Raw genomic sequence first — 57,671 nt, 5'->3', positions numbered from 1 at the left:
TGAACATTGAGGGCAATGACGACATCACGAAAGACATTACATTGCAGGAATTGATCAATATTGAATCTCCCGTAAATCAGACTACAATCACAGGGGAAACGGTGGAGTTTGCTTGGGAGAAAGTAGAAGACGCTGCCTACTATAATTTGAGTGTCAACATCCCGATTGACGGCGGTTCTATTGGCAGAGGCTTGAAAACTCATATCACGTCCACGGCAACGCATATTGCGGTTGAAGAATTGTATAACCAGTCATTCAATATTTTAGTAGGGGATGAAGAAGATGACATGGACCCGATTGGTTTGCTCGGACTCGCCAATCCCGAGAGCCGTTTTTCCTGGAACGTGGAAGCTTTTGATGAAGATGGGAATCTGATCACCCAGAGCAACGGTTATCGGCTGAATGAAGAGACCCTCGGTAATTTGCCATTCTTTTACTTGAAAACACGTGAGCTTACGGAAGCGGATCACAAGCTGCTCGATGGTGATTTCAAAGGAGCTCTGGACGGTTATATGGCAGGGTATGAAGAACATCCGGAAGACATGCATAACGTACGAATGATCGTGCGGCTGCTCGGCATGAAAGGGGACGGGACGATAGAAACCCGTGATGAACTTGTTTTTCCTTATGTAAAAGTACTGGCAGAAAAAACAGGGGCATTTCCATATATACTGGAACTCTTAAGCTACTATTATGAGCAACGTGATTGGGATGCGTTTGATCACTGGTATCAGAGGGCAGAACACGGTGTGTCTGATCTTGAAAAAGGCGTTATTGAAGCGCTGCACGCTAAGGCTTTAATCAGACAGGGAGAATTTGAAGCGGCGCGTCAGGCGTTTGCAGAAGCTGTACCGTCAGATTTGTATCATTCAGAGACTGGCAACTGGCTTGCCGTATCACTGTACCAAGGGGCGTCATTTGCAGATGTTCTGAAAATTGCTGATGATTATCCTGAATACGATTCTTTCAACAAAGGACGGCCTTGGAAACAACTGATCGTCGAGATGCAAACAGAGGCTCAAAATCGAAAAGCTGCTTATATAGAAACAATGCGCACCGGTCTTGAACTGTACTTTAAAGGTGACAACGCGAAACTGGAACGATGGCTGAAAAACACCAAAGAACCAGCTCTGACAGAATTCGTTGAACAACTCGGTGAACTGGAGTAAAACGGTAAATTCAAGACCAGGCCCGCAGGTTTAAAACCTGCGGGCCTGGTCTCGCTCTGAAGAGGTGTTATTCCTGCAACCACTTTTTGGCAGCGTCTTTTTCGTCAGTTTTGAAGTAATCAATGCGTGTGTTTGGCAGCAAGTCTTCTATTTTTGAGTCGGTTTTGAGAAACTTGCTGTCTGCCACAATTGCGGCTTTGTTAATGTGTTTGACATGTTTGGCCATTTTGATGTTTTCCATTAGGCCTTTCATTGTGAGTCCTTCCCAATGATCCATCAGGAGCAGAAGATTAACGCGTTCAAGATCGCTGACTTTGTTCTCGAAGAAATCATCAAATTCCTTCATGTCACCTTGCGTCAATTTATCCGACACGGTCATCTCTACAATCGGACTGTTTTCAATGTTTGCGATTTCGATCATAACAGATCATCCTTTCTTAGTGGGCCTGTCCTCTTGATCAAAAATGGTGGGGGCCAGGTCCGCGAGTGTTTTGAATTTATTCTTCCAGCCACTGTTTGGCGGCGTCTTTTTCGTCGGTTTCAAAGTATTTGATTCTGATGCCAGGAAACAGGTCTTCCAGTTTGGAATCTGCTTTGAGAAATGTGCTGTCAGCAACAATGGCAGCTTTGTTCATTTTTTTCATGTGTTTAACCATTTTGAAATCCTCGAGCAATCCTTTTATGGTCATACCTTCCCAATTTCCCATTAGAAGCAGGATGTTCACAGATTCCTGTTCTCCTACTTTATTTTCTAAAAAGTTATCGACTTCTTTAATATCATCCTGAGTTAACTTATCACTGACCTTCATCTCCACCACCGGGCTATTTTCAATATTAGCGATCTCAACCATCATCAATCATCCTTTCATATCAATTTTGATAGAAGTTGTTTCATATAGTTTGTTGTTGCTTATAAGGAAAGTTTTCATAAATTGCGACCTAACTAGGAAGATTTTATGACTGCCTCATGCAGCCGCTCGGGGGAAACACTGCGCTTTCCGCGGGCGCTGCTGAGCCTCGGGCCCACAGGATGTGGGTCATGAAGGCGTTGCGACAGGACGTCGCGGTTTTAGCCTTCCTTCCCCTACTGCGACCTCCGGGGTCTCACCGAGGCTTTTCATCCCACAGGAGTCTCCGTGTTTCCCCCGAGCTGTGTTAAAGAGAATAACTCTTTAACTCTTGTGAGAGTAAAACCGTCCAAGCCACTTAATAACATAGAGTGATTGGAGCGGAGGGAAGTCGACTCCTGCGAGAATAGCATGAGTCCGAAGACCCCACAGTGAGTATATTAAGGATGGTCGACTAAGACCGTCCTTTGCGGACAACGTCGACATACCCCTTGCCGGGGCAAGGAGGCTGAGGCCATGCCCGCGGCTAGTAGACACTGTGAAAGTGATTTTCTTGAACAGATGTCGCACTTGAGCTGTGATAAAGTTAAAGCGACTGTCCGCAGCGGAAATCACCCTACGCTTGTCACGCACACTGACTTATCTTTTCACTTAACAGCCAGAACAAGTTTTCTTTATGTTGCAGTATGTGTCTGCTATGCGACAAGGATTATAAACGAAGCAACGTTTTCTCACTCTCCGTTGTTGGTAAAACTGTTCCTTTTTTGTCAAGGTGTTAAACATACCAGCTAAGCCTCGGGACCTATGGCAAAATACGGCTCTGGCTCATTACCCAAATGTCTTGCCTCCAGTATGATTAGGTTAAGAAAGGAGGCGGGCACATGAATAAGTTTCTATTATTTGCCGGCGGATTGGTAGCGCTTATGGTTTTGATCGTCAATCTTGGTCCGATGATTCTGCTTGGACTGAGTGTGTGGTTGTTGTATCTCGTCTTTAAGCAGTTCGTCAAATCTGATTCAACAGCCGGAAAAATCGGCTGGGTCGTGGTTGGTCTGATTGTCGCAAGCATGGCACTGTCAAATATTTACGCATTGATCGGTTTTGCGGCTGGTTACGTGTTGTACCTGATCGCTAAAAAGTGGAAAAAGTCCCCTGATTATGATGGATCATTTTCGGGTGGCGGGGACGATCCGTTTACTAACTTTGAGCGACAGTGGGCAGATTTAAGCCGGTAGTTTCAGAGGATTATTTAAAAAGGAGCGGAATAACATGACTAATATTTTCACAAGGATTAAAGACTCTATCTCAGCTGATTTGCATGACATGATGGACAGAAAAGAACAGGAGAATCCAATGGCATCGCTGAATCAATATTTGCGGCAAAGTGAGCAGGAGAAGGAAAAGGTCAAAAGACTCTTGGACCGCCAGTACCGCTTGAAAGACGAATTCACACGCGAATATCACAGGGCACAGGATCTTGCGAATAAGCGCTATCGGCAGGCAACCGTTGCTGAACGTGCTGAGGAAGTAGAATTGCAGGAATTCGCGATGAAAGAACATGAAGAATATCAGGCACGGGCAGACCGTATGAAAGCTTCACGTGAGGAAGCGGCGGAACAGCTTGAGCAGCTGGAACAGAAGTATGAAGATATGAAGCATAAATTGAAAGACATGCATTTGCGCCGCATGGAATTAATGGGCAGGGAAAATGTGGCCCGGGCAAATCATCAGATCACCAGGGTTGTCGAGGAAGTGCTGGACAAGCCTTTCTCCAAGTTTGCCGAGATGGAGCAATATATCGAAGGACTGGAGTATAAGGTTAACAACGCCTACTACAGCAGCACCTTCGACAGCAAAATGGCCAGAGTTGAGCGCGAACTCAAAGAAAAAGAGCGCACCAGCTGACGCACATGACAACTTAACGTATAATAAAGAAAGAATAGAAGTGACAGGCACTTGTCGCCCGACAAGTGCCTGTCACTTCCCGAAATTTGTCGAATGCTTTTTGGGGAGGAGGGCCGCTGATGTTTCATCGTTTGACGACAGATACATTGAACTGGATTTTGATCATCGGAGTGGTCCTCTTTGTTATAGAGATTGCTTTTTTTCATGGTGGAATGATCTTTTCTGCCCTGTTTGCCGGCGTGTTCATTTACATTGGGTGGAAGCATTACCATGAATTATGGGGCAAGATCATTTTTTGGCTTGGAACAGTGGGGTTGTTGCTGTCGGTTCTGAACATGCTGGCCGTAAGGTTTTTCATCATTGCCGCTGTCATTTTCTTCTTTGTCCAATATTCGAAGTCGAAAAAGGAAGGCGCTCATGTCAAGCCGATTCTGCCTGGCCATCAGGAAGTCATCACAGATCCCCTTGTTAAAGTTGAAACTCTGTTTGATCATCGTGTGTTTGATGATCAGAAAACAGCGGAAACGGCCTATCAGTGGCGTGATATTAACATCCATGGCGCGTTTGGAGACAGGGTTATTGACTTAAGCAACACGGTGCTCCCTGAAGACACAGCCATCATTTCGATACGGCATATCGTCGGAAATATCACCATTTATGTGCCCTATGAAGTGGATGTGAGCATTCATCACAGCTCGGTGTTTGGTAGGGCCCATATTCTAGGCAAGCATCACCTCAACCTTATGAATCAATCATTCCATTACCAGACACCAGGTTATGATCAGGCACGGACACGGGTTAAGGTTGTCACATCAATTCTTTCAGGCGATATCGAGGTGACACGAATATGAGCACCTTAATACGCCATATTTTAACAGCTATCTTATTCACGTTGATTATGTCCCTTATGATTGCCGGTACCGTGCTTGCTGCTTTCCCGCCTGACGATTGGGCACTCGTTTTACACAAAACGCTATACGATATCCCCTTACTCGTCTATTTAGGGGACTCCCTGTAGTAGCCGGTACGATTATCGGCATCATTACCGCGCTGTATTGGCGGCAGCGGTTGCAACAGATCGAACGGCAGCTTGATGACGTCGCTAAAGGCCGAAAACCTGCACAGGATGAACCTTACAAAGAGTTAAAAGCCGTTCAGAAAAAGGTTGAAAACGTTCAAGAAAAAATTCGCATCCAAACTGAAAATGCCCAGCGGCTTGCATCAGAACGGGCCAGTGAACGGGAAAAGAGTCTTCAGGAAGTGGTGGAGCAGGAACGTAACAGGCTGGCTCGTGAATTGCACGATTCCGTTAGTCAGCAGCTGTTTGCCGCCTCAATGCTGATGTCGGCGATCAACGAGACGAACCCACCAGAAGAAACGGGTGTTCAAAAACAGCTGCAAATGGTGGAAAAAATGATTCATCAGTCTCAGCTTGAGATGCGGGCTTTGCTGCTTCATTTGCGTCCGGTTGCACTGAAGGGGAAGGCGCTTCAAGAAGGTGTGGAAGAACTGCTTGTAGAACTGCAGCAAAAAGTCCCGCTCGACATCGATTGGCAAATTGAATCTTTTCCACTTGATAAAGGCGTTGAAGATCACGTTTTTCGTATTTTACAGGAAGCTGTTTCCAATACATTGCGGCATGCTGAAGCATCAACATTAAATGTCATGCTCATTGCCCGTGACGGGATGGTCATCATGCGTGTTGTCGATGATGGTGTCGGATTTGATGTCGAGCAATCGAAAACAAGTTCCTATGGCATGGAAACCATGCGTGAACGCGCTCTGGAAATCGGTGGCGAGTTGAAGGTGATCAGTCTGCCTAATCAAGGAACACGCGTTGAAGTCAAAGTACCCACTTGGGAAAAAGAAGGTGAAACACATGATTAACGTTTTGTTTGCAGATGATCATGAAATGGTCCGCATCGGGGTATCGGCCTATTTATCCGGACAGCCCGATATCGAAGTCATCGCAGAAGCAAGCGACGGCGGGGAGGCAGTGGACCTGGCCCTCGAGTTGAAACCGGATATTATTCTGATGGACCTTGTCATGAAAGAAATGGATGGCATCGAAGCGACAGAAAAGATTATCGCCCAATGGCCAGAAGCTAAAATCATCATCGTGACCAGTTTTCTGGATGATGAAAAAGTGTACCCTGCCCTTGAAGCAGGCGCGGTCAGTTACATGCTTAAAACATCCAAAGCCAGCGAAATCGCCAAAGCCATCCGTTCCACGCATCAGGGCCAATCGATTCTTGAGCCCGAAGTCGCTGGAAAAATCATGACCAAAATGCGCGGCGGGCAGCCGGAACTTTTGCATGAACAATTAACAGACAGGGAGATGGAAGTGCTTCTGTTCATTGCTGAAGGTAAGACGAATCAGGAAATCGCCGAGACATTGTTTATTGCCCTGAAAACAGTGAAGGTTCACGTGAGTAATATTCTCGGTAAACTCCAAGTTCAGGACCGTACCCAGGCAGCGATTTACGCCTACAAACATGACCTTGTAAAATAGCTTTCAATCAAAAGGAGGTCGTATTTTGAGTGAGCGCTCTGAAATAGAAAAACTTTGGCGGGAAGAAAAGTATGCGGTTATGCTGCACAGTCAAAAGCACTACATCATCATCAGAGAAACATTGAAAAGAGACAGCTCACTTTCCGAAGTCGAGCGTTTGATTGCCGATGCAAAAGCCCACCTCCCGACACAGGGCTCTGTCCTCAACGCCTGCCAGCACATGTGGGGGTATTTCAAAAAGCAAGCCACCCCAGAGGAAAAGGCCAGATTCGCCGACCTTCAGCAAGCTTATCAGAATGGGGAAGTTGAACGAGAAAAACTCCTCCATTTCATCAAACATCTGGCAGAAAAATACCAAGTCACTTACTTAATCAACAGCACCATCCTTCAGCCATATACATGAAAGCAACTGTCCTGCTAGCCAGAACAGTTGCTTTTTAATTGATAAGATTATTTTCTAATACGACATGTTATGTTTTATCAATACACCGTGGGGGTATTGGGCATAATAGAAGCAAATCATACCGAAAGTGAAAGGAGGCCTATAATGGCACATTCACATAACCACGCGGAACATCATGAAAATCATGATCATGACAGCCACGGTGATCACGATCACCACGACCACGGTGATATGGTCAAAGATTTTCAGAAGCGCTTTTTCATATCGCTTATTATAACCGTACCAATCTTGATTATGTCACCGATGATCCAAAGTTTTATCGGCGTCGACTGGCGGTTTACATTTGACCAATACATCGTGTTTGCCTTATCGACGTTCATCTTTTTTTACGGTGGCTGGCCATTTCTGATAGGTGGCTACAGTGAAATAAAAGATAAAAATCCCGGCATGATGACCTTGATCGGACTGGCGATTCTCGTTGCCTATGTGTACAGTTCCATGACCGTTTTCGGCTGGGAAGGAAAAGACTTCTTCTGGGAACTGGCGACACTGATCGATATTATGCTGCTCGGCCATTGGATTGAAATGCGATCAGTCATGGGCGCTTCCAATGCCCTGGAAGAGCTGGTGAAATTGATGCCTAATGAGGCTCATAAACTCGACGATGAGGATCAGGTCACAGACGTTCCAACCTCAGACCTCCAACAGGGTGACCGGGTATTGGTTAAACCGGGGGAAAAGATTCCGGTGGACGGCACTATTTTTGATGGGGAATCAGCGGTTGATGAGTCCATGCTGACAGGCGAATCCATGCCGATTGAGAAAAAGCTCGATGATGAGGTGATTGGCGGTTCTGTGAATAAGGAAGGCTCTTTGAAAATTACGGTGGAAAAAACAGGTGAAGATTCCTATCTGTCACAAGTCGTCACCATGGTCAAAGAAGCACAGGAATCCAAGTCTAAAACGCAGGACCTCACAAATCGCGCCGCTAAATGGTTGTTTTACATTGCGCTTCTATCTGGCTTTGTGACACTTTTCATTTGGCTGGCACTAGGCTATGCGTTTGATGTGGCGCTTGAACGCATGGTAACAGTGATGGTTATTACATGTCCGCACGCACTCGGCCTCGCCGCGCCACTCGTTGCAGCGGTATCAACATCCATTTCCGCTAAAAAAGGACTCTTGATCCGCAATAGAGCACAGTTTGAAGGCGCACGAAATCTGGATGCCGTCATTTTTGACAAAACGGGCACCCTGACGAAAGGGGAATTTGGTGTAACCGAAATCGTACCAAGTTCAGGCTACAACGAGACAGACGTTCTCCACTGGGCAGCCAGCTTGGAGCAGAATTCCGAGCATCCTATTGCCACAGGTATTGTGAACAGTGCCAAGGAACAAGACATTAAACTCAGCCGTGTGGAAACATTCGAATCGATCACCGGAAAAGGCATCCAAGGCACAGTTCAAGGCTCTCAAGTCAACGTCGTCAGCCCAGGCTATGTACAAAATCATAACTTGACGTATGACGAAAAGCGATTCAATGCTTTATCCGAAGAAGGCAAGACGGTCGTATTTGTCTTGGTGGATGACACCTTGGTGGGTATGGTTGCACTTGCGGATATGGTGCGTGACACGGCAAAAGAAGCGGTTGCGTCACTCAAGGAAAAAGGCATTGTTTCAATTATGCTTACCGGTGACAATGAAAAAGTTGCCCACTGGGTCGCACGCCAGCTGGAGATTGATGAAGTATACGCAGAAGTGCTCCCAGATGAAAAAGCTGACCAAGTGACAAAGGTGAAAAACAAAGGCTGGAAAACAGCGATGACTGGTGACGGTGTCAATGACGCACCAGCCCTTGCTACAGCAGATCTCGGCATCGCCATTGGAGCTGGAACAGACGTGGCCATGGAATCAGCAGATGTCGTTCTTGTCAAAAGCAATCCGAAAGACGTGGTTTCACTCGTTGACCTCTCGGGAAAAACTTACCGTAAAATGGTACAAAACCTTTGGTGGGCTGCCGGGTATAATATTATTGCAATTCCACTTGCAGCAGGGGTGCTGGCACCGATTGGAATCATACTCAGCCCAGCCGTCGGAGCGGTGCTGATGAGCCTAAGCACCATTATTGTCGCGATCAACGCCAAGCTGCTGAAAGCTTAAAATGTTCAATTGATGTGTAACGTATTGAAAATGCGGGTATCAAAAACGTGTACAATATTTGAGGCAACACAATCTTCAGTGGTAAACTGAAGTTGTTAGCACAAGCATTAACAAGACTTTATATAAAGGAGAATTCATGATATGCAAACCACATTAGATGTAACAGGCATGACATGCGAACACTGTGAAAAGGCAGTAAAGGGCGCACTCGAAAATCTCGAAGGCGTGCAAACTGTTGAAGTCAACCTTGGCACAGGCAAAGTCGATGTTTCATACGACGATGCGTCTGTCACTATCGCTCAAATGCGTGAAGCTGTTGAAGATCAGGGGTATGATGTTGTTGTATAAACGATAATCATAAGGAACCGGTTCCCTTTTGTTGGGGGCCGGTTTTTTGAGTTGGGAATCATTCCAAAAAGGCAAGGAAGAGGTCAACGCAAATAAAATCTTAAGAATTGTAGTTGTCTTACTTCAAGCACCTGCAAATCCCAATACTTATGTTATAGTGTTTTGATAGAACTATTAAATACATTAAAGGGGAATTGTAACATGAAAAAAGAAGCTGTTTTATCTGTGAGTGGTCATCTGGAATCTAATCTGAAAAATACTGTAAAGGTCAGGAACCTTGATCCTTTTACGGTTGACGAGCCTGAGCGGCTGGGTGGGGGAAACTCTGGACCAAATCCACTTGAATATTTCTTGGGAAGTCTATCTGCCTGCACCTCAATTATGGTTGCTAAAGTTGCCAAAGAACAGGGTTTTACATATCAAGGACTTGAATTCTCAGCCGATGGTTCACTTGACCCGAGAGGATACTTGGGTGTAGCAGATGTTCAGACCTATTTCCAAAAGGTGGATCTTACTATTATACTAGATACATCTGAGAATCAAGATGCCATTGATCAATTGCAGTATGTCGTTGAAAAGAGATGCCCGTTATTTAATTTATTGAAAGATGCGGGTGTTGAGATCAATAGCAGTTGGACGGTTAAAGTCTAGAAAATAAATGTCACAATTATTTGATTAAAAACTCGACGAACATTCTGTTTATACTGTTTGCCGAGTTTTTTAAATTAATCGTTTGAAACTTAATTAGAACTTGTAAAACACCGCATTTCACATTATAATTAATTTGTATCCAACTTTGTGAAGTGTTGAGCATGATAAAATTAAGTGGAGGGATTTGAATGAGAGCAGCAGTGGTCAGTTCATCAAAAGACAAATTAATAGATGTAAAGGAGATGCCTGTACGAGCTCTAGAATCTGGAGAAGCACTGGTGGATGTGGAGTATTGTGGGGTCTGTCATACAGATCTCCATGTTGCAAAAGGAGACTTTGGTGCTGTCCCAGGTCGGGTTATCGGTCATGAAGGTGTTGGGGTCGTAAAAGAAATCGCAGCCGATGTTACCAGTTTGAAAGTGGGAGACCGAGTCAGCATCGCTTGGTTCTTTGAAGGCTGTGGTACCTGTGAATACTGTGTCACAGGCCGAGAAACATTTTGCCGCTCTGCTAAAAATGCAGGATTCAGTGTAGATGGTGCCATGGCTGAACAATGTATTGTAGCAGCGGATTATGCTGTCAAAGTACCAGAAGGCCTGGATCCACAACAAGCAACAAGTATCACCTGTGCCGGCGTTACCACTTACAAAGCGATTAAGGTTGCAGCGGTTAATCCAGGGGAATGGATGGTCATTTTCGGTGCTGGTGGTCTCGGAAACCTTGCCATCCAATATGCCAAACGCGTTTTCAATGCCAAAGTGATCGCTGTAGATGTGAATGATGATAAATTGGAACTCGCTAAAGAAGTCGGTGCTGATTTAATCTATAACGCCGCTAAACTTGACAATGTCGATCAGCTTATCCAGAAAGAAGTTGGTGGGGCCCATTCAGCTGTAGTTACGGCCGTATCAAAAGCCGCATTCAATCAAGCCGTTAACTCGGTACGTCCAACCGCCAAAGTCGTCAACGTTGGGCTACCTCCAGAAAAAATGGACCTTGATATCATCAAAAGCGTTCTCGACGGCATCGAAGTCATCGGCTCCCTCGTCGGAACCCGAAAAGACCTTGAAGAGGCCTTTATGTTTGGTGCAGAAGGCATCGTCGTCCCAATCGTCCAACCTCGTAAACTGGAAGAAATTAATGAGATCTTTCAAGAGATGGAAGATGGGACCATTCAAGGACGGATGGTTATTGATATGAGTTTGTAAGATAGTATTCCAGGCTCTCTCTTGAGAGAGTCTGGATCTATTATTTGTTCTTACATTTTTTACTAACTTCATAGATGAAATTACTTGGTGATACCTCTCCTTCTACACAGATAGTACCTGCTATATCGTAATCATCTGTTTTTTTAAATTTGGCATCTTGAAATATATTTATAGATGCATTATTTTCTATTTCGAGGGCACCATAAAAGAATCCGTTTTGGGTAATAAATACTTCAGAGTTTTTGTCTAAAACTAGGTCTTTATTAAAAGTCCCATTTCCTTCTATTTTTATTTCAGCTCCAGCATTATCGTCTTCTCCCACTTCTACATCTCCGTGGAAGAAGGCACTTTTTCTAATAATTAATTTTGCTTTTTTTTCTAATTCTACTTCTGCGTCGTCATTGTCCTCGCCTTCTTTGCCTATGAAAAAAGCGTTTTCGATTATCTCTAAGCGAGAATGATCTTCTAGATCAACTTCTTCATGAAAAATGGCACTCTTACCTACTAAGATAGACCAATGTTCCTCTGTCTCAAACTCTTCATCTGAAAACAAATCTTTTTCAATTTTAATATCATAATGTTTTTTATTGTTTACATCTGGTTCTTTCATGTCATTGGTAATCCATAGTGCACCATTAATATTATGATGTTTTTTCTTTGGTTTACAGTTTTTTTCGTATTTCTTTCCTGACCACTTTACATTTCCATCACTATCACAAGGAAGCTCATCTATTTCTTTACCCCATTCGTAATCCTCCAACTTAGGTGGTTGTGCCTTCCTTGATTTTTGTAAGGAAATTTCTTTTTTATCCGTCTGCTTCCAAGTCGATTCCACAGTAACTTCTTGTGGGCCAGCTGAGGTAGTAAGCTTTACAGAAAGCGGTTTTTCAAAATTCACGCCTTCAATGTAATTATTTTTTATATTAAGGAACTTCCCGTCGTTCTTAATCTCAGTACCCTGAACCGACAGCCCCAGCGCTTCCAAATCCACATACAAATCCCCTACACCTGTCCCACTATAATAAGCTTCCCGCATTTCACTCATCAGCACATTCGTCTTCTGCTGCAAACTAATATCCCCACTAACAGACTTTTCGCTACTAGACATTGAGCTGATCAGACTTCCGCCAAGCACGATGACGATCGAAAATAGAGCGAGTGCGGCGAGTAGTTCGACTAGGGTCATGCCGTGTTCGTTTTTTAATTTGGGCTGTATCATGTTATCACATCCAATATAATGGTATAATAGTCCTAGACTGTATGTATAGAAGATTGATAGAAAGATGTCGTAAGCTTTCAACTGATCTCTTTCTTTGTTACGCTAAGATTACAAATGCAGGTCCTCGGGGAGTGAGTCACATGCGGATGCCTACATCTTTTTCCAGAGAAAATGGTTTTACCCTTATAGAGATTATAACATCTATTGCGCTTTTGGCTATGGTTGTTGCTGTGATGTTGCCGATTTTTCCACAAATTATGACATGGTCTCAGCAATCTGAGGATCAATTGACGTCTAGCAATCTTCTTGGACAAGTGATGAATGATGTTGAAAATATAGATTTGCCGAATGTTCCAGACTGCCCAGGCGCACGTACATATGGCGAACTCGGGAGTTTTTCAACCTATCAAGTGGATGGCAGGACATATACGGTCAAGCTGGATGTGTGCCGAGAAACTGATGTGTCGTTAAACAGAGCTAAGATCCGCATTTTCGCTCCTGACGGGAAACGCCACAGTGAAAAGTATACATATATAAAGGCAGGTGCTGATGATGAAGCATCTGAAGAATGAGCGGGGAGCGGCGCTTGTACTTACGATTATGATCATAACGTTAATGCTTCTTTTCACGCTGACGTTGACCTATCAAGTGATGAACACGAGGAAACAGGTAGAGACGACAGAGGAAACGATCGAAGCACGGTCTTTAGCGGAGATGGGTGTGACGTATTATCAGACACTTGTTGATGAAACACTTGATGGTCAAGAATTTGAAACGATCCAAGATGTTGTGAACAAACTTCCGGAACCACCTGAAAAAACGATTGAAAACAATACGTATTTTGAAATCACCAACGTCACCCAAAATGAGATAAGCGAGGACGAGCTGGAAATCACTTTCACAAGCATCGGTACAGCTCAAGACCGTACAGCCGAAATCGAACAATCGATCACAATCACACTCGAATAAATGTCATGACAATGCAGGGGGAAATAGATATGGCACAACGAAAACGCCTTGGCGATCTGCTTCAGGATGCAGGGCTTGTTACTGAGATACAGATTGAAGATGCTATTGAGCATAAGAAACCGAATCAGAAGCTCGGCGATGCGCTGCTTGAGCATGGTTACATTACAGAGAAACAGCTTATTGAAGTGCTCGAATTCCAGCTGGGGATTCCGCATGTGTCGTTGTATCAATATCCGATTGATGAACGGGTGCTTGGTTATGTGACGCGTGAATACGCCCAAGAACAATATATTATGCCGCTTAAAATTCAGGATGATCAATTGATGATTGCCATGAAGGATCCTATGGATTATTTTGTGATTGACGATATGGAATTGTCGACGGGGTTGCCGATCTATCCGGTTATTGCAACACAGGATGATATTTTATATGCAATCAACAAGCATTATTACAAACAGGAAGATGAGATGGCGGCCACAATGACAGATGATGGTGCCGGGACGTCTGTCATCGAGTTGCTGGATCAAATCCTTACGACCGGCATTCAACTGAAAGCAAGTGACATTCACTTGGACCCGCAAGAAGCGCATGTCGATGTGCGTTACCGGATTGATGGTCAGTTGCGCCATGACAAGGTTGTCCCGAAAAGTGTGCAGAATTCGTTAATCGCCCGGATTAAAATTCTCGCGGACTTGGACATTACCCAAACCCGTCTGCCTCAAGACGGACGGATTAAAACAACGATCGGTGTGACACCCGTGGACTTGCGGATTTCTTCGCTTCCGACTGTAAACGGGGAGAAAATCGTGATCCGGGTGCTGGATTTGTCCAACGCCCTCCGGCAGATTGGCGAACTCGGATTTTCACAGGAGAACTTGGGTAAGTATAAGCAATTATTGGGCTTGCCATCAGGGCTCGTTCTGTTGACAGGGCCGACGGGTTCGGGTAAGACATCAACTTTGTATGGCTCCATTCACGAGCTGAATCAGGAAAATGTCAATATGATCACAATCGAGGATCCGGTCGAATTTCAGATGGAAGGCGTCAACCAAGTGCAGGTGAACCCGAGTGTGGGCTTAACATTTGCATCAGGCTTGCGTTCCATTTTGCGCCAGGATCCGAATACGATTATGATCGGGGAGATCCGGGATAGGGAAACCGCCGAAATTGCCATCAGAGCTTCGTTGACCGGTCATCTCGTGTTCAGTACCTTGCACACGAACAGCGCCCTCGACGCGATCCCCCGCCTGATTGATATGGGGATTGAGCCGTATTTGGTTGTATCATCCTTGAATGGGGTTGTGGGACAGCGGCTTGTAAGGCGCATTTGCCGGGATTGCAAAGCAGAGCATGAACTCACATCTATGGAACGTGATATTTTCAAAAAGTACAACATTGAAGTTGACCATATTTATGAAGGAAAAGGCTGCAGCAGCTGTCATTATGTCGGCTACCGGGGACGTATGGCGGTGCATGAGGTGTTTGTCGTTGATGATACAGTCAGAAGTATGCTGCTCAACGAACGCTCCATGGCGGATATACGGACATATGCAACAGAATCCGGCATGAGCTTCCTGATTCACGATGGTTTGGAAAAAGTTAAAAACGGTCAGACGACACTCGAAGAAATCATGCAAGTGTCGATTCGGTTGTAAAGGCGGTGCAGACGATGGAAGAACAATTGCAGAAATGGCTGACAGATGCGTTTCACCAAGGGGCTTCTGATGTGCATATGACTGTCGGCAAAGCACCGGTTTTTCGGGTGAACGGTGAGCTGTTTGAACAGAAAACAGAGCAGCTGCGACCTGTCGATACGGAAAATATGGTCCGCTCGTTGCTGACAGATGATGAGTGGGGGATTTTGCAGGAAAAGCGGGAGCTCGACTTTTCCCATGGCATTGCCGGCATATCCCGTTTCAGAGTGAATGTGTTTTATCAGCGCGGCGCATTGTCACTTGCTTTCAGAGTGGTGCCAACGCGAATCCCGTCGATTGAAGAACTGCATTTGCCGCCGATTATGAAAGACATTACGACGCAAATGCAGGGGCTTGTGCTTGTCACCGGACCGACCGGAAGCGGTAAGAGTACGACACTGGCCTCAATGATCGCCCATATGAATCAGACGATGGACAGGCATATCATTACACTGGAAGACCCGATTGAATACATACACAGCCACAATCAATCCATTATTGATCAGCGGGAAGTCGGTTTTGACACAAACAGTTTCCTGAACGGTTTACGAGCCAGTCTCAGACAGGATCCGGATGTGATTCTGGTAGGGGAAATGCGCGATCTTGAAACCATTTCAACAGCAATCACGGCTGCTGAAACCGGCCATCTTGTGCTAGCGACATTGCACACATCCGGCGCGGTGTCGACGATTGAACGGATTATCGATGTATTCCCGCCACAGCAACAGCGTCAGATCCGGCTGCAGCTTGCTACGATTTTAAAAGCGGTCGTATCGCAGCGGCTTCTTTTGACAAAAGATGGCCTTGGCCGGCGAGCAGCAACCGAGGTTCTGGTCAATACGTCGGCGGTTAAAAATCTGATCATCAATGAAAAATTACATCAAGTCCAAAACGTCCTGCAGACCTCACGCGCACAAGGCATGCACACGCTGGAAATGGATTTGAAACGCCTGTTGCATGAAGATGTGGTCTCATACGAAACGGTCGCCCCGTTTTTGAGTGTCCAATGAAAGGGAGGGAGAGCGGATGAACTTTCAATACACCGGCAAACGTTTGTCCGGACAGCGTGTGAAAGGGAAAATCGAAGCCGAAACCGAACACGAAGCCCTGACCCTGCTTGAAAAAAACGGCCTTGTGATTGTTGATATTGCTGAAACAAAACCATGGAACAAAGATATTATCGTTAATCGCAAGCTGAAAAATGCCGATTTCGTGATCTTTCTCAGGCAATACGCCACGCTCATTAATGCCGGCATTTCGATTTCGGAAGCCACGAAAACGATGGCTAAGCAAACGAACAACCATGCACTTAAGTTGGCGCTTGAAGATATCGATAAGCATCTCGATAAAGGGGAGTCACTCTCGGTCGCCGCAAGTGAGCACCCGAACATTTTCCCTGAGCTGCTCGTGAACATGATCTATGCCGGGGAGGCGAGCGGAAAACTGGATGAGATTCTCAACCAAATGGCCGATTACTATGAAAAAGAACATACCAACCGGCGGAAATTGATCTCTGCTTTGATGTACCCGGGGATTGTAGGCATTATCACGGTTTTCCTGACCATCTTTCTGCTCGTCTTTATCGTGCCACAGTTTGTATCGATGTTTCAGTCATTCGGTGAAGAGATTCCGGCTTTTACACAGTTGGTATTAAGCTTGAGTGATGTGGTCAGTGCGTATTGGTGGATCGCAGTCATTCTCATCGTGCCGGCTGTGCTGATTTATAAATATGTGATTCAATTTCCGGAAGTGGCGTATCAGGTTGATCTTATTAAGATTCGATTCCCGTTCCTTGGACAGCTCGCACACAAAGCCGTGCTCGTTCGCATGACGCAAACGATGAGCACGCTGGTCAACAGTTCCGTGCCAATCTTGCAAGCAATGGAAATTACTGAACGTGTTGTTGGTAACAGAGTGATGCAAGACGTTTTAAGAGGATCGCGCGAATCCCTAGAAATTGGTGAGTCGATTACCCGTCCCATGCAAGGACACTGGGCATTTCCGCCACTGATCGTGCAAATGATGCAGATTGGTGAAAAAACCGGAACACTGGATCACATGCTGCAAAAAGCGGCTGATTTTTACGAGGAAGAACTAGAGCAACTGTCTAACCGGATTAAGACATTGATCGAACCACTTATGATTATTGTGCTGACTGTAATTGTCGGCAGCGTGATTATGGCAGTTGTCATTCCGATGTTCTCGTTGTTTGAAAACATTCAGTAATAAAATTGTAAAGTAGACGGGTATATGTGACAGAAATTGAAGTATCATGTAAAAACTTGTCTAAAGAGGTAGATTTTATTCTATGAATCTAGTACAATGAAAGTAGGACAAAAGTAGTGGTGCAAGGAAGGATTATCTGTATCTGGGCACTTGGATAATCTGGAGCAGCTAGTGCAACCGACGCTCAAAAACCTATTTACATAAAGGGGAGAAGCGTTATGTTGGAAAGATTGAAGAGAAGATTTAAACAGGAAAAAGGGTTTACCCTTGTTGAGCTGTTGGCTGTTATAGCGATTTTGGGAATTATTTTAGCGATTGCCATACCTAGTATTGGGAATGTGATTGATAATTCTAAGAAGGATGCAGATCAAGCTAACGTTGATTTGATATTAAATGCTGCGAGACTTGCCTACCTAGAAGAAGGACAACCAGACGAAGGAGCCACTTACACTGTTTCGGATCTAAATACAAAAGGATATCTTGCTGAAGTCCCTACAGAACCTGGAAATGAAGAAAGTGTATACTCAGGTGAAGTAACCGTATCTAAATCAGGAACTAAAATAACCTATCAATTTGATGGGGCTGCTTACCCTGAAGATACTGATGCTGAAGTTGGATCTGCGAGTGATGATACCTAAATAACTTACGCATAAACAAAACGCCTTGCAAAACCTGCAAGGCGTTTTTCAAAGCTAATATGTTACACTCATACATACTACATTATTCCTTAAGCAGGTGATCTTTTGGGCATTTTTAACAATAGCAGGGTCAATATGGTCGTAACGAACCGGGTGATCCGCTATGCTTTTCATAAAAATCATACACCCGACAGTATCGTTGTCCACGGGGAACGGGAATTGCCGGAGGGGACGATGCATGACGGGAAGATTGCCGATCCGAAAGCATTTGAGAATACGGTTCAGCAATTGGTTCAGGAACATCGCTGGAAACGTAAAGACTTAGCGTTTTGCTTGGTCGATGATACAGTCGTAATCCGAGATTTGGACGTCCCAGCAACGCTGTCCAAAGAAGAGGCTGTGGGATATGTGCGGACACAGATTGGCAACAGTTTTTATTTGCCGTTCAACGATCCCGCGCTCGCGATCGATCTGCTCGACAGTGAAGAAGGGACAACGAAAGTCCGGGTTTACGCCTATCCGAAAGATAAAATCAATACATATAAAAAAGCTTTTTCAGATGCAGGGCTGCAGCCGGTGATTGCCGATTTGACGTCGCTTTCTGTGTATCGTTACTTTTATCAAACAGCTGAAAACCCTGCTGAGCATGTGTTGTTGATTCATTGGAACCGGGATGCTTTAATGCTGACGGCGTTCAAGCACCATAAAGCTGTTTTCAGCAGATACATGAAGATTGCAGCTGACGAAGAGATGACAGCGGAACAGGCAGATCAAATCATCAACGAATATATCATTGAAATTAATCGGATCACCGATTTTTATCAATACTCGATCACAAAGGGCGTGCATCGGGTTGAACAGTTGGTCGTATCAGGCGATTTCTCATTTTTGCCAGTGGTGAAGCAAAAGCTTGCTGAACGTTTGACTTTACCGATCCATGATTTTCCGGAAACAGAGCTGTCTGATGCGTATATCGATGTGATTGGACTTGGTTTGAAGAATGGCAGTTAGAAGGTGGGCATGAGATGAATACGGAAATTAACTTTCTAGAAAAACAACAGAAACAAACGCGTCTGCCTGTTTTCCTGCTGGCCATTTTTCTCATCTTAATTGCCATCGTGATCACGCTTCTGTTTGTCCAGCGGCAAAGCTTAAACAGCGCGATACAGACAGAAAAGTCGACACTATCGAATTTGCAAGTTGAAGTGGCTGAACAGCAGGAAGCTAATGGTTCAGCACGACAGCTGGAAAGCACGCGGGATGCTTTGACCGCCATTGAGCAAAATGCGGTTCCGACAGTCAGCTTGTATGAAAATGCCCTTAACACCCTGGGGGATCCGAAGCAGTTAACCAGCATCACCTACAGTGGCGGGGAAGATTTTCAAGTTGAAGCAGCATTCGCATCACTGGAAGCAGTATCCGATTATCTTGATAAATTGCTTCAGGAACCGTATATGCTGGATGCTGAACTCACTGATGTGTCTAGAGATGGGGATGGCTATACGGCGCTGTTAACGCTGTCGATTGATTCGGGAATTTTGCGTGAGGAGTTGAGTCCGGATGCTGAGTAATTGGAACAGAACCCATACGCTCATATTAGTCGTCGTAATCGGCATTGCTGGACTGTCATACTTTTTTGGATACCGCACATTCGTAGAGCCGCTGCAGACTGATCTAAAGACGGTTGAAGATGAGACACAGCTTTATGAAACCCAGCTTTCACAGCTGACTGGCGAAGAAACAATGGATGATGAGCTGACGCGCGTTGGCGAACAGGTGCCGGCTGAAAAAGAACCGCAGACGGTTTTGAATGAATTAAGACAAATGGCGACACGCTCGAAAGTCGATATCGAATCAATTGTGTCGAGTTCCGGGGAAGCTGCCGAAGAAGCCCAGCTGAATGAAGCCCGTTACAGCCTTGAAGTGCATGCTAAAGCATTAAAGGAAATCAACGCATTTATGCACGCGGTAGAGAGCGGGGAGCGGTTTATGCGGATTGATGCATTGACTGTGGAACAGGATGGGTCAGTGGATTTATCGTTGGAGATTACAACGTTTTATTCAGGATAACTGCAACATTGAAAAAGATGAGGGGAAATGGACATGGTCGTTCATTTCTCTTTTTGTTTACAGACTTATGCGTGGCCGGATCGTTCATATGAGGTCGGCTGTCCGGCCGATTCTGTGAATGAAAATATCGCTTAACTCATGCCCATAGTGGTTTTAATGCGTTGAATATCTGCTCTATTTTTCCAAATATCATCTTTCATAATGGCCATACTAGCAGATTGTTCGGCGAGCTGTTCTTTAAGTGCACCAAATTCTTTTGCAGTAGATACAGTAAGCCCGTCCACTTCTGCTTTTAAGTGCTCCTGACCAGATCGTAATGCAGTTAAAATTTGACCGTGTTCATGCAGCTGTTGGCCATGTGTATCTAATCTTTCCAATATAGACTCAAGCATGCTGATAATCTGCGTTTCTTTATCCATTTCCACACCTCCTCAGTAGTGTCCATTATACCACAAACCTCTACGAACAAAAGATGACAATTTTCGCTTCGTTATGCTCGTTTTTCAGCTTTGAGTTTCAGGTTATCCTGTATTTTCATATGATTCGCCGATATATATCCCGAAATCGCCGATATAATTTCAAAAACGCCGATATACCTCCTGAAATCGCCGATATCTAATGTGTATTCTCCGATATAATCAAGAATAAGCTCCTACAAGAAAAGAAAGCCGCTGCAAAAGCGGCTTCCTTCTTTTCAGAACTATTTAATCTCCGTAAACATCCCCGCATAAAACTTCACTTCACCAGTGCTGTTTTCAATGGCGTTAATGGTGATTTTTTCCTTATAGACTTCTCCGTCTTTGCGTTTGTTCCAGATCTCGCCGTTCCAGTAGCCATCACGTTCAATGGTGCGCCACATGTCGGCATAGTACTCTGCATCGTGTTTGCCGGAAGAGAGGATGCTTGGCTTTTCGCCAATCACTTCATCTTTATCATAACCAGTGACGTTGGTAAATGCTGTGTTGACTTCCTGAATTACACCGTTTTTGTCGGTCAGCATGACACCGTCAGACAGACTTTCAATGATGTTTTTCTCAAGTCCGACTTTTTCCTGATAGTACATGAAAATGACGATAACGAAACAGACAATGGCCAGTTCAGACAGCAGCATAAAGGCAATCGCATAGTGCCCGGTAATGTTAAATACGGTCGTCAAAAGCAATGGCGGGAAGAAACCGCCCAGACCGCCCATCGCTGAAACAATCCCGTTTACAATTCCGGATTGTTTGGAAAAATACAGTGGCACCAGTTTGAACACCGTACCGTTTCCGACGCCGACTGAAACGGCTACAGCCAAAGCCCCGACTGAATACCAGAGCAAGTTGGGGAGAAGGACAGCAGAATACCTGAAAATGCCACAGCGACAAAAGTAAACATCAGGATAATAAACGGATTGAATTTATCCGCCAAAAAGCCACCGATCGGGCGCAACAATGTTGCGAGCAAAATAAATCCAGCGGTGCGCAAGCCTGCATCTGAAGGGGTTAAGTCAAAGTTGTTCACCAGGAAGCTCGGAAGAAAGACGGTGAAGGCAACAAATGCCCCGAATGTAATAAAATAAAACAGGCTTAGAAACCATAGCGTTGTATTTTTATAAACGCTTTTAATCTGTTCGGCCATTGAAACTTTGACTTTCGCTTCAGAGCGGTCACCCAGAACAAAAGTGAGCACGATAAAAGCGAGCAATAAAATCAGGTAGAGCCGAACCGTAGTTTGCCAGCCCAGTTGAGCAGCCAGAACTGGTGCCGCAAACGTGGTAATCGCTGTACCGAGGTTACCGACGGCGTAGATCCCGTTGACAAAGCCCATGCGTTCTTTTGAGTAATATTTGGGCAGGGAGGTAACCCCGATTGAGAACGTCGCTCCACCGACCCCAAGAATGAGACCGCCAATAACAAGATCGACGAACGAATCCGCGATGCTGATGTAAAATACGGGCGGCAGCAAAACAATAAAGCTTATGATAAATAAAGTTTTGGCCCCAAGCCGGTTCGTATAAAAACCAATAGGGACACGCAACACAGACCCGAGGATCACGGGAATGGCCGTAATAATGGATGCTTGGCCTGCAGTGAGTGCGATATCTTCCTGAATGCTAGGCATCAATGAAGAAATCAAAACCCAGACCATAAAGCCGACGAACAGGTTAGTGGTTTGTAATGAAAGCTGTAACCCTGGTTTTTGCATCATAATTCATCATCCACCTCTCGACATAAATACGTATTTATCATTTTAAGAAACTTTATTGTATCTGTAAAATATGCTTGTATCCAGTGTATATGTTTTTACTTGATTTCATTGTGAAAAATGTCACACCCCAAGACCTAAATATGTCCATTGTGTGTACTGAAAAATTTGCGGGAATCGGTTAAACTTATTATCAGTAATATCATGAATGCCATACATCAATTAAGGGGTGAGGAAATTGGACACTTTAATATCAGCGGACAATACGTGGGCACTCTGGGCGATTATTACCGGTTGGGCCGCGGTCAGTATTTTTCTTGAACAGAAATATGCATGGGCATCCAAGGTGTCAGGGGCGATCATTGCCCTTATAGGTGCAATGACGCTGTCGAATTTGAATGTCATTCCAGTAGATTCCGGAGTGTACGATGCGATCTGGAATTATGCTGTTCCGCTTGCCATACCGCTCTTGCTTTTCCAGGCAAACATCAAGAAAATCTGGCAGGAGAGCGGACGCATGCTGACGATGTTTCTGCTCAGTGCAATCGGAACTGTTGCAGGCACGATTATTTCTTTTATGGTACTGAAAAACCACATACCCTATTTGGACAAGATTGGTGGTATGATGGCAGGATCGTATACAGGTGGCGGGGTCAATTTTGCCGCGATGTCAGCAAAGTTTGAAACACCTGAGGATCTGATTTCGGCAACAGTCGTAGCAGATAACGCGATGATGGCTATTTTCTTCTTTGTACTTATGGCTATACCAGCTGTCAACTTTATACGCGCACGTTATCATACACCGCATATGGATGAGGTGGAGGCCAGTGAAGGCGACGGGGACCAAACGCAAGCCGCTTCATTTTGGAAGCGTAAAGAAATTTCGCTTAAAGACATCGCTAAAAGTATCGCTACAGCAGTTGTTCTGGTAGCCATTTCATTTAACTTGGCTGACTTCTTTGCGCGGGTAATTCCAAGCGGTGAAGATGCCAGTCCTTTATTTGATCTGCTTGGCGGTGTCATCGGTGATCAGTATTTAATGCTGACCACTCTGACTGTGCTTGCCGTGCTAGTGCTGCCAAATTACTTTGAAAATATTAACGGGACCCAGGAACTTGGGACGTTTTTAATTTACTTGTTTTTCGTGGTGATTGGAGTGCCTGCTTCGCTGGGCGTTGTTTTGGGTGAAGCACCACTGCTGCTCGTCTTCGTGCTGATCATTGTGGTGATTAATTTGTTAATGTCCCTTATATTGGGAAAGCTGTTCAAGTTTAATTTAGAAGAGATCGTTCTCTCCGCCAACGCCAATCTCGGCGGACCGACAACTGCTGCAGCCATGGCCATCGCAAAAGGGTGGAATAAACTGATTGTGCCCATTCTGCTTGTCGGAACACTCGGCTACATCATTGGTAACTACATCGGAACGGCACTTGGATTGTGGTTCCAAGGATTTGTATAAGCATGAAATGTGACAAAGAGGGCCAGGCCCCCGGGAATTCATCCGTGAGGCCTGGTCCTCTTTGTCACAAATTACTTTATAATGAGGGGATTTAACTGGGACATGACACGGTCATAGTCTGAATCGCCCTGCAGAAGTGCCGCTGCTGTATAGGCACCTTCTACAAAAGCTGTGTCCATCAGATGGATCGTTTTATCGCTCGTGTTCAGATCCATTGCCATTTCGATATTCATTTTTGCACTCCCCAGATCATAAAAAGCAAACACTTCTTGAGCTGGATTATCCTCGATGGCTTGTTGAATGCGGGTGTAGCTGGAACCGATTGCCCCATCATCTGTGCCGGCTGAGAACGTAATGGGAACATCACCGGCAACCTCTTTTAAAAGTGAGACGAGGCCTTGTGCCATATCTGGTACGTGAGAGACAATCAAAACGCCATAGGTTGGATTAGCCATTCAATACACCACTTTCGATGAGCGCTTCGAAAAAATAACCTGATGATACAGCACCTGGGTCGAGATGTCCGATAGAACGTTCACCGACATAGGCTGCGCGCCCTTTTTCAGCCTTTAGTTCTTTGGTTGCTTCAACAGCATTGTATACAGTCTCCTTGTTTAACGCACTGTTTTCCACTGCTTCAATCACAGGACTCCAGACGTCTATCATTGTTTTGTCACCCAATTGAGCCTTCCCTCGTTTTTGTATGCCTGCAAGTCCAGCCTGCAAAAGTGCTCCAAGATCTTCTGCATCTTCAGCTGCTTGTTTACTCATTTCAAGAAGCGCTGTTCCATATAGGGGCCCGGATGCACCGCCGATATTGCTGATCAATGACATCGCGGCTGGTTTGAATATGTCAGCAACAGTTTCTGGTGTAGCCTGGTTTAGCTCTTGCGTCATTGCCTCCACGCCGCGTGCCATGTTGGAGCCATGATCTCCATCTCCAATTGCTTGGTCGAGTTCACTCAAGTAAGCTGCATTGTCTGTAATTTTATCTGCAAATAAAGTAAGCCATGTTTGGGTATTTTCAATCGTAAGCATGCGTGTTCCTCCTTCGTTTCTGCTTTAAAAAGCTGTCGGGGTTTCTGTTGGATGTTCGAGGTAAGGGAGCCACGATGTGTCCGCGAGTTTGAGCATTGTCAGGGAGATTCCGGCCATATCAAGAGATGTCATGTACGAGCCGACTTTTTTAAATTCAATCTCGACACCTTCCAGGGACAATCGTTCGGAGACGTCCCCCATAAAAATAAATTGTTCCATCAGAGGAGTCGCACCGAGTCCGTTGATCAACAACCAAAACGGTCACCTTGCGTCCAATTCAATTCATTCTTCAATTGACTCACAAGTTCTTCTGCAATCGCTTTGGACGATTTGATGTTTTCCCGCCGATAACCCGATTCTCCGTGAATGCCAATACCATATTCGAGCTCATTATCGGCAAGCTCAAATCCGGGTTTTCCAACTTCAGGAACTGTGGCAGGAGTTAATGCCACACCTAAAGAAGCCATATTTGCGACAACATCATTGCCTATTTTTTGCAAGTCTTCGAGGGCGGTTCCTATTTCTGCCGCAGCACCGAGGATTTTGTGAACGAATAATGTGCCGGCCACACCGCGCCGATCAGCAGATTGTGTATCTTCCAATGCGATATCGTCATTCACAACCACGTGCTTCACGGGAATGTCTTCCATGTCAGCCAGTTCCATTGCCATTTCGAAATTCATAATATCACCGGAATAATTTTTCACAATCAGCAGCCCCCCTGCCCCTTGATCCGCTTTTTTAATCGCTTCTAAAATCTGATCAGGTGTCGGGGAGGTGAAAACTTCACCACAAGCAGCAGCGGAGAGCATGCCTTTGCCGACAAAACCAGCATGAGCCGGCTCATGACCGCTGCCCCCGCCACTTACCAGTCCGACTTTGCCTTCATCTGTAAACTTGCGGTAGATCACACCCGTACCGTCAACCCGGTCAACAAGTTCATTATGTGTCAGGCACAACCCTTGAAGCATTTCATCCACAACGTGTTTCGGATCGTTCAATATTTTTTTCATGATACCGTTTCCTCCTTCTAAAGTTGAAATACCCTTTGTGTTCTACGTATAATCAACTTAAACGTTTAAAAAGAGGCGATAGTGATGGAAATTCAAAATATTTTTTGTGTGGGTCGCAATTATGCTGAACATGCGGAAGAATTGGGAAACACTGTGCCTGAGCGGCCACTGATATTTACAAAACCAACCCATTCTGCGGTGACAGCAACTGGAAATAAAATCGCATTGCCGCACGATTCAGGCAGTGTGCATTATGAAGCGGAAGTTGTGTTGTATATTGGTAAGGACATAGAGGAGACGGTTGCGGTTGATGAAGTCTTCACACATATGGCATTGGGGATTGATTTCACATTGCGCGATGTGCAGACAGAACTGAAGAATAAAGGCCATCCATGGGTATTGGCCAAAGGATTTAAAAACGCAGCGGTACTGACGGAGTTCTGGTCTTTCCCAGGGGAAGCAGCGTGTCTTGGAAAAACGTTCAGCCTTGTTAAAAATGGTGCAACAGCGCAGATCGGGGATATGAACGACCTGATTTTTGACTTCACCACACTACTGACATATATCAATATCCACTTTGGCCTGGCCCGAGAGACATTGTTTTCACCGGGACCCCGGCAGGCGTAGGACCTGTGAGGGACGGAGATCTTTTTACATTGAAATGGGGCAAGAAACAAAAGGGCAGTTCACTGTGGATCAAGGAATATAAAAATGAGCGACTCCTACATGTAGCCGCTCATTTTTGCCAAAAGGTTTCTGTATAGTAAGGCTGGGATTTATCGTTAAAAGCCACGCCGACAGCGAGGGTGTTGTACCCGCCCTTTAATATATTTTCTCTATGTCCGGCAGAGTTCATCAATCCTTCATGAGCAAAGACGCTGCTCACTTGCCCGGCGGCGAGATTTTCTCCGGCCATGCGGAACTGAATGTTATCTTCTCTCATGCGGTCAAATGGGGATTGACCATCGAGATTGGTATGGCTGAAGTAGTCATTCTCCGCCATATCGGTGCTGTGGCTGCGCGCAGTGGGCAAGGCGGGGTCCCCCCATTTGAGCGGAGCCTTTCCATGTTTGACCCGGGCAGCATTGGTCAGATCAAAAAGCTGTTCCTCAAATCCTTTTCTGAGGGCATCGCTTGGCTCCGTATAGTAATCCTTTTTCTGCTGCTCAAGACTTTCATCGATGATCTGGATGGCTGTCACCGTATTTTCGGAATGGACATCGTAAAATAGGGTCACGTAATTGCCATCAATTTTATACATATCAAACTCGTCACCGTGCTGGACCTGATAATTGACAAGCCCTTTACGAATTGACTTCTCAGGCTCACCCAGCGCAGCACGAACATCATCTCGGACACTGTTAAAAGTAATCGCATTTTTTGAGGCCAACAGATCCTGGTTTGTAAATAACGCTGCGACTTGATCGTTTTCATTGTATGCAACCATGAAAAAATGTGCGTAATCATTATGATAAGCGGCCCAGTTCACGCCATATTCATTCAAAGACGACCGCTGAGGCTCACCAGCTTCTTGCTCGACCTCAGAACGGGGGTCGCCAATCTCGACATTGAAAATCGAAAAGGTTTGTTCGGCGGGCTGATCCAGGTCAGGCTTTTCAGGTGGCTCCTGGTTGGGTGATTCTTTTCCGAATTGACTTTCCAATTTGCCTTTGAGAAGCTGAAATTCTTCGGTCACTCTATCAATCACTTGAGATGAATTGATTTTATCTTTTAATGTATTGATATCGGCCTGGACATTGTTCACGACACCATCGACACCAGATTCCTGATAAGTGGGCCATAGAAATGCCAAAACAGGAAACATACGAGTACAATCATGATCAAATTTCTGATTTTGCGCATATAAAACGCCTCGGTTTCATTGGGTTGTTTTCTTATATCTATATTATCATAGCAGGATTTTCTATGATGATAAACAGCATACCCTGAACGAATCAATTGGAAACATCAGGCATATAGGCTATTCTTAATCTAAAAGTAATACACAGAAGGAGAGGTCACATGGATTTAGGTTTAGAAGGAAAGTCAGTTGTGGTGACGGCTGCAAGCAAAGGACTTGGCAAAGCAATCGCTGCAGCTTATGCAAGGGAAGGGCACATGTCCTGATTGCGAGCAGGAATGAAGCGAATTTGCAGGCAACCGTCGCAGAGATTAAAGCCCATACAGATAACGCACACATTGACTATGCGATCTGTGATATGAAGCGTCATGCGGATATTAAAAAGCTTATCGCCAAGGCAGTTCAGCAAAACGGAACGGTGGATGTGCTCATCAATAATGTCGGGGGACCGCCGGCAGGGCCTTTCCTGGAGATTACCGATGAAGAATGGTACCAGTCATTTCAGCGCAACCTGCTCAGCTTTGTCCGCACCATCCGGGAGGCCGCGCCCTATATGATTGAACAGCAAAGCGGCCATATTATCAACCTGGCCTCGTCATCGATTAAGCAAAGCCTGGACAATATGGTAATTTCAAATACGCTACGCCCCGGCATCCATGGTCTAACCAAAACTTTGGCACAGGAGCTAGGGGAGGATCATATACTGATCAATACTGTCGGACCCGGAAAAATCAAAACAGACCGCATACTTGACTTGACCCGGGCTAACGCAGAGAAACAAAATATTTCCCCGGAAATAATGCTGGACAATGTCGAATCTGAAATTCCGATGAAGCGCTTTGGTACACCAGAAGAGTTCGCCAATGCTATTTTGTTTCTGGCTTCGGAGGCCAATTCGTATATAAGCGGCCAATCGCTTGTGATTGATGGGGGACTCGTAAAAGCCCTATAAAAATAGACAGCAAAGCCCTGATGCAGTGTGGTGTTTCCCCAATGCATCAGGGCTTTTTGTAAAGGATTTATTTTGAATTTACGCTGAAAATAGCGCCCTCACCCGCTTGAACGTGATCTGTTTCTGTAAGTTCAATCTCTCCCATATCGTCCTTATTGGTTACGATAATAGGGGTGATTGGATTCTTATCATGAGATTTGATTGTGTCAATATCAAATGTAAGGAGCTTGTCACCGGTTTTAACGTGATCATCTTCTGCCACAAACGCAGTAAAGCCGTCCCCTTTAAGTTCAACTGTATCCAATCCAATATGAATCAGTATTTCTGCACCATTCTCTGCACGAATTCCAATGGCATGCTTTGTTTCAAACAACTGAATAATCGTTCCATCTACTGGCGCATAGACTGTTCCATCATCAGGTTCAATTGCAACACCTTCTCCCATCATCTTCTGAGAGAAAACCGGATCCGGAACTTCCTCCAAAGCTGTAACCTTGCCGGTGATGGGAGCATAGACCGTGATGTCTTGAGGTTCATCGTGTTTTTTAAATAAATTCTTAAACATGCTGCTGCACCTCCCAAATGTATTGCTGCTTTGTAATTAAATACACTTTAACTGTGACATTTAATAATTCTTCCCTTTCCAGACTGCGGGAAAACCCAGTCTGCTGTTTACAATTTCCCAGTGTATTTATGGTTTACAATTCATGCGAAAAACATGCACAACCCGAGGCCAGCCTCCTAGGTCCTTAAGACTGGAGGATTGGCCCCGCAGCTGTGTGCTTATTCAGCTTGTTTCTTGCTAAGAGACTTCACAATATCTTCATCTTTCGGAATCGGGTCTACTTTAAAATGGTTAAGCAAGGACAAGTCGATATGGCAGTAGCCGTTTGGATTTTTTTCCAGGTAGTTTTGATGTTCCTCTTCTGCCCGGTAGAAGTTTTTTAAAGGTTTAGCTTCTGTCACGACTTCCTCATCATATTTGGATTGCTCGTTTTGGACAGCTTCTTTGACGATTGCTGCATCTTCATCATCTTCATAATAAATTCCAGTCCGATACTGAACACCTTCATCATTACCCTGTTTGTTCAAAGTTGTTGGGTCAATGACAAGAAACAACTGATCAATCAGGCTTTTGAGGGATACACGGTCTGGGTCATATTGAACTTTAACGGTTTCTGCAAAGCCGTCCTCACCTGAAATGACATCGATGTAACTCGGGTTTACGCCATCTCCATTCGCATAACCAGATGTTACCTGATATACGCCATACAGCTTTTGCATGTAGGCTTCAACGCCCCAGAAACAACCCCCGGCAAAATATATGGTCTTTAAATCTGTTTCGGTATAATCCAGATGTTTGTTAATGTTATCCACATCTGACTTTAAAACATAGCCGCTCTGTTCTGCAAGATGCTCATTTAAGGCTTCATCAGTGACGGCTTCGTTCGAACTTTCTTTTGCGAAAGGCGCGCAGGCAGCCAGTGTAAGGAGGAGCAATAGAACGAGAAGTATGATTTTCTTCGGCATGAAGCATTCCCCCTAATTGAGTCTTTAGATCAAGTATAACAAAGGCAACCAAATTCGTTTACTTGTTTGTTTCATGCCCTATTGATGACGCTTGCGGCCGAGCAAATGTCCTGTGACACCTCCGATTATTGCAGGGAGCAACCATGCAAGCCCAGCATTGAAAAGCGGCAAGGATTCTATTAAAGGCTTGAGTGCTGGCAGTTGTATTCCGAAAGCCGTAATGCCGTCATACAGGCTGAACACTGCTGTGACTACAACCGCACCGCGATACACGGCTTGTGGCTTTGAGAACAAGGGATGCAAGAAAGCCAGCAAGATGATGACAATTGCTATCGGGTACAGAAATACGAGCACAGGAACAGACACCGTTATAATGGTATTCAGCCCCTGATTGGCAATTAAGAAGCTGAAAAAAGTCACGATTATGGCAACTGTTTTATAGGACATTTTAGAAATTCCGGAGAAATACTGGGCACTGGCAACAACCAGACCGACTGAGGTTGTAAAGCATGCCAGCGCAACGATTAATCCAAGAATCAAAGCGCCGAATGGACCGAATATGAGATCTGCAGCGCTTGAAAGAATTTCCCCGCCATTTGAGTGGGTGCCTGAATCTCCTATTTTTGCACCGATCCACCCAATCGCTACATACACACCGGTCAAACCGATACCAGTCACAAGGCCGGCTTTGATTGTTTCTTTAATCAATGCTTTTTTATGTGTGATTCCCCGTGCTTTAAAAGCCGTAACCACGATGATTCCAAATGCAAGCGCCGCAATGGCGTCCATAGTTAAATAGCCTTCAACGAAACCTTTAAAAAGCGGCATGGATTTGTATCTTTCAATCGGCTCTGCAAGGGGCTCCTGCAATGTGAACAATGCACCAACAATCAATGTGATAATTGCGAGCAGAAGAATCGGTGTCAAAAACTGGCCGATTCGATTTACGATCTTAGCCGGGTTTAAGCTGAAAATAAGAACCAGCAGGAAAAACACGGCTGTAAAAGCAAGCAATACAGCCCCATTTGACTCCACAAAAGGGCCCATACTCATCTCATAAGCGACAGATGCCGCTCTTGGGATGCCAAAAAAAGTACCAATTGACAAATAAACAAGTGAAGTGAACACAAGACCAAACAAAGGGTGTACGCGATTCGACAGCTCACGGGCATCACTTTTAACAAGTGCAATCGCTGCTACAGCAAGTATTGGAAGTCCCACACCTGTGATTACAAACCCAGCGATGGCCCACCAATAAGTCGTGCCAGCCTCCATGCCGAGTGTAGGCGGATAAATGAGATTTCCCGCTCCAAAAAATAATGCAAATAACATAAATCCAATGGTAAACGTATGTTTATTCATGATGGTCTCCTTTTGCCTGTGTAATTAATTGATAATAGTCTGATAATTAATTTTAGAATAAGTCAAAAATCCGCTTTTAATCTTAAACGGTATCAGACAGACAGTCAAACATTACCTCGGTTTTGTGTGAATAGCTGTCGATATTGTGATAATTCTTGTTGTTTTGGCTTGTGCTTGCCACATAGTAAAAATATAAAAAAGGTGCTGTGAACGCTAGGGAAAAAGACCCCCATTTGCTTAGTGCAGAGTCAAGTCCTTAATCTTGTGTAAAAATAATGTTACAATATTTAGTATATTTAAAGGGTCTTACTTGTGATGAAAGCAAAAATGCCAAGTATGCAATAAACCACAGCGTAGCTGCTTGCCCTTGCCAGCTGTGCCACTTCTTAGTGATCGCTTGAAGGGGAGAGAGCCCCGCCAGCGGAACTTAGAAGTGATTAGCCATGGTACACTGGTTATGTGGATGGTGCCCGTTGAGGGTGTTTTATCACCAGCCGCCACCCATGGCTCCAAACAATGGCAAGGGTGGTGGTTGATCTCTGTATCCACTAACAGAAATCCTAGGGACGGACTTTCATCGATAAAAGTATTTCCTCCCTCCCGAATCAACTGAGGCATCATAATCCTTTAAAACGGCTCCTACCAGTCTAAATGCCGATTCAGGATTAGGAAAGATCCTAATCACCCGGACCCTTCTCTTAACTTCCCCATTTATCCGCTCCAGCACATTTGTGCTCCGAATGTGGCGATGAGTCACAGGTGGTTCAGTGTAAAACTGAACGGCATCTTCGTAGCCTTCGTCAAGGACGTTAATGGCTTTCTGGTATTTTTTGTCGTCACCAAATTTGGTTATAAACTCTTCTTTAAGCATTCTTGAGATATCTATTGATTGAGCTTTGAAAATTTCTTTCAAGTGGTGGCGTGCTTCCGCACTATCTTTTTTAGGCATTGCATCTGTGATGTTTTTAATAAAGTGAACTGTGCAGCGTTGCCAGCTAGAGCCTAGAAATTTCTCTTGAACGGCTGATTTAAGGCCTTCATGCGCATCAGAGATAATTAACTTAGGTGCATGGAGCCCCCTGGAAATCAGTGATTCAAAGAAGTCGCTCCAATTCGCCTTTGATTCCACCCCGGAGACTTTGAATCCAATGATTTCTCTCTCGTCATTACTGTTGACACCCAGGGCAATATAGACTGCCTTTGAAACGACTTTGTGGAATTCACGGACTTTGATATATGTGGCGTCAACATAGACATATCTATAGTAATCCGTGCTTAGAGGTCTTTCAGACCACTCTTTTATAATAGGGTCTAATTCCTTTGTCAAATCAGAAACCATTGATTTTGACACCTTTTCACCGCAAAGTTGTTCAACGACTTTAGAGACTTTTCGAGTTGAAACGCCATTGACCACCATTTCGACCATGGACAGTAGAAAAGCTTGATCGCTTCGACTATATTTTTCAAACGCTTGAGTTGAAAACTCGCCGCTTCGGGTTCGAGGCACTTTTAAAGGGATTCTACCAATATTGAGAACCAGGTCTCTATCATAATAGCCATTTCTGTAGTCACTGCGCTCTCCGTCCCGCTCGTAAGAGGCGTTGTTCATGAATTGATTTCTTTCTTCCTCCATGTATTTGTTAAGTACTACGACGATCGAAGATTTAATTACGTCGTTCAGACTAGATTGCATGACTTCCTCTTTAAGTTGATCAAAATTTAGTGTAAAATTAATTTGGGTCATCATTAATACCTCCGTTACGGTTTTTTGTGGTGAAAATATTGTAACATAGGAGGCCTAATGATGGCCTTTTCTTTTTACACAATTATATGGACATAATCTAGTGCAGTTGGGTTTGCCGGCTAGTTATGCACATTCAATCTCGAATATGCACATTCGTACGCAGATATGCACATACAATCTCGGATATGCACATTCATACGCAGATATGCACATTCAATTTCGGATATGCACATTCGTACGCAGATATGCACATTCAATCCCGGATATGCACATTCGTACGCAAATATGCACATTCACCGGTCACCCTGCTGAAATAGCTGGCAGATGCAAATTTAATTGGAGCAGTGTATTATTACATACAGAAGAGGTTTTATCAGTAACTTGAAAATTGCAGCGATCAGGAGGTTTTTTCATGAATCAGGAACCACTTATACTATCTCCCGCTTTTCAGGAGCGAATCTGGGGCGGACATAAACTCAAGGATTTGTTTGGCTATGACATTCCGTCGGACCAAACAGGTGAAGCATGGATCATTTCTGCGCATAGAAACGGGCCTTCTCAAGTTGAAAATGGGGCTTTGGCGGGTAAGACCCTGAATGTTGTTTGGCAGGAACATCCGGAACTTTTTGGCAAAGAAAAAGCAAATGAAGCATTTCCGCTGCTTGTGAAGCTCTTGGATGCCAATGCAGATTTATCTGTCCAGGTACATCCGAACGACACTTATGCAAGAAGGGTTGAAGGCGAGCCGTATGGCAAAACGGAATGCTGGTATGTAGTGGATTGTGAGGATAATGCTGAAATTGTGTTTGGACATCATGCGAAGAGTGAGTCAGAATTTCGCGAGATGGTCGAAGCAGGCGAATGGGATGATTTATTGCGCCGTGTTAAGGTAAACAAAGGCGATTTCATTTATGTCCCAAGCGGAACCATTCATGCGATTGGTAAGGGCATCGTGATTCTCGAAACACAGCAGAGTTCGGACATTACATATAGGGTTTATGATTACGGGCGTACAGACGCTGACGGCAATGAACGAGAACTCCATATAGACGCATCAATTGCTGTGACCCATTATCCGCATCATGCTGAACAACAAGAACACGAAACAGTTACCGTTGAAGGATTGACCAAGACGAAGCTTGTGCAAGCAGACTATTTTACGGTTTACCATTTGGAAGTCGATGGAGCAGCAACCGCACCGGTTAAGGCTGATTATATCCTTATGAGTGTTTTGGATGGGACCGGAACGCTTGTGGTAAACGGGCAGGATTACACACTTGAAAAAGGCACGAATTTGATCTTGCCAGCCACGGTTGCCAGCTATGAGCTGAAGGGCCGAATGGAAATGATTGTATCACATGAAACACAGTAATTTTATTGGAAAGCAGATCATGCGAGCTCATACGCGTGATCTGCTTTTTTTGACAAAAATTATGTAAAAACTTCTCATTCTTTGTGATATAATTGAAACTTACCAGTAAATCAAACGTCTATAATGGTTGAAACGTTATAAAAATAGGAAAAGCTTGACGAGCTATGGAAAAATGGAGGGAAACGTGTTGAAGCGATCAGAATACAAGAAGAAAAAAGGATTGAAAAAGCGGTGGGTGATTATTCCAGTTGTAGTGGTGTTGACATTGCTGTTGGGAACAGGTGTGTATGGTTATTCGCTTTTAAGCAAAGCCAAAGATACCGTAAATACGAAAATGCATGAACCAATTGAATCCATAGATTTAACGAAAACAAAGAAGAAAGTCAAAGCATCAGAACCACTGAATGTTCTTTTGCTCGGCGTTGATGCGCGTGGTGCTGATAAGGGGCGGTCTGATGCACTGATGGTATTGTCACTTGATCCGCAAAATGATGCCATGCAGATTGTGTCAATCCCGCGGGACACACGAACAATGATTGCGGGGAAAGGGTTTCAAGATAAAATCAATCATGCCTATGCATTTGGCGGAGCAGATATGTCTGTCGCGACTGTGGAGGACTTCCTTGACATCGACCTGGATTATTATGTCCGTCTGAACATGGAAGGTCTGCAGGAGCTTGTCGATGAAATCGGTCCTATTACGGTGCAAAACAATATTGCCTGGAAAGACGGAAAATATGACTTTCCAAAAGGGGACGTCACGATGGACGGCGCTAAGACAATGAGCTATGTGCGCATGCGTAAACAGGATCCGGCTGGGGATTTTGGCCGTACTGAACGTCAGCGCAATGTGATTGAAGCCATTGTGGACACAGGAGCCACGGCAGGATCTGTTACGAAGATTCATAACATGATCGATATACTTGGTAATAACATGTCTACAAATATGGATTTCGATGACATGAAAAAGATGTTTTCCGGGTATAAAAATACACGAAAACATATGAATAGTTATATGATGCAAGGGCAAGGAACAAAGATTGACGGAATTTATTATATGAACGTAGCAGATGACGAGATTGCTAAAGTCCACGATATGCTGAAACGCTAGATTGTACGCGACAATCATCTAAGATAAAAAGAGGGTTAACATGTCACAAGAGATTTTACACAATGATTGGGCCGGCGTGCTGAATGATGAATTTTCCAAGCCATATTACTTAGCCCTTAGAGAATTTCTAAAGCGTGAATATGCCTATGAAACTGTGTTTCCAGAAATGCATGATATCTTTAATGCGTTACATCTAACCTCATTTGAGGATGTGAAGGTGGTTATACTTGGTCAAGATCCTTATCATGGACTAAACCAGGCGCATGGGTTAAGTTTTTCTGTGCAGCCAGGAGTTAAACAGCCGCCTTCACTTGTGAATATCTTTAAAGAAATGACTGCTGACCTTGGGTGTTCGCGTCCTGAGACAGGTGACCTCAGAGGCTGGGCTGAACAGGGCGTGCTGCTTCTAAACACAGTCCTCACCGTCAGAGCACACAACGCACATTCCCATAAGGGCCAAGGCTGGGAGACGTTTACAAACCAGGTGATCGAGTCGCTCAATCGTAAAGAGACACCTGTCGTGTATATTTTATGGGGAAGAGCGGCACAGGATAAAAAAGCATTGATCGATACATCCAAGCATTTTATCGTTCAGTCGCCACACCCGAGCCCCTTATCGGCCCACCGTGGATTTTTCGGCAGCAGACCGTTTTCAAAAACGAATGGCATTCTGGAAAAGCAAGGCCTGTCGCAAATTCAGTGGTGCAGCTTGTAAAATGGGTAAAGGTGGTTTGAAAGTTCTTTTGGAAAAAGTGTTGACAGACACATATCCTCGTTATATAATTCAAATCAACTTCAAAACGAATATTGCAATCCAAGACATGCGGGTACATTCATCTGGGCAGCAAGAAGAGACGAAGCGAATGGTGTAAGCTTCGGCAGGATGGTATGGAAATTACACATGCCGGTTCACGGATTAAACGAATGAGTGGATTGAAACAACTCTTAATCAGAGCGTTGGTTCAATCAACCAGGGTGGTAACGCGGAGCATAGCTTCGTCCCTTCAGCAGGGGCGGAGCTTTTTTATTTGTTTTAAACTGGGCCAGCCCCCGAAAAAGAAAAAATGAATAGCAGAATCCAAGACATGCGGGTACATTCATCTGGGCAGCAAGAAGAGACGAAGCGGCTGGTGCAAGCTTCGGCAGGATGGTATGGAAATTACACATGCCGGTTCACGGATTAAACGAATGAGTGGATTGAAACAGCTCTTTATCAGAGCGTTTGTCAATCAACCAGGGTGGTAACGCGGAGTACAGCTTCGTCCCTCGAGCAGGGGCGGAGTTTTTTTGTGTCGATTGTGACATGTAGGGCCTGGCCCTATCAGAAAAACATGAAGGAGGAGAAGGTTATGTTTCCGATTCAGCCGAAGCATGTTCCAACATTGATTGAATCAATTCTTATATTTTTTATTGCGGTAGGTCTGATCAGTTATTTTATCATTGGACTTGGAACTGTTCCGCACATTCCCATTTTAATAGGTATTTTTGTGATTATGGCTTACGGCTTGCTTCGTAAAATTTCATTTGCTGATTTACAGAATGGAATGGTTGAAGGGGCAAAGACGGGTATGGGTGCTGTATTCCTTTTCTTCCTGATCGGCATCTTGATCAGTAGCTGGATGATGAGCGGCACGATTCCGGCCTTGATCAATAGCGGTTTTACACTTGTCGGCGGCACGTGGTTCTATGCGATTGTATTTGCACTGACCGCCATTATTGGTGTATCGATGGGCAGTTCGCTTACGACAACCGCCACAATCGGTGTTGCCTTCATCGGCATGGCGACTGCAATGGACGTATCACTTGCCATTACAGCAGGTGCAATCGTTTCAGGCGCTTTCTTTGGTGATAAGATGTCGCCACTCTCTGATACCACCAACCTGTCATCCACAGTGGTTGGCGTTGACTTATTTGATCACATCAAGCATATCAGCCTGACAACGATTCCGGCTTTTATCCTGTCATTTATTGTTTTTGCGATTTTATCACCAAGCGAAGCCATTACCATGTCGTCAGCATCGGATTACAAGGCGGCCCTTGCTGAGACTGGTCTCATCCACTGGGCTTCCTGGATTCCGCTTGTGATCCTGATTCTATGTACCGCATTTCGCATACCAGCTTTTGTTTCACTTGGTGTAAGCAGTCTTGTGGCAACCGGTGTTGCACTTATATCGGGTAATGTTGTGTTTGCAGATGTATGGGGCATGTGGTTTGACGGTTTTACAGCGACAACGGGTTTTGAACCTGTTAATGCGCTGCTCACAAAAGGGGCATTAATAGCATGTTGTTCACCATCTCCCTTGTGATGCTCGCACTTGGCTTTGGCGGATTGTTGTTTGTCACCGGTGTGATTCCAGCCATTCTGCAAGCCATTGGGGAAAAACTGCAGAAGACCAGATCGATTGTACTGTCAACCGCTGCTACGGCCATAGGGGTCAACGTTCTGATCGGGGAGCAGTACTTGTCTATCATGCTTACTGGGGAAACGTACAAACCGATTTATCAAAAAGCTCAGCTGCCGAACAAGATGCTTTCCCGAACAATGGAAGACGCTGGAACTGTCATCAACCCGCTCGTTCCTTGGAGCGTGTGCGGCGTGTTTATCGCCGATGTTCTAGGTGTTCCGGTGCTCAGCTACTTGCCATTCGCTTTCTTCTGTTTGCTCAGTCCAGTCATCACCGTACTCTTTACCGGCAGATTGCTTGTTAAAAAAGACACTGCCAAAGAACGGGTGACCGCATAAGGAAGAAAAATCAGCACGGCCGATTCTCTAATGAAGATCGGCCGTTTGTGCTGTTATAGCTACGCGGTAAATTTATTAGAAACCTGGATAAAACGGAACATTTTCTGGATAAAAAGCCAAAAACCTGGATAACTGATCCTTTTTTCTGGATAAACATGATAATTTCCGGATAACCCACGATAATTTCTGGATAAACACAAAAAAACCTGGATAAATCACGCCTCTTAAACATCCCCAAATCTACAACCTCTCCTAACCTGGTTTGATATCACGTATCAAAGGGAATAATAAGAAGTACTTCTACTGACATGAATCAGTCATCTTGACACATACTAATTTCAAGTTGAAGTTCAAGTCAATTTATAAAGGTGGCCCATTTTCATGAAAAAAATATGGACAACATACATAGAGGCGTCTTTAATTATCAAAATTTCAATTGCCCTGGTGCTCGGTGTTGCTGCAGGGTTTTTGTTTGGGGAGGATGCCGCTGTCATTAGCCCGCTCGGCGATCTTTTGATCAGACTGTTAAAATTCCTGATCATCCCGCTTATATTGTTTACCATTATTGTGGGAATCAATCAGTCGAAAATAACCAACCTTGCGCGCATGGGCGGTAAGGTTTTTCTGTACTATTTAACCACATCCGCCATCGCGATTGTGATTGCGCTGGGTGTTGCCAGTCTGTTTAACCCTGGAAAAGGGCTGTCGCTTGATCCGTCCGAGTCGGTTGAAGTGCCGGAAAACCCTGCGATCTCAGAAGTGCTCCTTAACATCGTCCCGGAAAACATCGTTTCTGCTTTTGGAGATTTTAATCTTCTGGGCATTATTTTCACTGCGCTTGTATTTGGTGTGGCAATTGCTGTGCTGCGCGGGCAGGAAAAAACGCGTGAAGCCGGAGATCTGCTGTATCGTGTGGCAGATGGTTTAAATGAAGCGACATTTAAAGTGATGGGGTGGGTCCTGCAGTATCTTCCAATTGGCATATTCGCCATTATCGCCAAAACGGTAGGGTCACAGGGACTTGATACTTTAACCTCATTGGGGTCCATGGTACTCGTCTTTTACTTGGCGATCTTTGCCCAATTGCTCATATATGTTCTTATTTTAAAGGTGTTTGGCATCAAGCTTGGCAACTTTTTAAAACATGCGCGCACCCCAATTCTTACAGCATTTGTCACACAGAGCAGCTCAGGCACATTGCCACTTACGCTGAATGCTGCTGAGCGGCTGAAGCTCAATCAAGGATTGTACGGTTTTAGTCTGCCGCTCGGTGCTACCATTAATATGGATGGGGCAGCGATCAGGGTTGGTGTATCTGTCGTATTTGCGGCAAATGTGATGTCAACCAGTTTTTCATTCACCAACATGATTGAAATTGTCATTGTCGGAACGCTTGCCACCATTGGCACTGCTGGTGTACCGGGTGCGGGCATCATTATGATCGCGACGGTGTTCAGCCAGGCGGGACTTCCAATTGAAGTGGTGGCGCTCTTGACGTCGATTGACGCGCTCGTCGGCATGGGAGCAACCGGTACAAACGTTGCCGGTGACCTTGTCGGAACCACTGTGATCAGTAAAACTGAAGATAAACGCGAAACCCACGTGCAAAGACCCGCTCCGAATTATTAACCGGTGATGACAATATCTGTTTTTGTGTTAGAATAGGTATAACACGCGGGTGAGGTGAGGGTATGAAGCTGTTCAGTCAATTGCTTATTGTAGCAGGGCTTATATTGATTGCTGTGTTTGGCTATCAGTATATGGAACACGAAAAAGCCCAAAAACAATCCTTGGAACAAGCAGAGAAGACAATAGAACAATACGCCAAAAAAGCCGAACAGCCTATTGGTGACAGCCTTTTCGATCCTTACGATTTTGAAGCTGAAGACGGTACTGCTTTTGCCACACTGGAAATACCCAAACTGGGCAAAACGCTGCCCATTGTGGAAGGAACAGATGCTGAAGCACTCAAACAAGGTGTAGGACATTTATCCAATTCCGTTTACCCCGGTCAAAATGAACAAATTGTGCTGTCCGGCCATCGGGATACCGTCTTCCGTCAATTCGATCAAATAGAAATAGGTGACAGGTACACAGTTAAAACCCCGTATGGCACCTATACATATGAAATCAGAGAAACGGAAATCGTTCCTGAAAACGATACCTCCGTGATCCGGAAAATGGGTGAAGAAGCGCTGGTCGTCACAACCTGCTATCCATTTGACTTTGTCGGCAGTGCACCTGACCGATTTGTGACCTATGCCTATCCGATTAAGGAAGAGGACACCTCCCAATGAAGCTGAAAAGATATATTATATGGCAAGTTTATGACAATCTTACTGGATGGCATAAAAGAATGCTTGTTTCATATTGCGCTTTGTCGTGTTAATCACTATCCTTATAGAGAGAGGATTATTTAATGAAAGAGGCGGTTAAGTTGAAGGCTACCAATTCAAAACAACGTAATTATACCCCGTTGATATGGGTGTTATCGATCGTCATCATAGCGGTTATTCTAGCAACCAATTATCTGCCAAGGAGCACGAACGGCACGATTGCTGGTGTGGATCTGACTGTCTTGCCGTTATTGAACGCTGTATTTAACGGGATAACATTTTGCCTGTTGGTCGGCGCATTGATAATGATTAAAAAGAAGAACATCAAAGCTCATCGTAACTTCATCTTAGGTGCATTTGGTATGACGATGCTTTTCTTCGTAACGTATTTAACCTATCACGCCATGGCAGGCTCAACGAGTTTTGGCGGTGACGGATTCTTAAAAGGGATTTATTACTTCGTGCTGGTCAGTCACATTATCCTGGCAGCAGCAATTGTACCCATGTCGCTGATCACACTTGGCAGAGGCTTGAATATGAAAGTTGAGAAACATAGAAAAATCGCACGCTGGACAATGCCAATCTGGTTGTATGTGGCTTTCACAGGTGTGCTTGTCTATGTATTAATCTCCCCTTATTATTAAATTGAAGCAAAACCGGTTTAGTCTTAAAGACTTGCCGGTTTTTCCTTCTTAAACAGGGAGGCATACGTATTGCAAAAATTTATCATGTGTGACAAAATAAAGAACATTACTTCAAAGGGGTGGTCAACATGAAATATATCAAAGGATTCTTTGTGTTATTCATAGCAGCAATCGTGCTATCTGCCTGTGCCGGGGACGGCAGCGGCAACAACAATAGCACAGAACCGAATACATCTGATAACGGTAATGGAGGCGGTGAGGACAATACCTTAACCGTAGACCTTGCTTCAGATCCAGTATCACTTGATCCGCACGCAGCCAATGACGGGAATTCCTTGTACGTCATGAATGCGATGTACGATACGCTCGTACAAATGAATACAGATCTCGAAATAGAGCCAGGGCTTGCTGAAAGTTTTGAGCAAATAGAAGACACCGTATGGGAAGCGAAACTCAGAGAAGGGGTCAAGTTCCATGACGGCTCTGAGCTGAATGCAGAAGTCGTCAAAGCAAACCTTGACAGAGTTCGGGATCCGGATATTGCATCACCGCTATCTTTCCTGTTTGATATGATCGAATCAGTAGAAGTGGAAGATGAGTATACGGTCCACATTACAACAAAATATCCATTTTCAGCGTTGCCTTCACATCTCGCACATCCAGGCGGTCACATGATCAGCATGGATTTAATCGAAAAAAGTTATGATGCACTTGACGAAGGAAATGATCCTTTTACCGTTGTAAATGAAAACCCGATTGGAACAGGTTATTTTAAATATAAAGACAGAGTCAATGGCGAATATGTGGCACTGGAGAAGAATGAAGATTACTGGGGAGAAGAAGCACAGGTTGACACGGTTACATTCAAAACAGTGCCAGAGGATTCAGCTCGTATCGCTGAGCTTAAAACAGGCGCTGCCGATATTATTTATCCTGTAAACGCCAATGACGTTGAGCAAATCAACAATACTGAAGGTATGCATGTAAAAGAATCAGACAGTGCCAGCATGTCTTACTTGGGCATGAACAATGAAAAAGAACCGTTTAACAATGTCAAGGTCAGACAAGCCATTGCCATGGCCATCAACAAAGACCAATTGATAGAAGGTGTCCTTGAGGGTGTGCCGCTTCCTGCAAAAGGACCGCTGGCGCCAACAGTGAATGGCTACAGTGAAGATACTGAGCCTATTGAATTCGATCAGGATCAAGCGAAAAAACTCCTTGAAGAGGCCGGGTATGCAGATGGCTTTAAAACATCCATTCTTGCCTATGACCGGACCACTTCCGACATCGCTGAAAACATTCAAGCTCAGCTGAGTAAAATCGGCATTGAGGCTGAAATTGAAATGGCTGAAGTCGGTGCCTATCTTGAAGTGACTGGGAACGGAAGCTTTGATATGTTCGTCGGCAGCTGGGGAACAGTAACACTCGATGCAGATTATGGCTTATATCCAATGTTCCACTCAGAGAACGCAGGCGATTCTGGAAACCGTTCTTTCTTTAAAAATGACGAGGTTGACAGTCTCCTTGAGCAAGCTAGAAAATCAACAGATGAAGCAGAGCGTCAGAAGCTTTATGCAGAAGCACAGCAGATTATTGTAGACGAGGCAACCATTGTTCCGCTTTATCATTCCGTGTTGCTTGCCGGCCTGCAGGATTCTGTAGATGGATTCTTCCAGTTTCCAAGTAGCTTCCCGTTCTTAAGAGATGTGACAGTGGAGTAGAGAAAGCATACCGATTTGAAAAAGGACCGGCTAGGCGCATTGCGCCAGGCCGGTCCTTTTTGTCTAACTTATCGAGTTAGAAGAATTCATGTTCATGGTGTATGTTAACAATGTCAATAGTGCTGAAGCAGAGAAGCTGATCCATATAGCATTTATATAATTGCCTGAAAAGAAGAACATAACACCTATGCCCAGGGCGAAAAACATGCTGATGATCTCAAGAGACTTAATGGATTTTTTTCCGTAAATAATGATGAATACAGGCACAATCATAACAGCACCAATCATACCGTTAAAGAAAATCAAAGGCACAATGGCATGCGTTGAAAATAACCCAGCTATATAGACGCCAAGTGCAATACAGGCGGAAATGATATAACTGTATTGATATTTAACCGCATCTGATTTGTATTTAGCAGGTGACAAATGCCGGACGATAAGGATTGTTAAAGCATTGAGTTCTGCTCCGACCGTACTTGTTGCTATGATGATGCAAAAAGTCACAAATAACGCTAAAATAAATGAGGTGCTGAGCTTGTAAATAAGTTCGAATAAAACATCACCAGCCTGCTCATAACCCTGATTGGATAATGAAATCATAAGCATGGATAAAATAGCAAGGGGAATGGTGCTGTAAATAAGCCCCATCAAACTGAATGTGGACCGGACCTTTGAGTGCTGGAGCATAAACGTCCGCTGCCATGATGTTCTGTCAATCATGATCAAGCCGAATACCAGTAAAAATGAACTGAATAAAAACGACAGACTGCTGTAATCTTTCCAATATAATAGATAAGGATGGTACAATCTCAGACCGTTATATATGGGTTCGATGCCTTGCTGTATAAATACATAGACTGGAATAAAAATAATAGCGGCAAATATAATGGCCAACTTGAACGGCTCCAGTTTTAAAATACCTTGCATGCCCCAAACCCCGCCATACAAATAACAAAACAGCATAAAAATAAACAATGTAATAGGAACAGGAATGACAAAAAGGATACTAAGCATATGGTGAATAATAAAACCTTGTATGGCGAGCATCAATAAACCGGAAACAGCAACTAGTGCTATGAGGATGTTGCTTTGAACGCCCTCTGTTTTGCGTTCAATAATGTCGCCTAATGTTAAGCTCTCGGGCCATTTTGTCTTGGCCGAATGGGCCACCCACCCAAACATAACAAATGCTGCGGCATGAAAAAGTGTGTAGATGATGATACCTAAGAGACCGTAACGCATTAATATCTCTGAAGAAAAAAAGATGGTATCGGGACCGACCCATCTGGCAAGTAAAGTTAATACCCCGAACGAAGCCCCGAGGGACGCATGCCGGGCAGCATACTTTTTCTCATATTGGTTCATAAACATTAAATCCTCTTTCTAAACGCACTGGGATTGACCCCGAGTTCTTTTTTGAAAAGCTGGCTGAAATAATGCTGGCTGTTAAAACCACATTGTTCGGAAACCTCTGCTATAGAAAGGAACGGTTTTTCGTTCATTAAGCGTTTGGCAGCTTCTATGCGGTATTGATTAAGGTAATGCGGAAAACTGACTTCCAACTCTTCGTTGAATTTCCGGCTTAGATACGCATGATTCACATGAATATCTTCAGCAATGTCACCAAGCGTTAAACGCGCGTCAAAATGATTATGAATGTAATCCAGCACTTGTTGAATGATTTCTGAATGATTCTTGTTGACCGTGAAGGGCTTAATAGCTGTAATAAGTTCAGATTCAACAACGGGCTTTGTAATGAAATTATCAACTTTGAGACGAAGTGCTTTTTGGGCATAATCGAAGGACTGGTAGGCTGTCACCATCACAATGTGAACATGGCTTTGCGTGTTCTTAAGCCATTTAACAAGTTCAAATCCCGATTGACCTGGAAGGTGGATATCAATGAGGGCTAAATGAACTGTATTGGCTTTTGCATACGTTAAGGCTTCAGACACATCTTGAGCCTTAAAGAATGTCTGCAGGTGAAAAGATTGCTGTAACATATATTCGAGCTGATCCAGCTCCAGTTGCTCATCATCAACCAATAAAATGTTCATGTTTAGAATCCTCCCTTAGGTGCTTCGTATTGAATAGGCCAAGTAACGTGAACCGTGGTACCTTCTGAATCAGAGAGAAAATGAACTTGAGGATCGCCGTTTGGGAATAAAATACCGAGCCGTTGTTTGATATTTTTAAGTCCCATGCCTGTTCGGGAATTTGCATCTCTTTCATGATCAAGTCGTTCCCTGTGGGCGGATTTACTGTTCCATATTTTCATATGTACGAGATTCGCTTCAGCAAATATATGGATATTAATCAGCGCTGGGCCCGGATATCTTTCAAACTCGTGTTTAAACGTGTTTTCCACCAATGTTTGTAAAACGTACGTTGGAATCAGCATAGGTTTAACGGAAGAATCAACGGCCTGTGTTACTTCAAGCCTTTTTCCGAAACGCATTTTTTGAATCTCCAGATAATAGGAGGTGTACGTAAGCTCTTCATCGATGGATGCTAGAGATTGGTTGGTGATGTATTTTCTTTTTAAGAATCTGGACAAGGTTTCAAGCGCATGAATCAACTCAGGTTTACGATCAAGACGCGCAAGTCCAATGATGCTGTTTAAAGTATTAAAGAAAAAATGCGGCTGAATCTTTTGGCTCAAAATTTCAAACTTGTTGCGCTGCAATTCTTCCTTGAGCGCAAGTTGACGAGATTCGTTCTTCAAAGCTTCCATCTTTTCTTCAAAGATAAATAAAAATAATATGGTAAAAGCTCCAATGAGCGGAGCTAATACACATATCATAATATAAAACGAAAGGTTCTCAAGGCTGATCATAAGCAATCTTTCTTTCGTTTTTTAATTAAATATATTACCACTGTTTGATTAAAAAGACAAGTCCTCGGCATAATGACAACTGACTTTATGCTGGTCATCTATTGTTCTTAATTCCGGTTCCACATTTCGGCAATGTTCTGTTGCAAAAGGACACCTCGTATGGAACCTGCATCCTTTAGGCGGATTGATAGGGGAAGGAACGTCTCCTTTAATTTCAATTTCATCTCGTTGCACATTGACGTCCGGTACCGGAATGGCAGACAACAAAGCTTTAGTATAAGGATGTCGGGGGTTGGCGAACAGCTTGTCATTATCAGCAATTTCCACGACTTTTCCCAGATACATAACAATGACTCTGTCTGAGATATGTTTTACTACGCTGAGGTCATGCGAAATAAATAAATAGGTTAAATCCAGTTCGCGCTGCAGTTTTTTCATTAAGTTTAATACTTGTGCCTGTACTGAAACATCCAAAGCTGATACAGCTTCATCACATATAATTAACTTGGGATTAACCGCAAGCGCTCTGGCAATTCCTAAACGTTGTCGCTGCCCGCCGCTGAACTCGTGCGGGAGCCTTTCCAATGAATCATATGGTAAGCCAACGAGCTCCATCAATTCAAGCATGCGTTTCTCCCGATTGGTTTTATCCATCACATTTTGAATCGCCATAGCTTCATTCAGCATCTGTCTAATGGTACGACGCGGGTTCAGAGAAGCAAAAGGGTCCTGGAAAATAACCTGAATATCGCCGCGTAATGTCTTTAATTCTCTTTTCTTTAACGAAGCAATGTCTTTACCTTTATATTCAATGGTTCCTGAAGTCGGATCATCGAGCCTTAAAATGGCGCGGCCGGTCGTAGACTTTCCACACCCTGATTCGCCGACAATACTGACGGTTGTACCGGCATCGATTGTAAATGAAATATCATCAACGGCTTGCACATAGCGTTTCTTCTCAGTAATTTTTTCTTTTTTTACCGGGAAATATTGTTTCAGATTGGAAACCTCAAGAATGGGCTGGGGTGCTCTCTGCATGGATCTCATCCTTTCTGACGTCTGATTCATGATAATGAAAACATCTGACCTGATAACTGCCATTATGGTAATCGGTTAATGGCGGATGTAATTGAAAGCAAATCTCGGTTGCCATTGGACACCTCTCAGCGAATTTGCAGCCAGTATGCTCGGTAAGCGGGCTAGGGATATTTCCCTTCATGGGTGTCAGTTCCTCTTGAACCTCATTGATTTTAGGTAGAGAGTCAAGCAGCCCTCTTGTATAAGGATGTTTCGGCTTGTTAAACAATTCGGCGGTCGTTGACTTTTCGACGATTTCTCCGGCATACATCACAGCCACGCGGTCACATGATTCGGCTACGACGCCTAAGTCGTGTGTAATGAATAGAACCGCCATATTGAGATTTTTTTGCAGTTGTTTCATCAATTTGATGATTTGTGATTGAATCGTCACGTCCAGTGCTGTGGTAGGTTCGTCTGCAATCAGCAGCTCTGGATTGCAAGCCAGAGCCATAGCAATCACAACCCGTTGACGCATACCTCCGCTCAATTGATACGGGTCTTGCTTGGCCCGCTCTTCAGGAGATGGGATCCCGACGAGCTGCAGCATTTCCACGCTTTTTCTTTTAGCTTCTTTGCGGCTGACAGGTTGGTGGGCACGAATGGTTTCAGCTATTTGTTCGCCAACACTGATGACCGGATTTAACGACGTCATCGGTTCCTGAAATATCATTGAAATTTGATTCCCGCGGATTTTTTCCATTTGTTTTTCTGTCTTTTTTACAAGATCATCACCATTAAGTTTGATCGAGCCGTTTACAATTTTGCCGGGTTCGGGAATCAACTGCATGATCGAAAGGGAAGTCATGCTTTTCCCACAGCCGGATTCTCCTACAATACCGAGTGTTTCTCCTTTATATACAGTCAGATCAATGCCGTCTACCACGCGTCCGACACCTTTTTTTGAGTGGAAGTATGTTTTTAACCCATCAATTTCAAGAAGTTTCTCAGACATGATTCAGTCCCCCTTAATTAAGATCAATTCTGCGGTTGAAGAATTTATATAACACATCTACAAACAGATTAACGATAACAAAAATCAAAGAAGCAACGAGTACACCGCCTTGTACCATCGGAAGGTCACGCATTCTGATCGATTCGAGAATCAATCTCCCCAACCCGTTAATGGCAAAAACAGATTCAATCAGAACAGTTCCGCCGAGCAATGCCCCAAACTGCAGACCGACAACGGTAATGACGGGAATTAAGGCATTTCTTAAAGTATGCTTGTAAATGACCAAATAGTTTTTAATGCCTTTTGCTTTAGCGGTCCGAATGTAATCCTGTCTGACAACCTCCAGCATGCTTGACCGCGTCATACGTGCAACAATAGCAGCCCCTGCTGTCCCAAGGGCAAGTACGGGAAGGATCATATGTTGAATGCTGTCCCACCCTGATACAGGCAGCCAATGCAGTTCAACCGAAAAGATGAAGATCAGAATCATGCCCAGCCAAAAGCTTGGAAAGGAAATACCCAAAAGGGCAACCACCATGACTGTCATATCTGAAGCGGAATAGGGCCGTACAGCTGAAATAATGCCTGCAGTGATCCCAAATATGATGGTTACAAATGTCGCATAGACCGCTAATTCAACAGAAATAGGTAATCGCACCATGATTTCATCGATGACAGGCCGTTCGTTTTTCAATGAATGGCCCATATCTCCTTGAAGCAGCCCTTTTATATAATCAAAATACTGAATATGCAAAGGATCATTTAATCCATACTCATCACGAAGTTTCTCAACGGTTTCCTGTGATGCGCCCTCTCCAGCCAGGACTTGTGCAGTATCTCCAGGAACCATCTGCATGATCAAAAAGACAACAAGTGTCACACCGAAGATAACCGGGATGGTTTGGAATAAACGTTTTACAATAAATAACAACATTGTGGAGACCTCCTTTAGTTTTCTTGTCACTTACATATTAAGATTTCATCCGCGGATCAAGCGCGTCTCTCAGCCCGTCACCAAATAAATTAAAACCCATGACCAGAAGTGCTATGGTGATGCCAGGGAAGATCGCTATATAAGGTGCTGAAAAAAAGAAGTCTCGACCACTTGAAAGCATGGCTCCCCATTCAGGAGAAGGAGGCGCAGCGCCAAGTCCCAGGAAGGATAATCCCGCAGCCGAAAGAATGGCTGTGGCGAGTCGCAAAGTGCCCTGAACGATCAGTGGTGATAAAATATTTGGGAAGATATGTCTGAACATAATAATGAAGTCATTTCCGCCCAATGATCGAACAGCTTCTATATATTCCATATTTTTGACTTCCATTGTCGAGCCTCGGGCGATTCTTCCGAAAAGAGGGACTGAAAAGATTCCAACGGCGATGGTTACGTTAATTAATCCAGGACCAAGCGCACTGATGATGGCTAAAGCAAGCAGAATTCCCGGAAAGGCGAGCATGACATCAAGCATCCGGCTTAAAACAGCATCCACCCATCCGCCGTAATAACCTGCAAGCAGTCCCATAATGATTCCAAAGAAAGCTCCAAATAATACCGCTGCAATTCCAATGCCCATCGATAATCGTGATCCGTGAATAATTCTGCTTAAAATATCGCGTCCTTTATCATCAGTTCCCATCCAATGTTCTATAGAAGGGGGTTGCAATTTGTTTGTTAAACTGATTTCAAATGGATCATATGGCGCGATATAAGGTGCAAATATCGCTACAAAAGCGTAAAAGATCAGCAGTACCCCGCCTGCAACAGCGATTTTGTTTTTAAAAAGCTTCTCAAAAAACGCTGTAAATTTTTCTTTGCGTCGTTCCTTCCGCATTTGCACAAACGATTGTTTGACCTCTTGTATGGATACATCCATCTTGTAAGCCTCCTTAATTGAATTTGAAAAGTAAGTATAATTAAAGATAGAAGAGTTATGAGGTAATTGCAATTGCTTTATTTACAATTGTAAAAATCTTTGTAAACAAGGTAAATATTTTGCAAAAAAAGTCTCGGGAAATAATTTATACTATTTGATAAGCTTCATAAAACATCATAAAGGAGTGGGGTAAATGAAAAGAAGATTCATGTATAACGCAGCAATGATGGTGGTGCTGCTCAGTATTTTACTGATGAGTGCCTGTTCAACAGGTGGGGGAGATACTGAGGCTAAAGGTGATTCGGGCGAAAAGGCAGCGGAAAAAAAGGGCGGCACACTTAAAATAGCCATGCAATCTGATGCCACTAATATGGATCCGCACTTTATAACGAATATCAAAACTGCCAACGTCCTGCACGGTAAGGTGTATGAAACCCTCGTCGAATTTGATCAGGAGATGAATATTGTGCCAAAGCTGGCTGAATCCTGGGATCAATTGGATGATACAACATGGGAATTTAAATTACAGAAAGATGTTACTTTCCATGACGGGACCCCATTTAATGCAGATGCGGTGAAAGCAACCTATGACAGACTGCTTGATCCTGAAACAGGTTCTCCACAAAGAGACAAGATCAGTATGATTGAAGAAGTTAAAGTCGTTGATGATTCCACCGTTCAGCTGCTTCTGTCAGAACCATATGCACCGCTGTTGTCTATCCTGTCGAGTCAGGAAGCAAGTATTTTGAACCCTGAAATATTGGAAAACGATCCGGATTCTTTGTCAAAGAAACCAAATGGAACGGGTCCATTCAAGTTTGAGAATTGGAATTCCGGCCAGGATATCACACTCGTGAAAAACGATGACTACTGGGGTGAAGAGGCCAATGTCTCTAAAGTCGTTTTTGAAGTTGTACCTGAAGATGCCACTCGACTGGCGATGCTCGAAACAGGGGAAGCCCACATTTCTGACCAGGTGCCCGTCAATGATATTGAACGGGTCGAAAGTGCAGATAATATGAGAATTGAGCGTGTTGAGGGCCTGGCAGTAGAGTTTCTTGGTTTTAATGTTGAATCAGACATTTTTGATGATGTGAAATTGCGTAAAGCTGTCAGCCATGCAATTGAAAGAGAAGCGATTATAGAAGGAATTTACAATGACGTCGGCACACTTGCCAATTCAGCTATGAGTCCAAATGTGATCGGCTATAGTGAAAATGCCACACCATATGACTATGATCTTAATAAAGCAAAAGACCTTGTGAAAGAGAGTGGGTTTGATACATCGAAAGAGATCACTCTTATTACCAATGATCGTAAAGAGCGTGTTGACATGGCTGAAGTCATTCAGTCGCAATTGAAAGGGATTGGTCTGAATGTTAACATTCAAGTATTGGAGTACGGTTCATTTATAGAATCATTGGATAAAGGAAAGAATGATATGTTTATCAGCGGTTGGGGAAATGCGACAGGTGATGGGGACTATAACCAGTACAACCTCTTCCACACAGATTCACACGGTTCTGCAGGCAACACTTTCTTCTATTCGAATGATGAGGTCGACCAGTTAATAGAAAAGGGACGAGCCACATCCGATCAGGAAAAAAGAGACAAAATCTATGAAAAAACACAACAAATAGAACTGGAAGATGCTGTGTACGTTCCGATTCGCAATTACGAGCAGCTTGCCGCAGCAAATGAGGCAGTGCAAAACTTCAAAGTGACACCTGTTGGGTATTTGGACATCAATGAAGCAACCTTAACAAAGTAAATCAAGTACCAGGGGGAGAGTTATTCTCTCCCTTTGGAAATTGGAGGGTAAAAATGGGGAATCTATTACTGAAAAATGTTCGCCTCGAAACAGGTTTGAACAAGAATAAGCAGCCGGCCACAACAGAAACTGCACAAAAAGACATTCGCATTGAAAATGGTGTGATCACAGATATTGCTGACCACATAGAGCCTGTCAATGAAACGGAGACACTTGATGCTGAAGGGGCTCTTTGTCTGCCAAGCTTACGGGAAATGCATATCCATATTGATAAAACGTACTTTGGCGGTCCGTGGAAGGCATGTAAGCCGATTACGAAAGGGATTTTGACAAGAATAGAAGAAGAAGAGGACCTTTTGCCGAAACAGCTTGATAAAGTTGAGGAACGCGCAGAAATTATGGTGAAACACTTGATTGATCAAGGCCATACGCATATCCGCACACATTGCAACATTGTGCCGGTTATTGGACTGGAAAATCTTAAAGCAACCATTAAGGTGCTGAAAAAATATGAAGATCAAATCACATATGAAATTGTGGCCTTCCCGCAACATGGCTTACTGAGGTCAAATTCTGAAGCGATCATGCGGGAAGCTATGAAGATGGGTGCGACCCATGTTGGCGGTGTTGATCCAGCAACAGTTGATCTGGATCTGGACAAATCACTTGAACTGACTTTCGACATTGCAGCAGAGGCCAATGCCGGAGTGGATATCCATTTACATGATAAAGACACACTCGGGTTTTACAACTTTGAGAAAGTCGCGGCCCTGACGCATCAGCATGGGCTCGAAGGACGTGTAACCATCAGCCATGCCATTGCTCTTGGGGATATTGATGGCAAACCGCTTGAGGACATGATGGATACTCTGAAAGCAGCTGGAATTGACGTCACAACAACCGTACCGATTGATCGCCCAACTATTCCCATTCCCACTCTCGACAATCATGGAATCGAGGTTTCTGTTGGTCATGATAGTTTGACAGATCACTGGAGTCCATTTGGAACGGGCAATACAGTAGAAAAGTTGAGTGTTTTGGCAGAGCGGTTCAGGATTTCAGATGAACAAGGTCTTGGTCAGGTTTGGAAATACGCAAGTGGCGGCATTACACCATTGAATGCAACCGGTGAATACGTATGGCCGAAAAAAGGCGATCAAGCGAACCTTGTGCTGATGGATGCCGTTTCTTCTGCTGAAGCTATAGCACGCCGCAAGCCAATCAAATACACCGTATCAGGCGGAAAGAAAATATCTGGGTAAAGGGAAGGGGCTTTGAACATGACTGCAACATGGTTATTAAATGTCAAACTGGAAACGGGTTCATATACCGACGAAGACAACTACACATATACATCGACTGACCTATTTCATTTAAAAATAGAAGATGGGAAGATCGTGCAGCAAATTTCTGCCAAGGAAGATTTACCGGAGCATACTGGTGAAACAGTTGATGCGAAGGGCAATCTGGCAGTTCCAGCCTTTAAAGAAATGCACAACCACCTCGATAAGACCTATATGGGAGTGGGCTGGAAAGCACCGATCCCTGTTAACAATCTCAAAGAACGATTAGAGATGGAAGCACGTGAATTAAAGGAGCTCGCTAAAACAGCAGAAATGCGTGCAGACTTAATGATACAGACATTGTTGTCGTATGGTTCAACACATATCCGCACCCATGTTAATATTGACCCATATATCGGTCTTGATAATTTGGAAGGGGTGCTCGCTGCACTTGACAAACATAAAGGTGCTGTGACGGCTGACGTGATTGCCTTTCCACAGCATGGTCTATTGAATGACGAAGTTCCCAGTCTTATGAAAGAAGCCATGCGAAACGGGGCCACTATGGTCGGCGGGCTGGACCCGGCCGGTATTGACGGAGCGGTGGAAAAATCATTGCATTCGACAATGGATCTAGCAGCTGAATTTGACGCCGACGTCGATATTCATATTCATGACGGTGGCCATGTTGGCTGGTATACAATTGAAAAATGGCTTGACTTGGTTGAAGATGCCGGCTGGAAAGACCGCACAGCAGCCAGCCATGCTTTCTCACTTGGGGATGTGCCGCTCCCTGCTCAGGAGAAAATCGCCAGCCGCATGGCAAAACAGGGAATGGATGTTATGTCCACAATTCCTTTAACAGCGACCTTGCCACCGATACAGCTTCTCGATTCTGCTGGTGTTGGTGTCCATTTTGGTTGTGATGGTTTTTATGATTCTTGGGGCCCATTCGGTACGGGCGATGTTTTGGAAAAAGCAACCCGTTTTTGTGAAATGTCCGGGATGAAGGATGAAGCAAGCTTACGAAAGGCTCTGAAGTGGTGTACGGGCGGTGTAACGCCACTTGATGGGCAAGGGAATAAACAATGGCCCAATAATGGTGATGCAGCAGATTTTGTATTTGCAGATGTGGCTTCATCAGCAGAACTTGTCGCCCGCAGACCCGAGCGCAAAGCCGTCATGAAAGCAGGTAAAATCGTGTCAGGTTCTCTAACCTGATGGATATGAAACAATAACAGAGAATGGTATTCTAGTATAGTAGTTGCTTAAAATATTGATGCTTTTAAGGCATAATAAAAGTAAACTGCGAACTAACTTATGACTGCTTCTGGCAACCGCTCGGGGAAAACACTCCGCGTCCAGTGGGCGCTGATGAGCCTCCTCGCGCTGCGCGCTCCGGGGTCTCATCTAGGCTTTTGCTCCCACGGGAGTCTCCGTGTTTTCCCCGAGCTAGGTATGAGAGGTTATTTTCTAACTCTTATGTGAGTAGAACCGTCCTAGCCACTGAATTACATAGAGTGATTGGAGCGGAGGGAAGTCGACTCCTGCGGGAACAGCACGAGTCCGAAGACCCCACAGCGGTGGTCTTTCCGCAGCGCAAATCACGGTACTCTCATTGTGATGGTTAGTGTCCTTCTCGTTAAGTAAGTGAGGTTTCTTCTAAAATATTTGATTCGAGTTTTCTCTAGTTCGCAGTTTGTGTCTACTAGATACTAAATCCCTTATAAAAAACATGGAGTATCTACCATATTTGGCAGATACTCGATGTTTATTTTTAAATGCAGTTTTTCCTATGCCGGTGGTTTGTTTATTATCGCCTTGAGCTTTTCGGGTCAAAGGCGTCTCTTAAGCCGTCGCCTATGAAGTTGATGGCGAGGACTGTGATGAGTATGCCAAGGCCGGGTGGGATCCAGGCTTCTGGGTGGTCGCGCAGGATGCGGACGTTTTGCGCTTCGGAAATCATGTTGCCCCATGTTGGTGTTGGCTGTGGAATTCCGAAGCCAATAAAGCTGAGACCAGATTCAATGATGATGTAACTGGCCATCATTAAAGTCGCGTTAACCACAATTGGACCAATCGCGTTCGGGATAAAATGTTTGAATACAATCCGTGAATCTCTGGCACCAATGGCACGCGCGCCAAGCACAAATTCCTGTTCCCTCAAGGATAGATAAGTGCCTCTAATGATCCGGGTCAGGTTCGGCCATGTTGTCAGCGCGATGATCGTGACAAAAAACGGAATGGTCACGCGTTCGACAATCGCCATAATGGTCAAAGCAAGTACGAGAAAAGGCAACATCAGCATAATGTCTGCGGCACGCATAATGATACTATCGACAATTTTACCGTAGTAACCAGCCAAAGATCCAAGAATGACGCCGATTACCAGAGTGAAGATCATGGCACTGAAGCCGACAATCAACGATATGCGTCCGCCATACAGTAGTCTGGAAAAGTTATCCTGACCTTGTCCATTTGTTCCCAGGATATGTTCCTCGTCAGGATGCTTTTCAATTTTCAACAGGTTCGTCTTCTCTGGATCGTGTTCGGTGAAAAGTGGTGCGAGAACACATAGCATAATGATTGCAACCAATACGAACACACTGATTACGGCCAGTTTATTGGTCATAAAACGGCGCAGGGCCAGTTGAAAGGGGCTTCTGCTTTTATGTTGTTCTTCTTTTGGGTGATGCTCCGGCTCTGTTTGATACGATGCCGGTTCGTGCTGGGTCGACTGCATATACGCTCACCTCAATCATAGCGAATTCTGGGATCGATGATACTGTAAAATATGTCTGCCAGCAGGTTGCCGACAAGAATCAAGATACCCAATAACATTGCAATAGCCATAACAACAGGGAAGTCCCGGTTAACAACGGAACTTAAAAATAAAGTGCCAAGTCCCGGATATTGAAACACTTGTTCAGTAATAACCGCACCACTCAAGAGCATTCCGACTTCAAAGCCCATCAGCGTAATGATCGGGATCAGCGCATTTCTTAAAGTATGTTTATACAGCACATCACTATCAGACATGCCTTTTGCCCGCGCTGTGCGGATATAGTCGCTGCCAAGAACATCGAGTACTTCAGAACGCATATAACGCATATAGGTCGCAGTTCCGGCTAAACCAAGTGTTATGCCTGGGAGAACCATGTGATGCAATCGGCTGAATAAAGCTTCAAAACCTGTCATACCAGGCGCATCCAACGTACCCTGTGCAGGGAACCAACCGAGCTTGATTGAAAGAATGTAAATGGCAATCAAACCAAAGAAAAAGTTGGGTATGGCCAGTCCCAAGAACCCGAATCCTGTGGCACCGTAATCCAGAAGAGAATAGGGGTGTTTGGCTGAGTATATGCCGATGGGTATCGCCACTATAATCGTAATGATCAAGGAAAATAAACCTAAGTAAAGCGTGTTGGCAAAACGAGCTTTGATGAGTTCCGTGACAGAGCGTCCATTAAATACGAGCGATTTACCGAGGTCTCCCTTGGCTACATTTGTAATCCAGCGTCCGTATTGAACAGGGATCGGGTCATTCAAACCGAGCTCTTCACGCTGCCGCTCGTACACCTCCGGATCAACATCAGGATCTGCCAGAGATTTGCCTGTTAGAGCATCTCCAGGCGCCAGTTGTGCAAGGCCAAACACGATGATGGTCAAAGCAAAAAGCATTGGAATAAAGACGAGTGTACGGCGGATGATGTATTGGTACATGGATCTACCCCCTTTGATCCTTTCAGCTGGTGGTTTTATCGTACAATTTGTTAAAACAAAAGCATGCGGCGAGCACCGCACGCTTTCGTTTAACAGTACATACGGATGTTATTCTTGAGTCAACCACCATAGGTGTGGATCGTTGATCATGGAATATGGCATTGGATCAACGCCGTTCAAGTTTTTGTTGTGTGCATAGATCTTATTTTGTGCAAACAACAGCAATGCTGGCAAATCTTCAGAGTAGAGAGACTGCCACTCTGAATATTTTTCTGCACGATAGGACTGTTCAAATGCTTCAGGTGCTTTCATAGCATCCGATATCAGCTGGTCAGAATCCGGATTGTTCCAGCGTGAGAAGTTGTAGCCGGCTTTTGTAGTCCACAACCCTGATGGATCAGGGTCGCCGCTGCCGAGGCTCCAACCAATCAGATACAGATCCCAGTCTGTGTTGTCATTGGTTAAATCCTCAACGTAAGCTGACATTTCTTTCGGCTGTCTCAGATCCATCTTAATCCCGACTTGTTCAAAGAAGTCTGCCAGGATCGGCGCAACACGCTCACGTAATTTATTGCCAGTCGGATAGTTCAGGTTAACAACCCATTCTTCGCCATCTGGTGTTTCGCGGAAACCGTCATCGTTTGTATCGACGTAACCCGCCTCGTCAAGCAATTCTTCAGATTTTTCCTGGTCAAATGTGTAATTTGTTACAGCGTCCCCGTCATACGCCCAGAACTGTTGTGCAATTGGTGCGTTAATGACTGTTCCGTGACCCATCAAGAGTTCACTTACAATCGCTTCACGGTCAACCGCATATGCCATAGCCTGACGAACAAGCTGCTCATTCATATCTTCGTTTTCAACCCAGTTATCAGGTTCAAGTGCGCCCGACTCTACATCGTCAGCTGTACGGTGATTCATCTTGAAGCCCATCAGCTGATAACCAAAGTCTGTTTGTTCAATGATCTCAACGTGATCCATGCCTTCCACATCTTCAAAGTCAGCAGGCGGGACCCCGTTTGGATCAGCAATAAAGTCAATTTCGCCTTTTTCAAGTAA

55 protein-coding genes, 4 pseudogenes and 1 riboswitch (2 of these 60 running past the window's edge) are annotated in these 57,671 nt (G+C 44.4%); of the genes and pseudogenes, 35 read left to right on the top strand and 24 right to left on the bottom strand.

The window, feature by feature from the left end:
* Positions 1–1,169: the 3' portion of a carboxypeptidase regulatory-like domain-containing protein gene (locus JNUCC1_RS03040; RefSeq protein WP_156643983.1), read on the top strand. The gene continues 1,081 nt to the left of window position 1, outside the view; 1,169 of the gene's 2,250 nt are visible here — the last part of the coding sequence; its start codon lies beyond the left edge, outside the window; its stop codon occupies positions 1,167–1,169.
* A gap of 67 nt (positions 1,170–1,236) precedes the next feature.
* Here the strand turns inward: JNUCC1_RS03040 and JNUCC1_RS03035 are convergent, their stop codons facing one another.
* On the bottom strand, positions 1,237–1,590 hold the full coding sequence (locus tag JNUCC1_RS03035) for an STAS/SEC14 domain-containing protein (RefSeq protein ID WP_156643982.1): 354 nt from the start codon (positions 1,588–1,590) through the stop codon (positions 1,237–1,239).
* 76 nt (positions 1,591–1,666) lie between these two features.
* Entirely contained in the window at positions 1,667–2,023 is a 357-nt protein-coding gene (locus tag JNUCC1_RS03030; RefSeq protein ID WP_156643981.1) for an STAS/SEC14 domain-containing protein, read from the bottom strand.
* Between the two features lie 875 nt (positions 2,024–2,898).
* Between JNUCC1_RS03030 and JNUCC1_RS03025 the strand changes: the two genes are divergently transcribed.
* The 11 genes from JNUCC1_RS03025 (at position 2,899) to adhP (ending at position 11,204) form a co-directional block, all read left to right on the top strand.
* Positions 2,899–3,252, top strand: coding sequence for a lmo0954 family membrane protein (locus tag JNUCC1_RS03025; protein ID WP_156643980.1), 354 nt, complete (start codon positions 2,899–2,901; stop codon positions 3,250–3,252).
* Positions 3,253–3,286: 34 nt separating this feature from the next.
* On the top strand, positions 3,287–3,922 hold the full coding sequence (locus JNUCC1_RS03020; protein WP_156643979.1) for a PspA/IM30 family protein: 636 nt from the start codon (positions 3,287–3,289) through the stop codon (positions 3,920–3,922).
* A 119-nt stretch (positions 3,923–4,041) separates the two neighbouring features.
* Entirely contained in the window at positions 4,042–4,773 is a 732-nt protein-coding gene (gene liaF, locus JNUCC1_RS03015; RefSeq protein ID WP_156643978.1) for a cell wall-active antibiotics response protein LiaF, read from the top strand.
* Positions 4,770–4,940 (top strand): hypothetical protein, encoded by a 171-nt coding sequence (locus JNUCC1_RS19130; RefSeq protein WP_331713578.1) that lies wholly within the window; start codon positions 4,770–4,772, stop codon positions 4,938–4,940. Before liaF ends, JNUCC1_RS19130 begins: the two co-directional genes overlap by 4 nt.
* A 50-nt stretch (positions 4,941–4,990) precedes the next feature.
* Positions 4,991–5,809 carry a sensor histidine kinase gene (locus JNUCC1_RS03010; protein WP_331713577.1) on the top strand — a complete coding sequence of 273 codons (819 nt, stop codon included), beginning with the start codon at positions 4,991–4,993 and terminating at the stop codon, positions 5,807–5,809.
* Positions 5,802–6,434: a response regulator transcription factor gene (locus JNUCC1_RS03005; RefSeq protein WP_156643976.1), complete on the top strand. Its 633-nt coding sequence runs from the start codon at positions 5,802–5,804 to the stop codon at positions 6,432–6,434. The genes JNUCC1_RS03010 and JNUCC1_RS03005 overlap by 8 nt, the downstream gene beginning before the upstream one ends.
* A 25-nt stretch (positions 6,435–6,459) precedes the next feature.
* Positions 6,460–6,837, top strand: coding sequence for a YbgA family protein (locus JNUCC1_RS03000; protein ID WP_156643974.1), 378 nt, complete (start codon positions 6,460–6,462; stop codon positions 6,835–6,837).
* Positions 6,838–6,981: 144 nt separating this feature from the next.
* Entirely contained in the window at positions 6,982–8,997 is a 2,016-nt protein-coding gene (locus JNUCC1_RS02995) for a heavy metal translocating P-type ATPase (protein ID WP_156643972.1), read from the top strand.
* A gap of 141 nt (positions 8,998–9,138) precedes the next feature.
* Positions 9,139–9,345, top strand: a complete 207-nt coding sequence (gene copZ, locus JNUCC1_RS02990; protein ID WP_156643970.1) for a copper chaperone CopZ — start codon at positions 9,139–9,141, stop codon at positions 9,343–9,345.
* A gap of 201 nt (positions 9,346–9,546) precedes the next feature.
* On the top strand, positions 9,547–9,996 hold the full coding sequence (locus tag JNUCC1_RS02985; RefSeq protein WP_156643968.1) for an OsmC family protein: 450 nt from the start codon (positions 9,547–9,549) through the stop codon (positions 9,994–9,996).
* A 188-nt stretch (positions 9,997–10,184) separates the two neighbouring features.
* Entirely contained in the window at positions 10,185–11,204 is a 1,020-nt protein-coding gene (adhP, locus tag JNUCC1_RS02980; RefSeq protein WP_156643966.1) for an alcohol dehydrogenase AdhP, read from the top strand.
* Between the two features lie 40 nt (positions 11,205–11,244).
* Here adhP and JNUCC1_RS02975 read toward each other — a convergent pair whose 3' ends face one another.
* Entirely contained in the window at positions 11,245–12,423 is a 1,179-nt protein-coding gene (locus JNUCC1_RS02975; RefSeq protein ID WP_156643964.1) for a prepilin-type N-terminal cleavage/methylation domain-containing protein, read from the bottom strand.
* Positions 12,424–12,563: 140 nt separating this feature from the next.
* Here JNUCC1_RS02975 and JNUCC1_RS02970 point away from each other — a divergent pair, with 140 nt between their 5' ends.
* The 9 genes from JNUCC1_RS02970 to pilO all read left to right on the top strand — a co-directional run bounded on the left by JNUCC1_RS02970 (position 12,564) and on the right by pilO (position 20,020).
* Positions 12,564–12,995 carry a type II secretion system protein gene (locus JNUCC1_RS02970; RefSeq protein ID WP_197431605.1) on the top strand — a complete coding sequence of 144 codons (432 nt, stop codon included), beginning with the start codon at positions 12,564–12,566 and terminating at the stop codon, positions 12,993–12,995.
* Positions 12,973–13,392 (top strand): hypothetical protein, encoded by a 420-nt coding sequence (locus JNUCC1_RS02965; RefSeq protein ID WP_156643961.1) that lies wholly within the window; start codon positions 12,973–12,975, stop codon positions 13,390–13,392. Before JNUCC1_RS02970 ends, JNUCC1_RS02965 begins: the two co-directional genes overlap by 23 nt.
* Positions 13,393–13,421: 29 nt before the next feature.
* Positions 13,422–15,047, top strand: a complete 1,626-nt coding sequence (locus JNUCC1_RS02960; protein ID WP_156643959.1) for a GspE/PulE family protein — start codon at positions 13,422–13,424, stop codon at positions 15,045–15,047.
* A 14-nt stretch (positions 15,048–15,061) separates the two neighbouring features.
* A complete protein-coding gene (locus tag JNUCC1_RS02955) occupies positions 15,062–16,096 on the top strand; it encodes a type IV pilus twitching motility protein PilT (RefSeq protein ID WP_156643957.1) in 1,035 nt (344 codons plus the stop codon).
* Positions 16,097–16,112: 16 nt separating this feature from the next.
* Entirely contained in the window at positions 16,113–17,312 is a 1,200-nt protein-coding gene (locus tag JNUCC1_RS02950; RefSeq protein ID WP_156643955.1) for a type II secretion system F family protein, read from the top strand.
* A gap of 108 nt (positions 17,313–17,420) precedes the next feature.
* Positions 17,421–17,503, top strand: a riboswitch (cyclic di-GMP riboswitch).
* Between the two features lie 27 nt (positions 17,504–17,530).
* Positions 17,531–17,950: a competence type IV pilus major pilin ComGC gene (locus JNUCC1_RS02945; protein ID WP_156643953.1), complete on the top strand. Its 420-nt coding sequence runs from the start codon at positions 17,531–17,533 to the stop codon at positions 17,948–17,950.
* A gap of 135 nt (positions 17,951–18,085) precedes the next feature.
* Complete coding sequence (gene pilM, locus JNUCC1_RS02940) at positions 18,086–18,961, top strand: type IV pilus biogenesis protein PilM (RefSeq protein ID WP_231746957.1); 876 nt, start codon at positions 18,086–18,088, stop codon at positions 18,959–18,961.
* Positions 18,962–18,975: 14 nt separating this feature from the next.
* A complete protein-coding gene (locus JNUCC1_RS02935) occupies positions 18,976–19,521 on the top strand; it encodes a PilN domain-containing protein (protein WP_156643949.1) in 546 nt (181 codons plus the stop codon).
* Positions 19,511–20,020, top strand: a complete 510-nt coding sequence (gene pilO / locus JNUCC1_RS02930; RefSeq protein WP_156643947.1) for a type 4a pilus biogenesis protein PilO — start codon at positions 19,511–19,513, stop codon at positions 20,018–20,020. Before JNUCC1_RS02935 ends, pilO begins: the two co-directional genes overlap by 11 nt.
* Before the next feature lie 131 nt (positions 20,021–20,151).
* Here pilO and JNUCC1_RS02925 read toward each other — a convergent pair whose 3' ends face one another.
* The 3 genes and pseudogenes from JNUCC1_RS02925 to JNUCC1_RS02920 form a co-directional block, all read right to left on the bottom strand.
* The gene (locus JNUCC1_RS02925; protein ID WP_156643945.1) at positions 20,152–20,439 is read right to left on the bottom strand and encodes a hypothetical protein; all 288 of its coding nucleotides are present in this window, start codon (positions 20,437–20,439) and stop codon (positions 20,152–20,154) included.
* 281 nt (positions 20,440–20,720) lie between these two features.
* On the bottom strand, positions 20,721–21,020 hold the full coding sequence (locus tag JNUCC1_RS18450) for a PAS domain-containing protein (RefSeq protein ID WP_231784134.1): 300 nt from the start codon (positions 21,018–21,020) through the stop codon (positions 20,721–20,723).
* 42 nt (positions 21,021–21,062) lie between these two features.
* Positions 21,063–22,207: pseudogene (locus tag JNUCC1_RS02920) on the bottom strand (nitrate/nitrite transporter); the annotation flags it as partial.
* A gap of 238 nt (positions 22,208–22,445) precedes the next feature.
* Between JNUCC1_RS02920 and JNUCC1_RS02915 the strand changes: the two are divergent.
* Positions 22,446–23,666, top strand: coding sequence for a DUF819 family protein (locus tag JNUCC1_RS02915; protein WP_156643943.1), 1,221 nt, complete (start codon positions 22,446–22,448; stop codon positions 23,664–23,666).
* 71 nt (positions 23,667–23,737) lie between these two features.
* On the opposite strand, the gene dhaM is transcribed toward JNUCC1_RS02915, so the two are convergent.
* From dhaM to dhaK, 3 genes and pseudogenes are all read right to left on the bottom strand, one after another.
* Positions 23,738–24,121, bottom strand: coding sequence for a dihydroxyacetone kinase phosphoryl donor subunit DhaM (gene dhaM, locus JNUCC1_RS02910; protein WP_156643941.1), 384 nt, complete (start codon positions 24,119–24,121; stop codon positions 23,738–23,740).
* Positions 24,114–24,704, bottom strand: a complete 591-nt coding sequence (gene dhaL / locus JNUCC1_RS02905) for a dihydroxyacetone kinase subunit DhaL (protein ID WP_156643939.1) — start codon at positions 24,702–24,704, stop codon at positions 24,114–24,116. Before dhaL ends, dhaM begins: the two co-directional genes overlap by 8 nt.
* 24 nt (positions 24,705–24,728) lie before the next feature.
* Positions 24,729–25,717 (bottom strand): annotated as a pseudogene (dhaK, locus tag JNUCC1_RS02900) (dihydroxyacetone kinase subunit DhaK).
* Between the two features lie 84 nt (positions 25,718–25,801).
* On the opposite strand from dhaK, the gene JNUCC1_RS02895 reads away from it, so the two are divergent.
* Entirely contained in the window at positions 25,802–26,344 is a 543-nt protein-coding gene (locus JNUCC1_RS02895) for a fumarylacetoacetate hydrolase family protein (protein WP_442915413.1), read from the top strand.
* A gap of 109 nt (positions 26,345–26,453) precedes the next feature.
* Here JNUCC1_RS02895 and JNUCC1_RS02890 read toward each other — a convergent pair whose 3' ends face one another.
* Positions 26,454–27,530 (bottom strand): CAP domain-containing protein, encoded by a 1,077-nt coding sequence (locus JNUCC1_RS02890; protein ID WP_231746956.1) that lies wholly within the window; start codon positions 27,528–27,530, stop codon positions 26,454–26,456.
* A 209-nt stretch (positions 27,531–27,739) separates the two neighbouring features.
* Between JNUCC1_RS02890 and JNUCC1_RS02885 the strand changes: the two are divergent.
* Positions 27,740–28,530, top strand: a pseudogene (locus JNUCC1_RS02885) (SDR family oxidoreductase).
* 67 nt (positions 28,531–28,597) lie between these two features.
* Here JNUCC1_RS02885 and JNUCC1_RS02880 read toward each other — a convergent pair.
* The 4 genes from JNUCC1_RS02880 to JNUCC1_RS02865 form a co-directional block, all read right to left on the bottom strand.
* Positions 28,598–29,095, bottom strand: a complete 498-nt coding sequence (locus tag JNUCC1_RS02880) for a PTS sugar transporter subunit IIA (RefSeq protein WP_156643935.1) — start codon at positions 29,093–29,095, stop codon at positions 28,598–28,600.
* Between the two features lie 218 nt (positions 29,096–29,313).
* Positions 29,314–30,060 (bottom strand): peptide-methionine (S)-S-oxide reductase MsrA, encoded by a 747-nt coding sequence (gene msrA, locus JNUCC1_RS02875; RefSeq protein ID WP_156643933.1) that lies wholly within the window; start codon positions 30,058–30,060, stop codon positions 29,314–29,316.
* Between the two features lie 78 nt (positions 30,061–30,138).
* Complete coding sequence (gene brnQ / locus JNUCC1_RS02870; RefSeq protein ID WP_442915445.1) at positions 30,139–31,425, bottom strand: branched-chain amino acid transport system II carrier protein; 1,287 nt, start codon at positions 31,423–31,425, stop codon at positions 30,139–30,141.
* 571 nt (positions 31,426–31,996) lie between these two features.
* Positions 31,997–33,166, bottom strand: a complete 1,170-nt coding sequence (locus JNUCC1_RS02865; protein ID WP_156645371.1) for an IS256 family transposase — start codon at positions 33,164–33,166, stop codon at positions 31,997–31,999.
* Positions 33,167–33,578: 412 nt separating this feature from the next.
* Between JNUCC1_RS02865 and manA the strand changes: the two genes are divergently transcribed.
* The 8 genes and pseudogenes from manA (at position 33,579) to JNUCC1_RS02825 (ending at position 43,096) form a co-directional block, all read left to right on the top strand.
* Complete coding sequence (manA, locus tag JNUCC1_RS02860; RefSeq protein WP_156643926.1) at positions 33,579–34,538, top strand: mannose-6-phosphate isomerase, class I; 960 nt, start codon at positions 33,579–33,581, stop codon at positions 34,536–34,538.
* A gap of 184 nt (positions 34,539–34,722) precedes the next feature.
* Positions 34,723–35,649, top strand: coding sequence for an LCP family glycopolymer transferase (locus tag JNUCC1_RS02855; RefSeq protein WP_331713576.1), 927 nt, complete (start codon positions 34,723–34,725; stop codon positions 35,647–35,649).
* A 40-nt stretch (positions 35,650–35,689) separates the two neighbouring features.
* A complete protein-coding gene (locus JNUCC1_RS02850) occupies positions 35,690–36,364 on the top strand; it encodes a uracil-DNA glycosylase (RefSeq protein WP_156643922.1) in 675 nt (224 codons plus the stop codon).
* Positions 36,365–36,998: 634 nt separating this feature from the next.
* A pseudogene (nhaC, locus tag JNUCC1_RS02845) lies at positions 36,999–38,392 on the top strand (Na+/H+ antiporter NhaC).
* A gap of 381 nt (positions 38,393–38,773) precedes the next feature.
* A complete protein-coding gene (locus JNUCC1_RS02840; protein WP_156643920.1) occupies positions 38,774–40,021 on the top strand; it encodes a dicarboxylate/amino acid:cation symporter in 1,248 nt (415 codons plus the stop codon).
* Between the two features lie 62 nt (positions 40,022–40,083).
* Positions 40,084–40,689 carry a class D sortase gene (locus JNUCC1_RS02835; RefSeq protein WP_156643918.1) on the top strand — a complete coding sequence of 202 codons (606 nt, stop codon included), beginning with the start codon at positions 40,084–40,086 and terminating at the stop codon, positions 40,687–40,689.
* A gap of 122 nt (positions 40,690–40,811) precedes the next feature.
* Positions 40,812–41,372 carry a DUF420 domain-containing protein gene (locus tag JNUCC1_RS02830; RefSeq protein WP_156643916.1) on the top strand — a complete coding sequence of 187 codons (561 nt, stop codon included), beginning with the start codon at positions 40,812–40,814 and terminating at the stop codon, positions 41,370–41,372.
* 128 nt (positions 41,373–41,500) lie between these two features.
* Complete coding sequence (locus JNUCC1_RS02825; protein WP_156643914.1) at positions 41,501–43,096, top strand: glutathione ABC transporter substrate-binding protein; 1,596 nt, start codon at positions 41,501–41,503, stop codon at positions 43,094–43,096.
* Between the two features lie 63 nt (positions 43,097–43,159).
* Here JNUCC1_RS02825 and JNUCC1_RS02820 read toward each other — a convergent pair whose 3' ends face one another.
* The 7 genes from JNUCC1_RS02820 to JNUCC1_RS02790 form a co-directional block, all read right to left on the bottom strand.
* Positions 43,160–44,467 carry a hypothetical protein gene (locus JNUCC1_RS02820; RefSeq protein ID WP_156643912.1) on the bottom strand — a complete coding sequence of 436 codons (1,308 nt, stop codon included), beginning with the start codon at positions 44,465–44,467 and terminating at the stop codon, positions 43,160–43,162.
* Entirely contained in the window at positions 44,467–45,153 is a 687-nt protein-coding gene (locus JNUCC1_RS02815; protein WP_156643910.1) for a response regulator, read from the bottom strand. Before JNUCC1_RS02815 ends, JNUCC1_RS02820 begins: the two co-directional genes overlap by 1 nt.
* 2 nt (positions 45,154–45,155) lie before the next feature.
* The gene (locus JNUCC1_RS02810; RefSeq protein WP_197431603.1) at positions 45,156–45,899 is read right to left on the bottom strand and encodes a sensor histidine kinase; all 744 of its coding nucleotides are present in this window, start codon (positions 45,897–45,899) and stop codon (positions 45,156–45,158) included.
* 81 nt (positions 45,900–45,980) lie between these two features.
* Positions 45,981–46,970: an ABC transporter ATP-binding protein gene (locus JNUCC1_RS02805; RefSeq protein WP_442915412.1), complete on the bottom strand. Its 990-nt coding sequence runs from the start codon at positions 46,968–46,970 to the stop codon at positions 45,981–45,983.
* Positions 46,942–47,964, bottom strand: coding sequence for an ABC transporter ATP-binding protein (locus tag JNUCC1_RS02800; protein WP_156643905.1), 1,023 nt, complete (start codon positions 47,962–47,964; stop codon positions 46,942–46,944). The genes JNUCC1_RS02805 and JNUCC1_RS02800 overlap by 29 nt, the downstream gene beginning before the upstream one ends.
* A gap of 13 nt (positions 47,965–47,977) precedes the next feature.
* Positions 47,978–48,898: an ABC transporter permease gene (locus JNUCC1_RS02795; RefSeq protein ID WP_156643904.1), complete on the bottom strand. Its 921-nt coding sequence runs from the start codon at positions 48,896–48,898 to the stop codon at positions 47,978–47,980.
* 37 nt (positions 48,899–48,935) lie between these two features.
* Positions 48,936–49,793, bottom strand: coding sequence for an ABC transporter permease (locus tag JNUCC1_RS02790; protein ID WP_442915444.1), 858 nt, complete (start codon positions 49,791–49,793; stop codon positions 48,936–48,938).
* 235 nt (positions 49,794–50,028) lie between these two features.
* Between JNUCC1_RS02790 and JNUCC1_RS02785 the strand changes: the two genes are divergently transcribed.
* From JNUCC1_RS02785 to JNUCC1_RS02775, 3 genes are read left to right on the top strand one after another with little or no spacing between them, the layout of a single operon-like run.
* On the top strand, positions 50,029–51,606 hold the full coding sequence (locus JNUCC1_RS02785) for a glutathione ABC transporter substrate-binding protein (RefSeq protein WP_156643900.1): 1,578 nt from the start codon (positions 50,029–50,031) through the stop codon (positions 51,604–51,606).
* A gap of 53 nt (positions 51,607–51,659) precedes the next feature.
* Complete coding sequence (locus JNUCC1_RS02780; RefSeq protein WP_156643898.1) at positions 51,660–52,868, top strand: amidohydrolase; 1,209 nt, start codon at positions 51,660–51,662, stop codon at positions 52,866–52,868.
* A gap of 18 nt (positions 52,869–52,886) precedes the next feature.
* Positions 52,887–54,110 carry an amidohydrolase gene (locus JNUCC1_RS02775; protein ID WP_156643897.1) on the top strand — a complete coding sequence of 408 codons (1,224 nt, stop codon included), beginning with the start codon at positions 52,887–52,889 and terminating at the stop codon, positions 54,108–54,110.
* A 592-nt stretch (positions 54,111–54,702) separates the two neighbouring features.
* On the opposite strand, the gene opp4C is transcribed toward JNUCC1_RS02775, so the two are convergent.
* The 3 genes from opp4C to JNUCC1_RS02760 form a co-directional block, all read right to left on the bottom strand.
* Positions 54,703–55,632: an oligopeptide ABC transporter permease gene (gene opp4C, locus JNUCC1_RS02770; protein WP_156643895.1), complete on the bottom strand. Its 930-nt coding sequence runs from the start codon at positions 55,630–55,632 to the stop codon at positions 54,703–54,705.
* 11 nt (positions 55,633–55,643) lie between these two features.
* Positions 55,644–56,612 (bottom strand): ABC transporter permease, encoded by a 969-nt coding sequence (locus JNUCC1_RS02765; RefSeq protein ID WP_156643893.1) that lies wholly within the window; start codon positions 56,610–56,612, stop codon positions 55,644–55,646.
* Positions 56,613–56,720: 108 nt separating this feature from the next.
* Positions 56,721–57,671, bottom strand: partial view of a peptide-binding protein gene (locus JNUCC1_RS02760; protein ID WP_156643886.1) — the 3' portion only. 873 nt of this gene lie beyond the right edge of the window; the window shows 951 of its 1,824 coding nt (coding positions 874–1,824); its start codon lies off the right edge, out of view; the stop codon is at positions 56,721–56,723.

Origin of the sequence: Lentibacillus sp. JNUCC-1 (assembly GCF_009741735.1) — a bacterium.
GTDB lineage: Bacteria > Bacillota > Bacilli > Bacillales > Amphibacillaceae > Lentibacillus_B.
The sequence above is the reverse complement of the archived record's forward strand: the minus strand, read 5'-3'. Positions and strand labels throughout refer to the sequence as shown.

What these genes read in the sequence shown, in the direction of transcription:
- JNUCC1_RS03035 (WP_156643982.1), bottom strand. Translation starts at nt 1,590, where the DNA reads ATGATCGAAATCGCAAACATTGAAAACAGTCCGATTGTAGAGATGACC.
- JNUCC1_RS03030 (WP_156643981.1), bottom strand. Translation starts at nt 2,023, where the DNA reads ATGATGGTTGAGATCGCTAATATTGAAAATAGCCCGGTGGTGGAGATG.
- JNUCC1_RS03025 (WP_156643980.1), top strand. Translation starts at nt 2,899, where the DNA reads ATGAATAAGTTTCTATTATTTGCCGGCGGATTGGTAGCGCTTATGGTT.
- JNUCC1_RS03020 (WP_156643979.1), top strand. Translation starts at nt 3,287, where the DNA reads ATGACTAATATTTTCACAAGGATTAAAGACTCTATCTCAGCTGATTTG.
- liaF (WP_156643978.1), top strand. Translation starts at nt 4,042, where the DNA reads ATGTTTCATCGTTTGACGACAGATACATTGAACTGGATTTTGATCATC.
- JNUCC1_RS19130 (WP_331713578.1), top strand. Translation starts at nt 4,770, where the DNA reads ATGAGCACCTTAATACGCCATATTTTAACAGCTATCTTATTCACGTTG.
- JNUCC1_RS03005 (WP_156643976.1), top strand. Translation starts at nt 5,802, where the DNA reads ATGATTAACGTTTTGTTTGCAGATGATCATGAAATGGTCCGCATCGGG.
- JNUCC1_RS02995 (WP_156643972.1), top strand. Translation starts at nt 6,982, where the DNA reads ATGGCACATTCACATAACCACGCGGAACATCATGAAAATCATGATCAT.
- copZ (WP_156643970.1), top strand. Translation starts at nt 9,139, where the DNA reads ATGCAAACCACATTAGATGTAACAGGCATGACATGCGAACACTGTGAA.
- JNUCC1_RS02985 (WP_156643968.1), top strand. Translation starts at nt 9,547, where the DNA reads ATGAAAAAAGAAGCTGTTTTATCTGTGAGTGGTCATCTGGAATCTAAT.
- adhP (WP_156643966.1), top strand. Translation starts at nt 10,185, where the DNA reads ATGAGAGCAGCAGTGGTCAGTTCATCAAAAGACAAATTAATAGATGTA.
- JNUCC1_RS02975 (WP_156643964.1), bottom strand. Translation starts at nt 12,423, where the DNA reads ATGATACAGCCCAAATTAAAAAACGAACACGGCATGACCCTAGTCGAA.
- JNUCC1_RS02970 (WP_197431605.1), top strand. Translation starts at nt 12,564, where the DNA reads ATGCGGATGCCTACATCTTTTTCCAGAGAAAATGGTTTTACCCTTATA.
- JNUCC1_RS02965 (WP_156643961.1), top strand. Translation starts at nt 12,973, where the DNA reads ATGATGAAGCATCTGAAGAATGAGCGGGGAGCGGCGCTTGTACTTACG.
- JNUCC1_RS02960 (WP_156643959.1), top strand. Translation starts at nt 13,422, where the DNA reads ATGGCACAACGAAAACGCCTTGGCGATCTGCTTCAGGATGCAGGGCTT.
- JNUCC1_RS02955 (WP_156643957.1), top strand. Translation starts at nt 15,062, where the DNA reads ATGGAAGAACAATTGCAGAAATGGCTGACAGATGCGTTTCACCAAGGG.
- JNUCC1_RS02950 (WP_156643955.1), top strand. Translation starts at nt 16,113, where the DNA reads ATGAACTTTCAATACACCGGCAAACGTTTGTCCGGACAGCGTGTGAAA.
- JNUCC1_RS02945 (WP_156643953.1), top strand. Translation starts at nt 17,531, where the DNA reads ATGTTGGAAAGATTGAAGAGAAGATTTAAACAGGAAAAAGGGTTTACC.
- pilM (WP_231746957.1), top strand. Translation starts at nt 18,086, where the DNA reads ATGGTCGTAACGAACCGGGTGATCCGCTATGCTTTTCATAAAAATCAT.
- JNUCC1_RS02935 (WP_156643949.1), top strand. Translation starts at nt 18,976, where the DNA reads ATGAATACGGAAATTAACTTTCTAGAAAAACAACAGAAACAAACGCGT.
- pilO (WP_156643947.1), top strand. Translation starts at nt 19,511, where the DNA reads ATGCTGAGTAATTGGAACAGAACCCATACGCTCATATTAGTCGTCGTA.
- JNUCC1_RS02925 (WP_156643945.1), bottom strand. Translation starts at nt 20,439, where the DNA reads ATGGATAAAGAAACGCAGATTATCAGCATGCTTGAGTCTATATTGGAA.
- JNUCC1_RS18450 (WP_231784134.1), bottom strand. Translation starts at nt 21,020, where the DNA reads ATGCTGACCGACAAAAACGGTGTAATTCAGGAAGTCAACACAGCATTT.
- dhaM (WP_156643941.1), bottom strand. Translation starts at nt 24,121, where the DNA reads ATGGCTAATCCAACCTATGGCGTTTTGATTGTCTCTCACGTACCAGAT.
- dhaL (WP_156643939.1), bottom strand. Translation starts at nt 24,704, where the DNA reads ATGCTTACGATTGAAAATACCCAAACATGGCTTACTTTATTTGCAGAT.
- JNUCC1_RS02895 (WP_442915413.1), top strand. Translation starts at nt 25,802, where the DNA reads ATGGAAATTCAAAATATTTTTTGTGTGGGTCGCAATTATGCTGAACAT.
- JNUCC1_RS02880 (WP_156643935.1), bottom strand. Translation starts at nt 29,095, where the DNA reads ATGTTTAAGAATTTATTTAAAAAACACGATGAACCTCAAGACATCACG.
- msrA (WP_156643933.1), bottom strand. Translation starts at nt 30,060, where the DNA reads ATGCCGAAGAAAATCATACTTCTCGTTCTATTGCTCCTCCTTACACTG.
- JNUCC1_RS02865 (WP_156645371.1), bottom strand. Translation starts at nt 33,166, where the DNA reads ATGACCCAAATTAATTTTACACTAAATTTTGATCAACTTAAAGAGGAA.
- manA (WP_156643926.1), top strand. Translation starts at nt 33,579, where the DNA reads ATGAATCAGGAACCACTTATACTATCTCCCGCTTTTCAGGAGCGAATC.
- JNUCC1_RS02850 (WP_156643922.1), top strand. Translation starts at nt 35,690, where the DNA reads ATGTCACAAGAGATTTTACACAATGATTGGGCCGGCGTGCTGAATGAT.
- JNUCC1_RS02840 (WP_156643920.1), top strand. Translation starts at nt 38,774, where the DNA reads ATGAAAAAAATATGGACAACATACATAGAGGCGTCTTTAATTATCAAA.
- JNUCC1_RS02835 (WP_156643918.1), top strand. Translation starts at nt 40,084, where the DNA reads ATGAAGCTGTTCAGTCAATTGCTTATTGTAGCAGGGCTTATATTGATT.
- JNUCC1_RS02830 (WP_156643916.1), top strand. Translation starts at nt 40,812, where the DNA reads ATGAAAGAGGCGGTTAAGTTGAAGGCTACCAATTCAAAACAACGTAAT.
- JNUCC1_RS02825 (WP_156643914.1), top strand. Translation starts at nt 41,501, where the DNA reads ATGAAATATATCAAAGGATTCTTTGTGTTATTCATAGCAGCAATCGTG.
- JNUCC1_RS02820 (WP_156643912.1), bottom strand. Translation starts at nt 44,467, where the DNA reads ATGTTTATGAACCAATATGAGAAAAAGTATGCTGCCCGGCATGCGTCC.
- JNUCC1_RS02815 (WP_156643910.1), bottom strand. Translation starts at nt 45,153, where the DNA reads ATGAACATTTTATTGGTTGATGATGAGCAACTGGAGCTGGATCAGCTC.
- JNUCC1_RS02810 (WP_197431603.1), bottom strand. Translation starts at nt 45,899, where the DNA reads ATGATATGTGTATTAGCTCCGCTCATTGGAGCTTTTACCATATTATTT.
- JNUCC1_RS02805 (WP_442915412.1), bottom strand. Translation starts at nt 46,970, where the DNA reads ATGCAGAGAGCACCCCAGCCCATTCTTGAGGTTTCCAATCTGAAACAA.
- JNUCC1_RS02800 (WP_156643905.1), bottom strand. Translation starts at nt 47,964, where the DNA reads ATGTCTGAGAAACTTCTTGAAATTGATGGGTTAAAAACATACTTCCAC.
- JNUCC1_RS02795 (WP_156643904.1), bottom strand. Translation starts at nt 48,898, where the DNA reads ATGTTGTTATTTATTGTAAAACGTTTATTCCAAACCATCCCGGTTATC.
- JNUCC1_RS02790 (WP_442915444.1), bottom strand. Translation starts at nt 49,793, where the DNA reads ATGCGGAAGGAACGACGCAAAGAAAAATTTACAGCGTTTTTTGAGAAG.
- JNUCC1_RS02785 (WP_156643900.1), top strand. Translation starts at nt 50,029, where the DNA reads ATGAAAAGAAGATTCATGTATAACGCAGCAATGATGGTGGTGCTGCTC.
- JNUCC1_RS02780 (WP_156643898.1), top strand. Translation starts at nt 51,660, where the DNA reads ATGGGGAATCTATTACTGAAAAATGTTCGCCTCGAAACAGGTTTGAAC.
- JNUCC1_RS02775 (WP_156643897.1), top strand. Translation starts at nt 52,887, where the DNA reads ATGACTGCAACATGGTTATTAAATGTCAAACTGGAAACGGGTTCATAT.
- opp4C (WP_156643895.1), bottom strand. Translation starts at nt 55,632, where the DNA reads ATGCAGTCGACCCAGCACGAACCGGCATCGTATCAAACAGAGCCGGAG.
- JNUCC1_RS02765 (WP_156643893.1), bottom strand. Translation starts at nt 56,612, where the DNA reads ATGTACCAATACATCATCCGCCGTACACTCGTCTTTATTCCAATGCTT.